The following is a 55,451-nucleotide window of genomic DNA, read 5'->3' as shown; positions in this document are numbered from 1 at the left end:
ATATAATCCCGCCACTTTAATTTCACACAAGAATGATCATGTTAGCAGGCTACTTAACATTTTTAATTCCCGCATTATTAGGTGCTCAGCTTATTCTTACGCTGGTGTTGACCAAAGGTAACATTTGTCCCGGGCAGCGCGGACGCGTGCATAAAACGTTGCCAGTTGTCCTTGTCGGTTGGCTGTTAGCCGTTATGGCTCAACCGCTGGCGGTATTACCTCTTCTGGCATTGGCGTATTTCAGCTTCAAGGCGAAAACGGGAAAAACACGTGATACAGGTCCAATGCCGGTTCTGATGGCTGCTAACGGATTGGCAGCTCTGTGCTGGCTCGTGCTATTACCATCAATGTCATTGCCACAGGTTGGCATGAGTTTTATGGCAATCGCACTGTTTGGATCATCATTGGCACACTTACTGTTGGCTCAAGCCAAAACGCGCTTACAAGCTTTTCATCGTATTTTGCCGTTTGTGGGCTTGAGCAGTGCAATGGTCTTAATTCTGTTTATGCTGTGGCAGCTGACCGATATTGATGCTGCAGTCGTTGAAGCAATGACAACGAATGTCATTGCAGCGCTGTTGCTGCTGGTATTTGCCCTGCTGGTGTGGGCGTCACATATTCTACTCAGCCGCACCGTAAATCGCTGGCAGTTGTTGGTGGCGTCGGTATTGCTGGTGGTTTCCGGCTCAATGCAGTTAACCTTGTTCTGATCATCTAAACCTGCGAGTTCGGGATAGAGGGCTTTTTTATGCCGGTTGATTTGATCCCTACTATGCTTATCGGTAGAAAAGCGAGTGAAGGGGAAGGCGGTATGGAAATTTCAAATCTACTGAATATGGACAGTAAAATTGTCATCGGTATTATCAACGAACGACTCAGGCTGGAATGTTCCAGCATGGATGAGCTGGTCAGTCGCTATGAATTAGATGCTGATGAGCTGACCGAGAAAATGGCTACGATCGGTTATCGCTATGATCCAATTACCAATCAATTTAAGTAAACACCCAATCAGATTTAAAAGTAACAGGCCAGCATAACAATGCTGGCCTTTTTGTCCTTTGGGGGGTTCTACGCCGCTTTAATTCCTTCAAGATGCGTTTGGCACTGTTGCCTTGCGGTAGCGAAGAATGCCTGTAAATAATGGCGATCCTGCTCCGATGAACGGATGGCTGCAAATAGCCGGCGCCATAATCCCTCCCCAAGCGGTTTACTCACAATGAGTCCCTGGCGGGAAAAATCATGAATCGCCCAGTTTGGCAGCGCCGCGACGCCTAAGCCTGCAGACACCATCTGAACCAGCATTAACGTATTATCTGCTTGCTTCCAGGCTTTTGGCTCGACGTTCGCGGGCTGGAGAAAGTGCTTTACAACATCCAAACGGTTCTTTTGCACCGGGTAACTGAGCATCGTCTGATTGGCAATATCACCAGGTTCGATAACGTCTTTATCGGCTAAAGGCGACTGAGGGGATACCACCAATCGCATTTCAAAATCGAATAAAGGTTCGTAGTGAATTTCAGCCCGGGGTTGAATATCTGAAGTGATCACAACATCGAGCTCGCCAGAGGCCAACGCCGGGATCGGTTCAAACCCGAAACCGGAAGAGAAATCGAGTGCCACGGAAGGCCAGTGGATCTGATATTCCTTTAATGCCGGCATCAGCCACTGGAAGCAGGAGTGGCATTCAATTGCCATATGCAACCGGCCATTGGCATCGGCTTTGAGGCCTGAGAGATCGTGTTCTGCTTTAACAATACGGGGGATCAGCTCATCTGCCAGTCGGAGTAAAATTTCGCCTTCAGCGGTAAACTTTACAGGGCGAGTTTTACGGAGAAAGAGTTGTCCGCCCAGCCGTTGTTCCAGATCTTTTAGTTGGTGTGATAAAGCAGATTGTGTCAGACACAAGGTGTTAGCCGTTGCGGTGAGAGAACCTGTATCGCGTAGAACAGAAAGGGTTCTGAGGTGCTTAATTTCAATCATGAGCGAATTTCAACATCCTTGTGATCACTATGAATTCAATGTACCTGTTCAATAAGGATGTGTAAACATCTAGACGTCTATTGCCTGTGGTTTTGATCTAATGAAATGATTATTAATTTTTCTCATAATCAAGGTGAGTAATTAGAAATTGTTCATCTTGTTTATATGCGCCATTGTTTAGCCATCCATACCGCTAAATAGACAGCAGGGAATCACAATGACAGTTTCAGCAGTTCATAAAACCATCACCCACATTCTGGGTTACCCGCGTGTAGGCTCACAACGAGAGCTGAAATTTTCACAGGAAAAATACTGGCGCGGTGAGATTGATCAAAAAGAACTTAAGGCCGTGGGTAGCTTATTGCGCCACCGCCATTGGGGGGATCAGGTCGGTGCCGGGCTGGATTACGTTTCTGTGGGGGATTTTGCCTGGTACGACCATGTTTTAAGCACCAGCATGTTACTTGGTCATATTCCCCAACGTCACAAGAACGGCTTTCCGGATCTTGATACACTCTTTCGGGTTGCACGCGGCAAAGCGCCCACCGGGTGTGCTTGTGCGGCATCGGACATGACAAAGTGGTTCAACACCAATTACCATTACATCGTTCCTGAGTTTACTAAAGACGATCAGTTTACTGTCAGCTGGCAGCAACTGTTTGAAGAAGTGGCTGAAGCGAAAAAAGCAGGCCACAATGTAAAACCTGTTTTGCTTGGTCCCGTTTCTTACCTTTGGCTAGGTAAAGAAAAAGAAGCAAGTTTCGATCGCCTGACGTTACTGCCGCGTCTGTTATCTGCTTATCAGCAGATCTTAACCAAATTGGCCGCACTGGGTGTAGAGTGGGTTCAGGTTGATGAACCCGTGTTGACGCTTGAATTGCCAACAGCCTGGGCAGATTCCTTCAAACTGGCTTATCAGGTACTGAATGGCGACGTGAAGTTATTGCTTACCACCTATTTTGACAACATTACCCACCATCTGGACAAGATAACTGAGCTGAATGTCGACGGTCTTCATGTAGACTTATCTGCCGCGCCTGCACAGTTGGACGACGTGGTTGAGGCGCTGCCCGATCACTGGGTACTGTCAGTAGGAGCCGTCAATGGTCGCAATGTATGGCGTGCTGATCTGTCTCAGCTCCTTGAGAAACTGCAACCGGTTAAAGCGCAGCTCGGCAAGCGTCTGTGGCTGGGAAGCTCCTGTTCGTTACTTCATAGCCCCATTGACGTAGATCTTGAAACAGAGCTGTCACCCGATGTGCGTCAATGGCTCTCTTTTGCGAAGCAAAAATGTCGTGAAGTCACCTTGCTTGCACAGGCTTTGGATGGTAACAGCATTGCGATTGAGGAGTGTCATAAATACAGTGCTCCCATTAAAGCGCGATTAAACAGCGCACGGGTCAACAACCCTGATGTGCGCCGGCGCACTGATGCAATTACCGGTGCATTGGCTGACCGTAAAGCGCCGTATGCCGAACGAGCACGCAAGCAGCGCGGAGCCTTGAATTTACCGCTGCTACCCACAACAACGATTGGTTCATTTCCGCAAACCGCTGAAATTCGTTCTCAGCGAAGTGATTTTAAAGCAGGTAGGCTGAGTAAAGCCGATTATAACGCTGTGCTGAAAGATCATATTGCCGATGCTATTGCCCGTCAGGAAGCATTGGATCTTGATGTACTGGTTCATGGTGAAGCTGAGCGTAACGACATGGTAGAGTATTTTGCCGAATTATTAGAGGGTTTTGCGGTAACCCGTTTCGGCTGGGTACAAAGCTACGGTTCTCGCTGTGTAAAACCGGCGATTATCGTGTCAGACATCTATCGGGCCAGAGCAATGACAGTAGAGTGGGCGACATACGCACAGTCTCTGACAGACAAGCTTGTCAAAGGTATGCTGACTGGCCCGGTCACCATCCTGGGCTGGACATTTCCGCGAGAAGATTTGACGCGGGAAGAGATTGCCAACCAGATAGCCTTAGCGCTGCGTGATGAAGTGGCCGATCTGCAAGCGGCGGGCATCAAGATTATTCAGATCGACGAGCCGGCTATTCGTGAAGGCTTGCCCCTGAAAGAGAGCCAGTGGCCGTTGTATCTCGATTGGGCTGTTAATGCCTTTAAAATCGCGGCGGGAAGTGCAGATCCGCAAACGCAGATCCATACGCATATGTGTTACAGCGAGTTCAACCACATCATCAAATCTGTCGCCGCGCTGGATGCCGATGTTATTACCATTGAAACATCTCGCTCAGACATGGAGTTATTAACAGCATTTGAAGCATTTAATTACCCGAATGAAATAGGCCCGGGTGTTTATGATATTCACTCGCCTAATATTCCGCCAGTAGAACAGATTATTCAGTTAGTCGAGAAGGCAGAAGCCCTTATTCCGGTTGAAAGGTTATGGATTAATCCTGACTGTGGCCTGAAAACCCGTAATTGGGAGGAGACCGAAGCCGCCCTGAGTAATATGGTTACTGCCGCAAAAGCACTTCGTGAGGAGTGGCATGCAAAAGCGGTTTAACAAATTGCCATGAAAAGAAATTGAGGGAGTGCTCTAAGCACTCTTTTTTTCGATGTGGAAAAATCAAAAAATATCTTTAAGTTACAGACTTGAGGCGAGGGTAGATCCCCCCGCCTTTACGTGCAACGATGATTACTGAGGCTCAGTACGTGTGAAAGTCAGTATGTGGCTGGCGCTTGTTAGTGTTAACTGATCACCAGAAATTTTCGCCTCACTCCAGTCCGTCAGTGTCTGGGTCAGGGTATTTTCCATCTCCATTGCCGGGGCAGGGCAGGCCATCATAGTCATTCCCATTTTTTCAATGCGTAACTGACCGTCGCTCAATTCAGCCTGACCAAAGTAACGGTTGCAGCCAGAATAACCATTTGCGCTCATGTCATTGGTGAGCCCAATATTGGGGGCTGTAAACGGCTCTGGTAACTCAATGGCTTTGTTGTCAACTTGAGTGAGCACCCAATTGTGGTTAACAAGATCCCCCTCGGTTGCAATTTTACTGATCTCGCCGTTGTTGCCTGCACATGCAGCAAGGATCATAGGTAATACCAATACGGTAAGTAAACGCTTTTTCATAGTGTCGATTCCCAGGGTTTAGATGTGGATATACTCTTTATTGAACAGAAGCTGTCTTACGATCAATTAAAGAATGGAGAGCATTAATACCAAACTGTATAACAATAAGAAAGCTTGCTATCTCTTTATTCACAGCATGAATAAGTCACTGAGCTTTAAGGATTAAAATCAATTATGACAAAGGTAAAATAATATGTGTTAGAAATACGTGATTTTTACTGTGGCTTTGCACGGTAGATATCGTCTGAAATGATCTGAAGTCGTTTGAAACACCGTTTACATTAACTTGGTATTAGGTTTTTTTTCGATCATGTGAAGATGAACATCCTGTTGCGGGAAGGGGATAGAAATTCCTTCTTGGTCGAACCGGATTTTAACCTCGCGAGTAATATCCCAGTATACATCCCAGTAATCTTCAGTTTTTACCCAAGGACGAACAATAAAATCAACAGAGGAGGTATTAAGCGTGTGCAGTTTAATGGTTTTTTCTGGCTGACCTAATACCGCAGGGTGAGCATCAACAATGTCACTCAACACTTTTTCTGCCAGTTCAATATTGTCGCTATAACCAATACCAAAGATCATATCGACACGCCGAACGCGTTCATGTGTCATGTTTTTGATTATGTCTCCCCAAATTTTGCTGTTTGGAACAATGATGATTTGGTTATCAAACGTTTTTATGGTGGTGTTTACCAGGCTCATATGGCTCACTTTGCCCGATACGCCGCCAGCTTCCACAAAGTCACCCACATCGAATGGCCGGTAGATCAGCAGCATCATGCCGGAGGCAAAGTTGGACAGGGTATCTTGTAAAGCAAAACCGATGATCACACCGGCGACACCAAAACCAGTAAGGATTGGGGCCAAGTTTAAGCCAATTTGCGACATGGCAATGAGCAGGCCTATGACAAAAACGCCATTGCCGGATATGGAGGTGAAGAAGTCCTGCATCAGCTGCGATAAATTAAGGTTTGGTGAGGAAACCGCTTTTTTCACCATTTTCCGCGTTAATTTTTTCAGCCCGCGGAACACGATAATGATGAATACGAAGATCAGGGAATTGAACAGTAGCTGTGGCGCTTTATCAAATATCCACTGTCCGAATTCATTCCCCCAGGTAGAGATGATCGAAAAAATGACGTCGAGATTGAGCAGATCATTGGTAAGGGTACCTGTGGCTTCAAAAAGCTGTTGCTTATACTTTGTCGTATCCAGAGCCATCTTGTCACCGAGCTTGACTAAAAACTGCAAGGTGTCGATGTCACTGGCTACTTTGCGCTGTGCAAGAATGTGCACCAGTTGGACGGAGGTTTTTTCTCCTTCAGTCGCTGATTTAAGCTGCTTACTGAGCAAGGCTTCTTGCTGGCTATCGAAGGTCAGGGATGCAGACATGAACTCCAGCCGGTGTTCAATATCATTGATCAGTGCTTGTTCTTTTTTCGGTGCTGGGTCACCAAGTAGTTTTAGCCATTGATAGTTTTCCCATTGTTCTTCGAACAGGCGGGAGGAAAAACGGCGGGTTTCATCCAATGACTTCTGCGCCAAAAGTTTTCCTTCATTCGTTTCCTTGTCCAGTTCCTTTTCATCTGTTTTTATTTTATTGAGCAAAAAAACCGATGCGTCTGAGATGAATTTAACCTGCTGGTGGACATGTCTTAGAAGAAGCTCATGCGTCTCTTCGGTCCGGTTATCAATTAAATCCTGAATAACCTCCCTAAGCGCATTGTTTTTATTGAGAAGCTGTAGGCGAACCACATCCCGAGCGGAACCCGACATGGTCTGAGATTCGGTATAAAGTGCTGCAATTTCCTGATCAAGTTGTTCTAGTTTCACAATTTGCGGCGAGGATTCTTGTGCAATGCAAAAAGATGACAGTAACAGAAATAATAAAACCAATACCCGCATTATAAACGCTACTCTTGCCAACAGGGATTTTACAAGCATAGCAAACGCAATCATCTGGTGTTCAGAATTGGGCACATAAAAAACCATAGCTTGGATTATTATCTTTAGTATCTTTTGTGTTTGCAGTCTCTCAACGCGGGCGGGCTGGATCATTCCCAAAGGGCGAGTTGACTGGCGAAATAGGCTGTGTCGCTGATTTTCAACGTACAGTTGCGATATGTTTAAATCGGCACTTTGCCTGATAGCCAATAAATCTTCGCTAAAACGAGCATCTTGAGGTCACTTGAATATAATTAGTTTGATAACTGAGTGATCGTCGCAGTAAGTGTTGGCTTGGCAGGTAGTCTTTAGGTGGCGTAATGATTAATCATAATATTGTGAAAATCAGCTTAAAAAACGGGATTAAGGATCTTTTCGAAACGTCTGGTGGCGGAATAAAAGAGCTTTTTGAAACATCGGCGGGAATAAGAGGGATTGAATACAGTTCAAGTCGTGAAGCTTATATTAATAAAAATCAGCTTGTTTGGTTTCATATTGATGAAGAAAAAATGACCATAGCAATGAGCTTTGGTGATGTCAGGTCGACATTACAATTCCCTGACCATGGTGGTGAATTTCAGCGAATAAAAAGAGATCTGACAAGGTAGTTGAACTTATTGGAGCCGATGGGTTGCCGCCAAATTGTTGTCATTTTTGCGTACATGAGTTGGTTTTACTGATGGTTTTCCGTAAAAAAAGCCCCCTTGCAAGAAGGGGGCAATAGTACCATCGCTAATATATCCCCACTTCCCGCAAGCCCCGTCATACCTAGGGTTTTCATATTTATCAACCAGTTGTGAAAGGTTGATGAATGCAATATGCATCAGTATTAGTGGGTTTTATTCACGAATGTCGCCACTCTGTCGCCACTTTCTGGCGGCGGATTAAAAGGTGTTTAAAGGAAGTTCAGAGGGTTTTTAGTGACGGCATCTTGAAGGTGATCGGGGGCGAAATGGCTATACACCATTGTCTGTTTTATATCGGTATGACCCAGTATGCGCTGAAGCACTAAAATATTGCCACCGTTCATCATGAAGTGGCTTGCGAAGGTATGACGTAATACGTGTGTCGTTTGGCCTTTAGGAAGTTCAGGGAAGCACCGGCGGATGCGTTTATAAAGAGGCAAATAATTGGTAGTGAAAAGTGGGCCATTACCGCGACAGTGAATCTCATCATACAGCTCAGATGAAATAGGCACAGTGCGATTTCGCTTCCCCTTGGTATTGGTAAACGTGATTTTGTGTTTGGTCAGTTGAGAACCTTTGAGGTTCGCGGCTTCCATGATGCGTGACCCAGTAGCAAGGCAGACTTTGATGATTTTAACTATCTCTTCACCATTGTTGGTGTGACTCACAAAGTCGAGAAGGTGGATGATTTGTTCGTGTGTTAAAAAAGCGAGTTCCTTTTCCGGTGTCTTGATTTTTTTAACGCTTTCGAAAGGGTTGGGGTGGTTCCACTCATTTAAGCGATGCAGCTCATTAAACACAGCCTTGAGCAAAGTAAGCTCCAGGTTCTGAGTTTGTGGCGACAGTTCCTTTGCACCGTTTACAACAATATTTCGTCTGGTTGCACGATAGCGGGTGAAATCACGGCCACTGCATTGGGCTGCTATAGGGTTGCCCATTAATTCGCTGATCACCTGCAAGCGGCGGTAACACATCTTACCGGCTTTAATGTTTTTACCGTGATACTCAAACCACAAATCAACCAACTCTGATAACCGGCGATTATCGGGTTTTTCTCCAAGCCACGGCTTATCTTGAATTTCACGCATGGTGAAACGCTCAAAAGCTAGGGCTTCACCTTTGGTCGAAAACTTTTTGCGTAGACGTTTGCCTTGCCGCCCTTGGGGGTAGCATTCGCAAAGCCATGAACTATCTGTTTGTTTTCTAACGGCCATAATAGTATATACTGTTTTTATATACAGTCATTCTAGGACTCAATTTTAACTTTGCAATGTTTATTGCTGCATATTGCAGACATACGATTGAACGTTTATCCAGCAGTTGATTTTTCCAAGGTGGTACATTTGCCATTCAAAGGTATAATCTGACTGATTTTTTTAATTATTTTATTGGTATTGTTGGTACATGAAAGCAATTGATTTATTCGCAGGGGCAGGTGGCTTTTCTCTGGCAGCTCATAAAGCTGGGGTAAAGGTTATGGCTGCTGTAGAGTTTGATGAACAAGCTGCGATTACCTACCAGCAAAACCTAGTTGATCGTTTAGAAGCGCCTACAAAGGTTTATTCTAAAGATATTAACACCATTGATATTCCTGAATTCATGGAAGAGCTCGCTATTAAAGAAGGTGAGCTTGACCTGTTGTTGGGTGGTCCACCTTGCCAGGGATTTTCTGGACACCGGCTAGGGGATAGTTCAGTTGATGATCCTCGTAATAAACTGCTTATTCGATACTTCGATTTTGTGCATGCACTCAAGCCAAAAGTTTTTCTTGTAGAGAATGTTCCGGGTATGTTGTGGAAGCGCCACGAAAAGCACCTGAACAATTTTTTAGATTTGGCTAAAGAAAATGGCTACAAGATTATCGGGCCAGAGCGCATTAATGCCAAAGATTATGGTGTACCTCAGAATCGATTACGTGTTTTCATTCTTGGTGTTCGAGAAGATGTTGATCTAGCAGACTTACAATGGCCACCTCAACCAACGCATTTCAAGCCGGGTTCAAATAAGTCAGAATGGTTAACTGCTTCTAATGTTTTCGAACGGCCGCCTGAAAAAGAATTAGAGCGATTATTTGAACGGTTTGTGAAAAAAGACAGTATTGAACATGATAAGGCTTGGCAAATAATTGACTCATTGAAGTTCGGTAAACCTGTAGCTTCGATAGAAGATGACCCATGTGCTTTTCATATGAACCATACTCCTGAACTCACAGCACGGTTTGCGGAAATAGGACCTAATGGAAGTCGTGATGAAATCGGCACTCAGCTGAAATGTCATAGCAATGGCCATAAAGGCCATAAAGATGTTTATGGCCGTGTTCGTTATCACCTGCCAGGGCCGACGATGACGACAGGGTGTTATAATCCATCAAAAGGTCGTTTTGTGCATCTATGGCACAACCATGGTATTACGCTACGTCATGCGGCAAGGTTCCAGACATTCCCTGATGACTACATCTTCCAAGGCACTGCAACATCTCAAGCCAGACAGATAGGAAATGCAGTGCCCATAGAATTAGGGAAGCATCTCATTACTGCAATATGCAGTAGATTGAAATAAGAAAAGTGCCTACAATGTTAGGCACTTTTTTTTGCGCAAATTTCTGAACTAAAGGCAAAAATGGCAAAGATAAAAACAAGAGCCAGAACGTTGGATATGCTTGGTAGGCAGCAAATAGCAGGTATCCCAACAGCTCTTAGCGAGCTTTTCAAAAATGCTCACGATGCATATGCTGAAAATGTTGAAGTTGATTATATAAGAAAACAAAATTTACTGATCCTCAGAGATGACGGCTTAGGCATGAGTCGTGATGAGTTTGAGAGTCGATGGTTAACTATTGGTACTGATAGTAAATATGAGCATTACTCAAGCATAGATATGCCCAGCACGGACTTTAATAAGAAGAAACGTGTTGTGATGGGGGAAAAAGGTATAGGCAGGTTAGCTATAGCTGCTATTGGACCTCAAGTTATTGTATTAACCAGGAAGAAGAACTATCTATTAGACGAAAATGGAGAAATGATTCCATTAATTAAAGACTTAAAAGAGGGTGAAAAGCAAGAATATAAATTTGAGTTATCGGATCTAACAATCGCACTTGTTAATTGGTCTTTATTTGAGCTTCCAGGTCTGGATCTAGACGATATTGAAATACCTATGGAGACAATTGAAGGTGGTAAATATTTAACTACTGATGTCTTTACTAGGCTATTAAGTGACACCAAAAAGAATTATAAAGTAATTGCACAAGCAAAGATAGAACAATTTAAACGAACAAAAGAATATGAGAAACTTCAAGGGATTATTTCACCAAGTGAGTTGTTAGAAGAAATAAAAATAATACTTGGATTAAAGAAAATTGAAGATGAGTTGTTATCTTTTTCAAATATAAACCCTGACATAGTTAAAATGATTAAGGAAGGACCTAGTTTATTTGATAATGGACATGGCACTCATTTCATAATTTCCTCTGTCGAAGAAACTTTGATTGATGATATTGAAGATTACGGTAAAAATAAAAAAGAAGGTGCGTCAAAGTTAGAGAAGGGGTTGTTAGGGTTTACTAATACAATGAATCCTAATGAAAGACCTCCGATTATTGCAAAGTTTAGATATCATACATTAGATAACTTTAGAGATGAACTTATTGGTGAGGATGTCTTTTTTACACCAGATGAGTTTCAAATGGCTGATCATCACATTGAAGGTGAATTTAACGAATATGGTCAGTTTGTTGGAAAAGTTTCAATTTATGGTGAAGAGGAGAAAGAATATGTATTACCATGGTTAGATGGAAAAGGAAATAAAACATTATGTGGTAAGTTCAGTTTTAAATTGGCCTATGTACAAGGTAGTTTAAAAGATACTAAATTGCCTCATGATATATGGAAAGATATTACGGCTAAGACTGATAAGATTGGTGGGCTATATGTATATCGTGATGGTATAAGAATATTGCCATATGGTGATGTTGATTATGACTTTTTGCACATTGAAAAGCGAAGAACTAAGAGGTATTCATCATTTTTCTCTTATCGAAGAATGATGGGATATGTTGAACTTTCTAGGGAAAAAAATAACACTCTTCAAGAAAAAGCTGGTCGAGAAGGATTTATTGAGAATACAGCGTATCGTCAATTTAAAAAAATCCTTGAGAATTTGTTTATCCAATTGGCTCAAGATGTATTTAATGACGGTGGTGACTATTCAGATTTATTTATTCAAAAACGAGATCGTTTAAATAAAGATTACGAAAACTTGAAGAAAAGAAATTCTTCAGTTTCGAAAAAAAGAGAACAGTTATCTAAAAATCTTGATAAATTCTTTTTGAAGTCTCATGAGCTTTATTGGAAAAATGAGGTAGAGAGGATTAAATGCAATACGTTATCGAGGCTCGGGAAAATCACGAGCGATGATATTGATAATGTGGATGATTTGATCTATAAAATCGAAAAGGATGTCAGGAGTGAATTTGCACGTCTTGATGATGAGTTAATTATTAGTCGACCTTCTGGCGTGGGTTTAACAAAAACATTGTCTGATGATTGGGACCAATACCTTACTTATAAAAAATCAGTATCGGAAAATGTGATTAAACCTGTAAAAAAGGAACTATCTAGTGTTTTGATGAGTATTGAAAATACACATTATTCTTCCGAACAAATAAAAGATAGAATGGTTAAATCTGTTGAGTCATTAATTGATTATCATGATAGACAAATAAAAAAAAGAACTTCAGTTCTTGGCGAAACATTATCTGATATTCAAGGGTGGATAAAAAAAGACATTTCAAAGAGCAGAGAAGAAGCAAAGACTAACTTTAATAATTCATTGTCAAGTCTGATTTCTTTGGATGCTTCTTCGAGAGATCCTGAATACTTGGCCGGAGTTAAGATAAAAGTTGAGGAGTCTATAGAAGATGTGTCGAAAAATACGGTAGATGGAATTGATGAACTTATCGCGCAGCTTAACACTACTAAAATTAATACTGATGAAAATGTTATGTCATCAAATGCATTGCTAGCTTCCTTAGAAACACAACTAGAAATACTCAAGGAAGAGGTCGATAATAACACTGAGCTTGCGCAACTTGGGATGTCTATTGGTGTGATACATCATGAATTTTCTAGCCATATTAGAAATGTAAGAGCAGGTATAAGAGAGCTACAACCTTTAGTTATAAAAAGCAAGAAAGCAACCATAGCTCTTAACCGTATAAGAGTGAGCTTTGAACATTTGGATGGCTATCTTAAACTTTTCACGCCACTTTCTAGACGATTAAATAGGAAAAAAGTTAAAGTTACAGGTGCTTCGATCTATGACTTTATATTTGAGCTGTTTTCAGAAAGAATTGAAGAGCAAGATATTGAATTGATAATAGAAGACGGGTTTAAGACTAGTTATATTGAAACTTATACATCTACAATTCTGCCTGCATTTGTCAACATTGTAGATAATGCTATTTACTGGGCATCAAGAATTGAAACTGGCAGATATATCAAATTTGGGTTTTCTGATGGTGGATTTTATATTACTGACTCTGGGCCAGGTGTTGCTTTAAAAGATAGGGATGTGATTTTTGAATTTGGTTTCTCCAGAAAATATCAAGGTCGAGGTATGGGGTTGTATATAACAAAACAAACATTAGACCAGGAAGACTTAGACTTAACTCTTGCACATTATAAAGCGACGGAAGGCGCTACTTTTATCATCGCACCAAAATCCGAATCGAAGGTATCATAATTATGCCATTTTTTTCAGCATCACGTGAAACAGCAATTAATTATTTGAGCACAGTCCTTACAGTCGATGATATGTTGGGTTTTGGTCCGCAAGAAACATTATCTGAAGAGGATTTTATACCTGAGGATGATGATGCGACTGAATATGGTGTCGCAGATATTGATAATAACAATAATGAAGAAACCCCTTTGGCCGATCATTATCTTGATTATCAAGAATTGTCAAAAAGTTTCGCATCTTTTGGGTTACATTGTAGTGGTTTAAAACCAGATACGACAAAGCCTGTTTCTGATGTCGTTGATGATATAATATTATCTGCTAATAAATCAGATCTTTGTATTTTTGATTGGGAAATGGAAGCGTTAAAAGATGGATCAACGGCAAAAAGTGTTATCGAGAAACTCGTCGCCAATGACTATGCTTTAAATGGTAGGTTAAGATTAGTTGTTATCTATACGGGGGTTGATCAAGCTAAGCACCGAATCGATATTATTGATCCGATAGCTCGCTTGATTGAAACTAAACTTAATGGTATCAGTTCCCATACTGTTAAAGTAACGGATCAGCATGTTGATATTTGTGATCAAGATGAAAATTGTAGTTGGCGTGTTGTTTGTGTTGGTAAAGGGACTGTAGACCCTTCTCAACTAGCAAATATTACTATTGATGAATTTGTTGATCTAACTGCGGGTCTATTATCTAATGCGACATTAGCCTCAATCGCGGAATTAAGACTTCATACAAATAGTTTACTTTATAAATTTAATAAAAACCTTGATTTTGCTTTTATATCTCATGTTTTGGGCCTCATGTCATCACCTCTTTCGAGAGGTAATGCTAACAATGTGTCGATAGACTATGCTATAGATCTTGTATCAGAAGAAATAAAATCATTATTACAAAATAGTTCTCTTTTAAAGGATGAGTTCAAAGAAGAGAGGATGTCAAAATGGCCAAAATTCAAGAATTCTAATGATCAAGTAAAGTATTTATTAGAGTATTCAGATAAATCTCATGAATTGACAGCCGATGAGTTATTAAGTGTTATGAATATAAGTAATCAGAGTGATGAGGATTACGACACTATCTTAAATGGCTTACAAATAACAAAAAGTAAATTCAAAAACAGTGCTATATCCCTTTCACTTAAAGGCGATGATGCTAAATTATATTTAGAGAAACTATCGTCTATTGAAGGTGTTAGAAGGAGTGTGTGCTCACATAAGACATCTACTCCAATATCGTTAAAACAAGGAACGATTTTAGAAATTAATGATATGATTTTTGTTTGCATTCAGCCTTTATGCGATAGTGTTAGATTGCAAGATAATACAGATTTTGTATTCTTGAAGTCAGTCTTTGATGAAACTGATGGGAAATTTACTCATGTTGTCAAACATGAGGATGAATATATAAAATTATATTTGGTACCAGGGAAAAATGGAGTACATAATTTTACATTCAAACCTGATGCTAATCGAGGTGAGATTATTTCTGTTTTTGAAAATGAAAAACACTTCTTTAATGCTGAATATAATCTTAATGGTATTGTTGATATAAAGATAAAACTACGTTGGTTAGGTGAATTAAAATCAAACGTAGCGCAGTCTTTGTGTACAAACCTTGCTAGCCAATTATCACGTGTTGGTCTTGATACAAATGAATGGCTACGTTTGCAATAAATTGAATATTAATTTATAAAAGATAAGCGGTCTTGGAATTGGCCGCTTATCTAAACAACCTTTCCCAATACCTCAACCTGCTGATCTTCAACTTCAACATCCTTGCCATTGAAGTTCATAAACATCTTGCCGTTCGGGAGGCGATGTAGTTCATTCACCGTGGTTAAGCCAGAGAAAGAAACAAGATACTTCCCACTGATCACCTTCGTATTACTCGTATCCACAAACAGTTTCTGCCCTTCATACTCAACTAGCATCAGGTTCTCTGCTTCTGGCATTCCTTCCAAAAACTTAGCGTCGAAGAACATCTTGCCTTTGTCGATTAAATCGCCGTTCTTTAGCTCGAAGTAGGGTAGCTCAATTTTTCCACTTTCAGAACTAGGTTCACCCTTCTCATACATCTCACCTTCACCAAGCAGCAACCAACGAAGAGATACCCCAGTAGTCAAATGTACACGTACAGCGATTTCAAAAGGAGTTTGATCACGCTGATGCCAAGTTGAAATAGTACCTTTGCCTACTCCAAGCACATCAGTGAGCTCTTTGTATTCTGACAAATGTAGAGCCTCAACCAATCTTGAGGTCACATTTTTGCCTCCTTCATACGAAAGAGGTTCAATTTTATCTTGACTAGGACTCATATGTAGATCTACCATTCATGCATCAGTAAGGGTGTTCTGGATTGTATAGCAGCAAAAAGAACACAATTGAATGACTCAATAACACGATAGGATACCACCATGGAATCAACTTCAATAGTGTTTAACGCGCCACTTTCGCCTTTTGTCACAGTACAAAAGTTCTCTGAATTCACAGGTATAGCTGTTGGTCAGGTGAACAAGATGATTCATGAAGGCCGCCTTCCTATCCGCAATAAGCTTAAACCAAAAGAAAAGCCACTTATCAACATGGTTGCATTGGCAAACGAAGCTGATCAGCAGGCTTATTAAATCATTGGGTTAATTGAGTAAGTCATTTGAATATGCCTTAGGGATAGGAAGCTCACAATGTCTGCAAATGAATGTCCTAAACACACCGCGTTCACAAACGCATGCTCCACCTTTAGCAACGATCACACCGTTAAGCAGTTGGCGGCTAAGTTCGGGCTAAACAGTCAAATGCTGTGTAACAAGCTGGATGCAAACAAAACACACAAGCTGTTTGTTGAAGAGTTGCTGTTACTCACCAAAGCAACCTACAACCCAGCAACCGGAAAAATGGACACCGGCTTAGTTGATGGCCTGCTGCGAGAACTCAACTTAACAGCCATTCCATTACCAGAATCAGAAATAGCTCAAAAGCCAGCATCGCTGACAGACCGCATGTTGCAGATTTCATCTGCAACGGGTGAACTCAGCGCACATGCTTTGCAAATCAATGCCACCAATCGCGTAAATCGCACAACGAAAGAGCAGGTCGTCAAACGCGCTCAATGTGCAGTACGCGAACTCGTCATGCTAATGAATGAAGTAGAAGGCAAGTTTCAAGCTGTGCCGGTTCTTTCGTGTGCGTTTGATGCCATTGGTTCTATGCCTTTGCCTGGTTTGTTATAGGGGAATCCACCATGGGACAAGCACTACAACGTATTGAACATCAGTTTCCTCGCCCGGCAGAGGAATCCATTGCCCAGTGTCATGCACTGTTTAACTGCGAAAGCCAGTTGGGCCTGTCGTATGACAACTTGGAAGAGAAGGTAAAACGCACGTTGTGTTTTTCTGCAGGGTTAAAACAACGCCACGTTGAAATGAAGCTTCACGAATTGAACACCCTAGAGAGAAAGGCATTACACAACGCCATTAACACACTGGCCGATGCGCTAAAGCCTCTCGCTCATCAGTTGTTTAAAGAATTCCGTTAGTAACTCTATTTATCTGAACATTTGTTATTTGGTTAGGAGAACACCATGGAACAAGGAACAGTAAAAAGTCATTTGCTACAACAAGCTGAAGCCCTCGCAAAATACAGCAGAGCGCTTGCGAATTCACTAATACAAGAACGTGATTGCCATGATGTGATGTTAGGGATCATGCAGCTGGCGATGGTGAACAAAGATGTGATTCATATTCACGTGAGATTTTTCGCACATATTAATGATATCTATGTATCTGTTAATCCGGTAAATAATAGCTATAAAATTTCAGAAACCATCAATGTTTATGCTGAGATAATTTCGCTGAATCCGGAACATTATAATGATGATTCATCGCCACTAACTCGATTGTTAGAACTTGAAGACAAACTATTAGAACTGATCGCTGAAGCTAAAGATAAAGCAGAGGTGGCAGCATGAGCCTCGGTCATATCATGGTCACTTCTGATGACTTATACGCGGCACTTTCTGATGTCGGGATGCGTTCTGAATCGAAAGATATATTCGTGAATATCTTTAATTACATCGAAGACATGACAGGTGAATGGTTCGCACTCGATACCGTTCGCGCTCAGTCCATCCATGTCGCCCATGATCCGGTCTTGCTAGCTGTCGATGAAATTTATGCCGGTTGGTTCGCGTTCTGGATGTGTGTATTTAACAGCTCAGACCATGGAAGTGAATTAGAAGCCCAAGCAATGGGTTCAATTCGAAGCCTGTTTTTTGTCGCTGCTCACAACCGACAAATCACCGTTCCTTCAGCTATCGAAACATGGTGGCTGCAAACCGCAGACATTCACCGTAACCATTCACTTAACGAGGTGGCGGCATGATGAATTATCTAGCTGTGTTCTTAAATTCAGGTGGTGGCGTTGTTCGTAACGAAGAAACCCAAGAGGTGATGAATTTACAACTTGGTGAATATCCATCTGCAGATATTGCGATTGAACATGCGTGCGAACAATTGAATTGCAAACATGTGCTAAATGGCGTTCTTGTGAAGGGACAAGACAAAGGCGGTTTCATGATTGTTGATGCGCAGGAGTTTGTAAGTCTTTAAAGAATCAACGCCCCAAAAGGGGCGCGATATTAGTGGTTATTTGTTCGAGTTAAATTTTCACCTGCAAGCCAAGACATAACGACTTCGAATCGAGTCAGTGTGATATTTGAAACATCATTACCGAGCTCAATTCCTGCTCTGATATGAGCGGCAGAGTCAAAGATTTGTAATACAGCATTATCTTTACTCTGAAGCGCTTTGTATTTGGTAAGCAGTTCATCTTCACTGGTTGGTTCTTCAGTTAGAAGGTCAACATATTGCTTGTGTTGATATTGTGAATGAACTGATTTTACTGCTGGTTTAATTGTATGTGATATGGCTGCAATGAAAGGAATGAACACACCAACTTCAAAATTGAATTGTGTAGTAGCAACAAGAGTTGTTCCCAAGAAAACTTGGAGAATGCTTATTGCATTATCTAATCGATTATAGAAACAAGCGTTCATTTGCTCCATTCGATTGGAGTAACGAATTTTAAATTGGGTGTTATGTTTCGACATGTTTTTATTCCTTTTGTTTTTGCGGCGGTTGTTCTGGAACTTCGCGTTTAGGTTCATGAAATTTGTCTCTGTCGCCGTTAGCTCTTTGATCTGTATAGCCTGTCATTTGGCTTTCCTTTTTTGCTGGGTTGTTATGTGGAAACAACATCTTAGCGAACGTGTGCCAGCTACGTAAATGGGCCGGGTTCCCCCACGTTACGGGGGATTTAAACAATACGAACGAATAAGAACGATATAAGCCGAATAAGCGCGAATACGAATTTAAAAATAATTTAAATATTTTTTAATTTGTATTTTTCGAGGTGATAGGAAAGAAGATGCTATCGAATAATGATCTCTTTTATGTGGCTGCCACTGTGCAGCCACATGACAAAACAGAAAATAATTTAGCCGCTTATAATAGCGGTTTTTTAGGATTCGATTTTTGTGGGCCACGCCCAAGTCGTTTAAATCCAGAACAACGTTGGGAATTAAACCGCGTCAGTCGCGAGAATAATTTTTTTGCCGAGAAACAAAAAGCGCATGCCGCTTCTTTGCCTGACTATAACGCAGATCACCTCCGCGAAGCGGCGGCACGAAGTGACGAAAACAATAGGCTTGTCCAAGGGCGCAAAAGTCCGACACGCCATAAAGTGTCTGATTTATCCCGCCGTGTGGCAATGTTCCGTAAGGCTCAGCGTGGTTCGGTGGTGCTGGATAGTATCGAGTCGGCTTACAATCACGACACGTTGTATGCGCTCTCAGACAATGGAAACAAAGCTCGGGTTTTGGCACCGAAAGGAAAATCCAAGGTTGCAGAGCCAAAAATTAATCCAAATTCAATCAGATTGATGAAACGTGATTGGTCCGGTGGATTCAAAGTTCAGTATCACACGCAGACGCCATCAAGTGCCGCGCCGGATGCTCAGGAAGGCGACAGATTTACAGAAAACCTGACCAAACGCGCGGTAAGCAAGGTTTTTGAGTCGGGCGCCTATGTTGCAACGTGCTGTGGTGGGTTTACTACGTTCTTAACCCTGACATTTAAAAAAGAACAACGAAACAAAATCTTCGGAGGCATGGTTGACGGCGATGCTGCGCCATATTCCACATTGCCTAAACCACCGTTACCAGCCAGTAAAACCCGCGGGCCGCGTTCGATGTTGCGGGGCCGTCCACAGCTAAAATGCACCGATGGCACAAATACCCCAATCAATATCAAGCGCAACATGGCAAAGTCAGTTGATCATATTGCTGGCCCATACACCGCGCTGGATGTGCCGACCACTTTTGAGAAAGATTCAGGAATGATTGTCGGCCCTATCTGCCCGCAGCCTGTATTGATGAATGCCGATCGTGTTATTGCGGGGCCATACTCACCACTTTGCGCCAAACCAGAAAAAGAATTCACCCTCACTAAAACGGCTGAAACCACGATAGGCAAAGAGGTTAGCCGTTTTTTGGATGGCGCAAAAAAAATGTATCACCGTGGTTGGGTGGCAAATCATACCGTTGAAATTGATGTTGAAAGCGGCGCGGAATATTGCAAATTAGAAGAAAAATCCATAGCCGGTTACACCAAAGCCAGCGACGTGGGGCCAACTCAAGAGCCATCAGATTTTCATTATATCTGGGTGGCTGAATGCCCGGCTAATGAAGACGGTGAACCTAATCCTCACGTACACGTTTTATTAAACTGGTCAGTGCCTAAACCGCAGTTTTCTGCCTGGTCAAAACGGCTAGAAAAGTTATGGGGTAATGGTTTTGCTAACTTGCAACGTATCCAGCAACCAAAAGCAGCGGGAACTTACATCATCAAAGCCGTTGGTTATGCCGCCAAAGGTGAAAATGCCGACCAAGGGCTAATCAAGGGCAACCGTTATAACATCGCTCAATGCAGCCGCGCCCCAGCTTGGGAATGTGTTGCCAGTTTTGAGGCCGATAATATGGCGGCAATTATTAAAGAGTGTGGATACCAGTTGGAACAGTGGCGAAAACCGCTAAACCGAAGCATTAGACGTATTGAAAGGCAGATAGACCAAACCATAAAGGCGAAAGCGATAGCCAAACAAGCCAAAAAGCCACAAGACGTGATCCACAAATTAACGGGTCGCATTATCCGGCTTGAACACCAACAGAAAGCGGTTCGGGACCAAATAAAAAGCCGTGAAGTTTATGCCACCACTAAAAATATTTTTTGCTTTTCCTTTGATGGCGAACACGCAGAAGAAAAGGCGTGGGATTTCTTGCTTTGGGCAGCTGGCGCTCGCGGTTGGTCAATGGAATCGAGATCGGATGATGAAACTTACCGACAAATCGTAGCCGAAGCCAAACAGGCCGCACGTATCGAGTACGCCAATAACTATCACCAGTTCAAAGAAAAGCGCGCTTACTGGCAAAGCGTTTTACATGATCCATTAATACGATGTGATGATGGTGATCGAGATGCGGAGCTCGCGTGGAGTATGTCCATGTTCGAGCAATACGAAAAATCTTACGAGATTCGAACCGGTTGGTTGGAATAGTAAGGGAGTATCATGAAGAAATTGACAAGGTGTTGGTTAATTTAGCTTTGTCACTTGGAGCTGAATGCTTAGCTCTAGTACTGGCAATGGTTCAAGGCCAGACACTTCGCATGATGTAGCATCACTTGTAAGCCAACATTCGATGAAGCTGAGCAGGTCATCTGCATCGAAGTGTTTTGGGGATCTAAACGCACACTCCCAGACGGTAAGAACTCGCCAGCCATTTTCGATAAGCTGTTTAAATGCGGTGTGGTCCCTTTCCTTATTTCGTTTAAATTTGGATTGCCAAAATGCAGAGTTAGTTTTGGGTATAGTCCCGTGAGAACAGCCGGCATGTTTATGCCAAAAGCATCCATGAAGGAAAATTATTGCTTTGTACTTAGGAAAAACGAGGTCAGGTGTACCAGGTAGTCGCTTATCATGAATTCTATACCTAAACCCTTTGGCAAAAAGGAGCTTGCGCAAGTTCATTTCTAAACCTGTGTTCTTTGATTTATATAGGCGCATATCAGGCATAGAACACATGACCAGCAAGGAAGCTAATAATAAAAGCCTACGACAATAGTGAAGAAATGCCAGAACAGGCTATCGGCAATCAGCTACTAGACTTAGTAACCACTGATATAAGGAGTTCACCATGTGCTTTGACGGTTTAGCCCTTAAAGTGTTGAAAGAGCAATTCAGGGAAAACACTAAACGTTCGGTTTCGCCTGGGGGAAAAACGGCTGCCGATCCTTCTTTGGAACGCAATGAACACAGTACCAAACTATCGTCCACTCGGGAGAATCTGCTTTCATCCAAGGTGAAGGGGATTCCAGGCATTGAATACACGGCCTGATATGCCGACAGTCATCGCAAAGCTCTAGCCTTGGTATTTTGACTAACTCTTTATCTGTATCAGTTACTTGCGTCACTTTTTTTCTCGTTATTGCTGCACATTGAATAACTTTACTGTATATTCGTACAGTGCTTTACGCAAGGAGTACTGTAAATGGCGCATTCAATCAGCTGGCAAGCCATTGATTTTATAGTTGAAGCTCTCGCTGCAAGTACATACGGCGAAGACCGTACTGAAGTAGGGGTGTATTTGGTGGAATTGGTAATGAAAGAGAAGAAAGGGCAGCTAGATGCAGCCCAAATGGAAATGGTTAGAACCCTGCTGACTGATGCCTCGTCGCTTGCCGTCCAGGTAGATACAGATACTTGAATTGTTCTTCGTCATCAATTCTTCAGAGGGAACGGAACGCATTTGATGTTCCGTTTTATTTCTTAACGTCGTATTTAGCGTATTGATTCATGTTATGTAGTGTAAATATCATTGAAGTGGTTTTCTATCGACTACCAACACATCTGTTAAGTGCGGAAGTAGCAAATACACTGACTCTCCAGAATTTTCGTCATCATTTTCTTCGATAGCTGTTAACCAAAACCAAGGGGTGTCACAGTTGCATTTATGTTCATCTTCATTGGTTAGGGAAAACCTTTGCCCACAACTCCAGCACCAAACATGAAAATCTCCACATTCATCGCATTTGGCAACGCAACATATGCTTAAAGGCATTTGGGAACTGCCAATTCCAAAAGGTGCGTCCCATAAGACTAATCCTCTATTTTTTCTTGAATTGCAGCTTTCGCTTAGACAATCACTCCATAGCGAAAGATCAAGTTTCTCAAGCTCCTCAAGTGTCACAAGCCTTATACTAATAAGCCCTTGTGCTCTGCGCTTAGCTGACTCGCTATATCCATTCGGGCAAACTAAAATACCTTTTGAAGCGGAGCAGTCCCTCATCATCCCTTCAAATGACTCAACATCCTTTACATTGATCGCACGCTTATACCTCTTGGCGTCAACGATTATTCGCCGTTCTTTACCATCCTCAAATCGACTATCAATTAAGACATCTACTTGCCGCTCACATTTACTGATAGAGCCAGTTAATTTTGCATTAGGAATAACTGTAACGTCATCAGACAAAAACTCTTCCGAACACAGATATGCCACGAATCTTTCGTATTTCTTCCAGTCTTCCATCTAGCACCTTAATAATTGATATTGAAACTGACAGCTTAAGCTAATGTATTCAGGGATATTACAGAGATATGAGCTTAATACATTTGATATAAAATCATATCAAATGTATTAAGCTTTGCGTGCGCATATGTTGTCTGTATGTTTTTTGAGGGCAAATGAGATCAAGTCGGAATGAAGCTTAGAACATATTTAACTGACTATGTAGTTCCTTCGCTTTCTCTGGTGACATCGAATTAACTAAGGCAGCAACCAGCTCGGTCGTGTTCTTTGCCGAAGGGCTGAGAGTATGGGAAAAGCTAAGATTCATAACAAAAGAGTGGCCACATTCGGGGTCACTACAACTGCAGTATAAATCCGCATAGCCGGTCGATATTCGATTGGTTTTTTGAATGCGGGCTTTCTCACCGCACTCTGGGCAAAATACTCTCATAACGCATCCACTTGATTGACGAACTGACCAATCAATTGTAAATCAAATGACTGTGTTTTTATACAGTGATGTCTGCTAAGTCTTCTCAACACACAAAGAGATGAGTGCGCCCACGTAAAACACATTCACGCCACGGAAATCGCACTCCTCCTCCCCACCTGCGACGTTTAAAAAAAGTGATTTTTTTCAGTTTTGTTTTCTGCAATTCTGGCGGTGGTGCCTGGCGAGTGATTTAGCGCTAAGCCCCATGAATACAGGGCTTTCAAGGTATGGTTGATGGAAGAAACTAGCGATGAAACCACAAACATAAAACTGAAAAATTGAAATTAATTACAGATTTTTTCAGTTTTAAAGATCACTTAATGATCTATCTTGTTTGATTAAGTTGTTGAAATTAAGAGGTTTTGCGTATTTTCTGTCACTGTTTTAATGATCTGGTTGATCGCGACAATGATCTGATGACTTACGTTTAAAGCCAGGCAGGACAAGGGCTGGTAGCGTTTTTTGTCTGAAAATGAAATTTCAATTAACTGAAGAAGGAACTTAAAAGCGCTAGCTCAGTTTTAGCCCATTTTGTAGATTGAGTGATTGCTCGTCACATTTCTTATGCTTGAAATTTGACTACATCCTAACCGTGATACTAGGTTCATATTGTGGGTGTGTTGGTTTATATATTTCATAACACCGAAGGTGAATGGTATGAGCTCAAATAACGAACTAGAAACAGAAGTTAAATTTTTGCCAGCAGGAACTAGTATTGTTTTTGAAGGTGCTACAGAAGCTAAATTTGGTGCACTTACAGTTGTCCAAGGCGTGCTTGATATTACATATTATGACGGCTCAACAGCTTTAGTGAAAATGGGGAAATTCCCTGTTTTAAAAGCAAAGTTGTTAGTTGATTCCTACATAATGATAGATAAAACGGAGTTAAATGTTTTAATTGATAGTTCCATCGAGAAAAGTCGTAGTAAGCATAAGAAATGGTATGAAAAATCATGTTGGTTTGAAGGTGAATATTGAAAACTAAGATACAAGTTAATCAACGATACTCTAAGCTGTGGGCTAGTCACCTGACTTCAGCCCATATCCTTATCAGTATATTGGGATCCATATGAAATTTAGAATTGTTATTAAAGGAACACAAGTATCTGCTGTGATAAACAGATACAAGCTGCCTTAAATCGTCATCAGAAAGGTTCATCCCAAGCTGGTTTTATATTGAAGATTTGCTTGGCATGAAGTTTTTAAGCTTTGTATTAATGAGGTCGATGGTATTTTTATGGAGAATTGTACATGTCTAATCAATCAATAGTTTTACGTAAAGAATTATTCACCGAAAATGGTTGGAATAAATTATTGGGTCAATTGGAAGTGAATTTAGATGCTAGCAATGCTGTTGAAAGCTTTGAAGTTGATTTCAAAGAAATTGAAATGAAAGGTGACTTTCACATCATTGATGGGATTCTAGAGGATGAACCAAAAGGTGGCAAAGGCCAAAAAAGTGGATGGAAAAAAAGCAAAGGAGGAGGCTGGTTTAAATAAAGGCACCTCTTAAGACGTAGCATGATTACACTTTTCTACTAACAAGCAATCAAGCTTGTTCGCCCTATAGATTAGCTCACGGGACGTTGGCGCTGTAGCCCATCGTCCCTTATTTGGTCTCAAATTATATGCTGTTTGGCTGTCCCTTAACATGTTACATAAAAAGCAATAATCAATAGACTATCGATGATCAAAAGTCCTAACCTAAAATAGATTCAACTGAGTGCTACTTGCTTCTCGCCATTAGCTAAAGTGAACTCAAACTGCAAGCTTTTCGGCACCTCCACATCACTATTGACCGCATCCATGAACATTTCACAAGCGGGTATCACTTCGTTCTGGGTATAAACTTCGTTGAACTTAATTGGGTCGCCTCGGGTGCCGCCATTGGGAATGATGGCCGCCAGTTCGACAGGGAAGCGATGACCGGTTAGCACTTCCTGTGCGGATACATTTTTTATCTTTTCAAATTCATCTTTGGTGGCAATGTCGCCAACCGGGATCAACTGAATGCCTTTTTCCTTACCATTTGGAATGTTGATGAACATAGACCGGAAATTACCAACACCACGGCTAGAAGCCATCTTCTCTTTTAAATCGTCTTCATCATCTTTACTCAAGTTCGGGTCAGTGGCGTAAAAGATAAAGCCCATATGTAAGCCGTTCTTGTAGTATCGACGGCGAAAAGTAGTCGCATCGCTATTTAACAAAGCCGATTGAACACAACCCAAATAATCAGGCGAGCCGTAAACCTGTTGAGCCGGGTCGTATTGCTTAATGAAAATGACATCTTCTTGCTTATAGAGTCGCTTTTTATCATCGCGCTCTAGCAGCCAGTAATCGCCTTTCTTGTTCTTGCGTAAATACATCGATGGGAGAGGGTGCAGGCGAACCACACGACCAAAGTGATCGCGTATCTTTAGAATGGCAGTATCGCCAAACTCCAGGAAATCATGAACAGCCGATTGAACCTGTTGTTTAAGCATTCCGCCTTTTACGAATCGCCCGGCAATCATATTGCGTCGGGCCATTAAAATAGAACCATGATACGCATTGGCCCGGGTTAATTTATTTAAGCCGGTTCTATCTAGCGGCGGTTCCCAGTAGTCGTCTGAATCGTTGTAATAGAGTTCGCTGTATTCATAATTGGTGAAACCACTGTCCATGATTTCAGGCTGTCCAAAACTGAACATCAGACTTTCATTCGTTGATTGCTCAGAACCGGTTGGGTTTACTTGTTCATTATTACTCATGCACAGGTCTGCCAGGTTGATTTACGTTTTTGTTGGTGATCGAGAGGTTCATTGATGATGGCGTGAGAAATCGCCCAAAAGGCATCGGCATGGCCTACCGTTTCACTTCGGTCTGCCTTAAATGTCATCATGTTGCCACTGTTGGTACTGGTTCGCTTAATCGCCATGAATGCCATGGCAATGTCTTTGTGCTCCGCATCAAAAGAGAGTCGGCCACTTTCAATGACATCAATCATTTTTAACACTAAGCGGTTTTTGTTTTCGTTGCTGTAGTGAATCGGTACCGCTTCTCGTGGGTATTTGGCTTGCAATAGATCCCACACACCGCCACCGATGCCAGTGGTATCTACACCAATGTAAGAAACGTTATAGCGGTTATACACTTCTTCAATTTTTGCTACGTGATATTGAAAGTTGAGCCCGCGCCAATAATGCTTTTCTAACACTCGGAATTGTTCAGGTGCCACGATTGGCGGAGCAATCACAACCAAACACGCATTATCTCGGGTACGTGATGGGTCGTAACCTAGCCAGACTTCACGACGGCCAAAAGGTGCAACGGTCTTGGGTTTATAATCTCGCCACCGGCTAATATCGACCATGCACTTTTCAAGGTCGGAGAACTTAAATACCGAATGCGAGTCATCGACAAAGATGCACATAAACAAGTTATCGAAATCTGACTTGCTGTATTCATCTTTGAGTTCTTCAATATCGAATAAACCGCAACCGCCGTTAGCCGCATCTTCAATGGTGACAATGTAACGCCATTGGCGGTCAGGGCAGAGGATCCCTTTCTGCATCTCTTCAAAGGTTGGGAATTCAATACTTTCCCGGCTGTCTCTGCCTTTCTTCCAGGAATCCCCAGTCCAGAACGGATAAGCTGCATGTACCTTGCTAGATGGCGTAGAGAAATAGGTTTTACGCCATTTCTTATGGGTCGCCATTGCCGAAGCGAGTTTATTGAGTTCATCAAACTTGGGGATCCAAAAATACTCATCAATATAAACATGGCCGTGGTAACTCTGAGCCGTTTTGCTGTTGGTTGATAAGAATCGAAGTTCAGCGCCATTGGAGAGAGTGATTGGGTTACCCGTTAACTCAATATCTAAAAACTCTTTTGCGATGGCAATTATGTAACTGCGGAATACTTCCGCCTGGGCGCGAGAGGCCGACAGAAAGATTTGGTTATCACCCGTTAAAATCGCATCTTCTAAAGCTTCACCGGCAAAGTAATACGTAGCACCAATCTGGCGAGATTTTAAGATATTACGAATACGCTGATGAAGATTATCACGCATCGCCAGTTGATATTTAAACAGCGATTTATGCCATGGTTTGAAATCATCCTCGGTGATCTCATCAATGTTATTTTTGCCCGCTTTTGATTTTGTAAGAGTGGATTTCTTGTTATTAGCTTTGGTGGATGAGTTGCGGCTTTTCTGTTTCTTCGGTACTTCTTCCTCCTGTTCGCCAGAAGCCTTTTGAATTCGTAGCTCTAATTCAACACGTTGTTTCTTCAACTTCACGTGATGTTCAATCAGCTTGGTCATTTCTTTGATTTGCTGATCGGTCTTTTCTGGAAGCTCTAACAAGGTTTCCACCCGGCGAGCAATCGACTCTTCAACGGTGTTTTCACGCAGGGAATCACGCCAGCCATATTTATCCGCCCAATAGTAGATGATGCGATCACTATTTAGCTTCAATTCAGCAGCGATTTCTTTTGGTGTCCAAGTGCGCATGTAAAGGCTCTTGGCTGCGTCTCTGATTTCTTTTGTATATGCCATGCCGCCAATAATACGCATCTGAAATAGGCAAATGACTAACAAAAATTCGGCTGTTTTCGGATAGACGCTGTATCCGAATTACCCCGAACAGAACTGCATGATTTGCCAACTTCAAGCCCGTATTCTTGCCGTAAATCGACATTCATTTGAAGCACTGACAGGTAATTATGAGTAAGAAATCAGGCTGGAAAATCGCTGCAACAGAAGGAGCAACCATTGACGGTCGCACCATCACTAAGCAGTGGATTCTGGATATGGCAGATCAGTATTCAACGACTGAATATGGTGCGCTTATCTGGCCTGAGCATTCCCGTAGTCGATGGGACAAGTTTGAAGGAAAAAACTGGGGCACGGTTGATGAAGTTAAAGCGGAAAAACAGGCGGGCAAGTACCGTTTATTAGTCAAACTTTCACCCAATAAATACCTGCTGAATGCCAATGCTGATGGGCAAAAGTTATTTATGTCTATCGAGCCTAATCCTGATTATTGCGGTTCTGGCCGTTGCTACTTGATGGGGTTAGCCGTGACTGATTCGCCAGCATCAACAGGAACCACACTTCTTAAATTCTCAACAGACAGTGAACACGAATACAGCCAACTAGAAGAGCTGGATTTAAGTGATGTGATGGAAAGAGATCACAGCTTGATTGCTAGTGCGTTTTCAACCATTGCTCATTTCTTCTCTTCTGGCGGGCAGTTACCCAACATCGCCCCAACCCCTTCTGATAGCAATAAGGACGAAGAGCCAATGAACACCGAGCAGTTTAACCAAATGATGGGCAAGCTGAACGACATTGAAACCAAGCAAAATGAGCTTGAAGAAAAGCAAACAGAATTTGCCAGTCAGGTCGAACAGTTCTCCATTCAAGGTAAACCAGAAACCGAAACAAAACCTGAAGACGAGCCCGAGTCAAAGGGCGGAGCAATCACGGCTGAGCAATTTAGCCAGGTAACTGAAAAGCTGGACACTTTGTTAAATAAACAAGGTGAGATGGAAACTCAGTTCAATGCATTAAAACAGGAAGTACCGAATCAAGCGCCGGCTGGTGAAGGTGCGGGTAATCAAACGAAAGTGGAGACATTTTAATGCTCAATGCCATTTCAACTGAATATCTACAAAAATATTGTCAAGCAGTGGCGGCTGATGCAGGTGTGAGTGATCCATCTAAACAGTTTGCTATTGCTTCGCCTATTGAAACTCGCCTGCGCCAAGCCATTATGGAATCAGATGCCTTTCTTGGCATGATTTCAATGCAGTCGGTTGACCAGATTAAAGGCCAGGTGGTCGACGTGGGCACCGGTGCTTTATTAACGGGCCGTGTTAAAGATGGCCGCTTCCGCAAGAAGCTGGGTATTGATGGTAATACTTATGAGCTGGTCGAAACGGATTCTTGTGCTGCGGTAACGTGGGCCATGCTAACTCAATGGGCAAATGCCGGTACATCAGGCCAGTTCGTTAAGTTAATGAATACCGCGATTTCTCGTAACTTCGCCTTAGACATGTTGCGGGTGGGTTTCCACGGTAAAACGATTGCAGACACAACCGATCCAGCCGCAAACCCGAACGGTGAAGATGTAAACAAAGGCTGGCTGACAATTGTAAAAGAAAAAAAGGCGGCTCAAGTCTTAGCTGCTGCAACGTTAGACCCTACGGGCGCAACCGTTGATTCGTATAAAAACCTTGATTCACTGGTGAACGATTTAATCAATACCACCATTCATGAAACCTACCAAAACAGTACCGATTTGGTGGTGATTGTGGGGCGTGATTTGGTTGCCTCTGAGCAGCACCGTTTATTGGAATCCGCCACGGTTCCCACTGAGCATAAGGCTGCACAGAGCCTCGCGAAAACCATTGCCGGAAAAGTCGCGTATACACCGCCATTTTTCCCTGCCAATCAAATCTGGGTCACGAACCTGAAGAACCTGCAAATTCTGACGCAGAAGGGTACCCAATGGCGTAAGGCCCGTAATGAGGAAGATCGAAAACAATTCGAGAACTCTTATTTGCGCATGGAAGGTTACGCCGTAGGTGACTTTGATAAGTTCGCTGCTATTGAAGCTGTCACCATTGCCGCTCCTGCGGAGGCATAAATATGGCAAGTCCGTTAGCCAAACAACGCCAAGCGATGTTAGCCAAACAGCAAAACCGACCCTCATTGGTAAGTTCGTCTTCTGAAGAACCCAAAAGCCTTCATCTGCTTTTGCATGAACTCGACAGTGATCTGAAAGTGCTGAAAACCTTCAATCGCATTGAAGACAAGGTGAAGCACAAACGTGAGCAGCTGATCCCTAAATTCAAACCATACATCGAAGAGTATTTAGCCTCTGGCGAGCAATACGACAACCCGCTATTTGCACAAATGGTGATCTGGTTGTTCGATGTGGAAGATTTAGAAACCGCCATTGAGTGGTGTCAAAAAGCCATTGATCGTGAACTCGATACACCCGAGCGATTCAAGCGTGATTTTGCGACCTTCTGTGCAGATGAAGTGTTGGCCTGGTCCGAACGCATGGCAGCACAAGGCCATAGCGTAGAGCCTTATTTTAGCCAGGTGTTTTTCAAAGTGCGAGAAGAGTGGCGCATCAATGAAAAGCTCACCGCTAAGTGGTTCAAGTTTGCAGGCCTGCATTTACTGCGTGATAGCGATGGGCAACCGCGACCAACGGCTGTGGGTGATCTTCAAATCTTAGAAAGCGCCGTTGCATTGCTAGGTGAAGCTAACGCGCAATACCCGAAGGTAGGGGTCTCTTCAATGATTGAAAAAACTCACGCCCGAATTCGAGCGATTAAAGAAAACCGTTTATAGGCTCCTATGCCACCGCGCCTCGGCTGGCGAGGATGAGCAAGTAACTCATTACTCCGCTTAATCCGTCGAACCAGTGGCTAGAGGCGCATCTATTTAATACGTAAAGCGAAAAGGAATCGTGATGAGCCTTGGTGGAAAACTTAAAACAGATGAAACCACGCTAATTGCAGGTAACGGCTGGCCTGAACTGTCTACCGGTGAATTCCGTCAGCTTCGTCGCATTCCGACCACGTTTGATAATGCATCGATGGCATTGGCGATCCGTATCGCAGCGAATGCGGTTCAAAACCAGTTATTAACCCTGCTTGATGCTGATGGCAATCCGCCAACATTCGATGAAACCCAAACAGCGATTTATCAACGAGCAGTCTATGGTCGTGCTCATGCTGATTTGCTGATGGAGTTTGCCACCCAGGACCGCCGAAAAGAAGCCAATAATGCGGCAACCGATGACATTGACCAACAAGACCGTTTCTTATCCCAAAGTTCACGCGATATTCGCCAACTTTTAGGATTTGGTCGTGCATCAATTGGGGTGATCTGATGGTGACTGAACCCTATACCAAGACCAAGTTAGAGCATCTCACTGAATACATAGTTTCTCACCTGAGAAGCAATGTGCTCGATAACAAAATCGATTCGTGGCAAGAGAACGGTTCTATCGTGCCAAACGGTGAAGACAAGGGAAACGGTGGTCATGTCGCTTGTCACTGGAAATACAACGCGGTGATTTCGGTAGAAGAATTCCCTCACCAGTTACTGGACCCGCGCAACTTGTTCGCTTTGGTGGCGTGTTGGTTACATGACCACGATATAGACCGCAATGAAGACGAGCTAGACGATCCATCTTTATCCGTGGATGTGATCAGCCATGAAGCTGCAGATGTGTCGATTGAATTAGAGCTAATCGAACCGATTGAAATGATCCCTGACCCAGAAGGAATGATTACCTGGCGCGGGGAAACTTATCGGGTGCAGGCGGTACCGATTGATACTGCCGAAGAGGCGGAGCTGGTTAATGAAACCGCAAATTAAGGTCAACAAACGTGACCGGCTCAACATGCAAGAAAAGCTTGCCATGTTGGCCCTGCCACCAAAGAAACGGTTTTGGATATTAAAAACCCTTGGCCGTTGGGAAAAAGCCAATACACGCAAGCGTATTCAGCAGCAAAAAGACATTCACGGCAGGGCGCTGGAAGGTCGGAAAGGTAAGAAGCGCGGCAAGGTCATGCGTCGTATGGCGAAGGGGTTAGAGCCCTATGTAAGAAATTCCAACACGTTAGACCTAACGTGGAGCAATAAACTTACCGCCAAAATTGCAGCAAGGCACCACATTGGGCAAGCCCAAAAAGTGACTGCTCGCGAGATGCAAAAGAAATATGGAACGCCTGACCCAAAAGAGCCTTGCACTAAGTCACAAGCACGAAAGCTGAGAGAGCTTGGGTTTGAAGTAAAAAGGAAAAAAGGGACGGGAACAAAGAAGCCGAGCCTCAAATGGATCATGGAAAACATCAACAAAGGTAAGGCTGGTTTGATGATTCGAATCATGAAGGGCGAACCGTCAAAGAACGCTTGGGATATTCCCTTAGCAGAGCGCCAGATTTTAGGCAGCAACGACCGTGAAGTAACCCGCCAACTCATAAAAATCATTGAGCAGGCCAAGACGCGAACATAAGCGAGGAATAATCAATGGCAACCGGAAAGGTAGAGGTAAATAACCTCAATTTAGGGCAAGGAGGGGTTCCAGAAATTGAACGCCATTTGCTCTATATCGGGCGCACCGATAAAGCCGAACTGCAAGGCAAGGTAACGCGCATCAATAACATGACCAACCTAGATGAAGTGGTTGCCGATGATGCGCTAGGCGCGAACGTCAAAGCCGCGCAGCTCAATGGCAAACAAAACTGGACGGGTGCCATCTTTGGTCTGGCTGCAGATGCTACTTGGCAAGAAGCGGTAGATATTGCCAACCAAACTGACTCGTTTGAAGGCATTTGTATTGTAGACATCACCACAGACAAGGCCAACTTCGATGTGATGCAAGCCAAAGCCACAGAGCTAACCAGTAAGCTTGGACGTTTTGTGTTCTTCCTTGCTGCTTGCCCTGGTATCGACAAAGCGGCTCAAACGTGGGCCGACTACGAAACCATGATGCTGAATCTGGTGAAAGATGTTGCGGCAAACATGGTCGTACCGGTTCCCCTGCTTAATGGCAACAACGTGGGTGTACTTGGTGGCCGACTTTGTGATCGGGCGGTCACGGTAGCTGATACGCCAATGCGTGTGGCAACAGGCAGTGCGTTAGGGCTTGGCGAAATGCCAGTCGATAGCGCAGGCAAACCACTCGAAATGAGCACTATCACAGTATTGGCCGATGCCCGTCATTCGGTGCCGCAGTGGTATGCCGATTTCGAAGGTGTGTATTGGTCTGATGCGACCACGCTAGAAACCAAGGGCGGCGACTACCAATACCTTGAATATGTGCGCCCGGTTCACAAGCTAAATCGCCGTGTTCGTGTTAAAGGGCTTCGCCGCATTGGTGACCGAATCCTGAACTCAACACCTCCTAGCATTGAGCTGAACCGCTCATATTTCCGCAAAGACATGAAGATTATGTCGAAAACCACGGAAATTGGCGGTATCACCTTCCCTGGTGAAATCATGCCACCGCGCGATGAAGATGTGACCATTCAATGGGTGACCAAAACCAAGGTGATAATCGGGCTAATGGTTCGGCCACATAACTGCCCGAAACATATCGTGGTCAACATTGCGCTTGATCTTTCTAACCCAGCCGATGCGGAGGGCTAATTTATGAGCATGCGTATTTCTGGCAAGAACATGCACTTTTCAATGGGCGACTACAAGCTGAAGGCTCAGAAAGTCACCCTTTCAATTACGGATAACTCTGCTGTCAATAAAACCTCTGGTGTTCCCGATGGTTGGGTTGATGGCGATGTGGAAGCCAGTGGTGAAATGGAACTGACTACCGCGCAATTTAACCAATTGAGCAAGGCAGCAAAACAAGCCGGTTCGTGGCGTGGTATGCCGGAATTCGATGCGCTGTTCTACGGCAAAATCGATAAAGACGAGCTGAAGATTGAAGCCTTTGGTTGCCGAATCAAAATCTCTGATTTGCTTGATGCTGATTCTAATGGTGGCAGTGCTCTGGTGCATAAACTGCCTTTTGAAGTAACAAGCCCGGACTTTGTGAACATCAACGGAACGCCATACCTGCGCCCAGATGAAACCGAAGACTTGGTGCAATAAGGGGGCTTGATGACTGATGTTATCGACCAAGGCTGCCGTTTCGAAGCCCAATTCACTGAAATGGCGATTGCCAACCAACGGGCAAGGGCTCACCGAGCTGAACAATGGGAAAGCGCACAGAAATGCGGCGAATGTGGCGACCCAATACCCGAAGAACGCCGCCAAAAAGTACCAGGGTGTAAATACTGCACCCAGTGCCAAAGCGACATGGAGCGAATGAAGCGATGAAACTAGGAAAGCTCTTTGTAGAGCATGTGATTAAGCCTGTTCTTGACCATTTAGATATGGCGACAGGTGGACACGGCAAGATGAACACGCAAGCCGCTATCAATCTAATTTTGATGATTGTGGCTCATGAGTCTGGAAAATTGACCTATTCAAAACAGGTTCGTGGCCCTGCTCTTGGATTTACCCAAATGGAACCGGCTACTTTCGGGTGGTTGATTGAATGGCTAGGTAAAACGCGACCTCACCTGTTGGATGCTTTATCTATGTTTGCACCAATTAGCGCAGAGCCCATTGGTAAAAACGATGCCGATTATATGGTGATTTCGCCCCAGTTCGCGGTGGCTACCGCTCGGTTGAACCTGATTCGATTCCCAGAAGCACTGCCAGAAGCAGATGATCTCGAAGGGTTAGCGCGGTACGCCAAAAAGTATTGGAACACTCACGCAGGTAAAGCCACCGAGGCGGATTACCTAAATGCTTACAAATTCATGGTTGGAGATGAGACATGAGCTTTTTAACTGGAATTATCGGCAAGACATTATGGGAAGTATTGAAAGGCCTGTTCTTTCAAATCGGTTGGAAAATTATTCTTGAGCGTTTTGCATCTCGCGCTGTGGTGTGGGGATTGGAAACCCTCAAAGGCTTAACCACCAATGATGTTGTTCAAGAAACCGTTGATGATGTGGTCTCGTCACTTCAAGGCAAGCGATTGAAGGAAATCCCACAGAAGGAATAGCTATGGATCCAAGTTGGCTAAACGCTTTAGTGGCTCTGGCAACATTTCTTAGCTTGTTAGTCAGTGCCCTGATTGGCTACTTATTCAAATTGTCCAAAGAGCTTTCGGACTACAAAACTCATGTGGCGCAGTATTACGCCACCAAAGATGAAGTTAAAGACCTGGCTGAGCGTGTAGAGCGCCAGATTGAAACGGGCTTTAGCAGAATGATTGAAATGCTTAAACAGAGAGATGCAGCATGACAAAAGCAATTGTTTTAACCATTGGCGAAGTAGAACTTGAATTCAACCCAACGCCAGCCGAATACGACGAAGCGCAAAACACCATTATGCAAGGCGATATAAGTAGTGCATCTCACAACTTCTTGATGAGCTGTGTCAGCGAAGGTTCAAAAGACGCACTGCGCGACATCACCAAAGCGAACGCAGGTGCAGCCACGCAGATTTATGGCGCAGTTCTTAAAGAGTACACACCTAAGCTTTCTATCTCAGTAAAAAAATAGATGGGCTTGTCGCTGCCATTGACAGCAGCGACAGGCAACAAATGTATGCGTGGCGGCGAAAGTGGTTACCCAATGAACCGGATACAGATCAGAACCTTGCTTACGCGATTTGGTTAGAGAAAAAACATTGGGAAAACATGCAAGCCGTCACCGCTAGCGGCGTAGCTAAGGCTTTCGGTGGATAAGCTAACTAACCCATAGAGAATTGTTGATGTTACCAGAAGCACTCAGATTTCAAATTGGATTGATTGACCAGATTTCAAAACCTCTGGGCAATATTCAACGTCATTTGAATGATGTCACCAACACCTATCGTCAAGGTACTCATACCATGATGGCTGGTGCCGCAGGCATGGTGGGTGCTGGTTTCGCATTACAACAAGCCTTAATGCCAGCGATTGAAATGGACCGAAAGCTAGGTGAAGTGAAATCACTTGGCGTTGCCGACGACCAGTTGAAAACCCTTGCCCAAACAGCAATGAAGTTTTCGGTTGAATATGGAAAATCGGCCACTGATTTTGTGGCTGCTTCTTATGATATTCAGTCTGCTATTTCTGGCTTAGGAGGCAATGAGCTTTCAGAGTTTACCCGCGCATCGGGTGTGCTTGCAGCAGCGACCAAAGCGGATACATCAACCATTACCAACTACGTCGGCACCATGTATGGCATTTTCCAAAACTCAGCGAACGAAATGGGCAAGGCGGATTGGGTAAATGTGTTGGGTGGTCAAACTGCGAAAGCGGTTCAGATGTTTAAGACTACGGGTGATGGAATGTCATCGGCATTTACTTCGGTAGGTGCTGCGGCAACCTCTGTCGGTGTGGGTATGACTGAGCAAATGGCGATTCTGGGTACGTTGCAATCCACCATGAGTGGCAGTGAAGCGGGTACCAAATATCGCGCGTTCTTAGCGGGTACTGCCAAAGCGCAAGAAGCCTTGAACATGCAGTTCACAAACGCCCAAGGGCAGATGCTGCCAATGGTCGACATCCTGAATCAAATCAAAGGCCGTTATGGTGACACGATTTCTGTGGTTGAATCGGCAGAGTTGAGCAAAGCCTTCGGTACCCAAGAAGCAACGGCCATGATCCAGTTGTTGATGCAAAACACTGATGGGCTTGCCAGTTCAATTAATAAACTTGGCAAAGTGAATGGACTGGATGTTGCAGAACAAATGGCAGGTTCAATGACCGACCAATGGGAACGACTCAAACAAGGCGTGTTTGCCGTTCGAACCGCCTTTGGTGCGGCGTTATTGCCTTCTCTCTTACCTGTAATTTCAAGCTTGGCCGATGGTGGAATAGAAATAATCAAGTGGACAGAGATGTTCCCGAACCTAACCAAATACATTGGCTTCGCTGGCATGACAATTTTAGGCGCGGCAGCCGCAGGGGGCGCATTTACCTTGATGATGGGCGTTGGTAAGCAAGCAATGGCGACTTACATGCTCACCATGAAGATGTTCACTGGTGTGAGCTTCTTACTGACCAAAGGAATGGCGGGGCTACGTGTTGCCATGCTTGCCGCCAATATTTCGATAGCGGCTAACCCAATCATTTTGGTCGTGGGCGCAGTGATTGCCGCAATAGCCGCCGTCGGTGCACTGATTTATTACTGGGATGATCTGAAAGCCTCGTTTGGTGACACCACTTGGTTTCAGGCTCTAACTCTGCTTTCAGCTCCAATTCGCATGTTGTTTGAAGTGATTCGTGGTGGTTGGCAGTGGGTAATGAGTGGGTTTTCAGATACCAGCGGCTTTAGTGGCTTGTTTGCCATTGTCGATGAGGTGAAGGCGGTATTCGCGAATCTATTCGGTTGGATAAGCGATAGCTTTGGGAGCGTTCTTGAAGCCGTGAGAGGTGTCGCAGATTGGCTACCAGGTTTCGGCGGTGATGATGAATCTATTCAAGTGAAATCTAAGTCAGTCCAAAGCGCAAAACCTTACGCACAAATTCAGCCAGGTGGCGCGGCCAAGAACATCGCCAGCTATCAAACCAGTTCAACCAATTACGGTGGCGTGGCGATTTATCCAACCTACATGGGTAGTCCGCAAGACATGGCGAGTGAATTAGAAATGGCGGCAGGCTGATGGCGGATTATATGTATCAGGATTTGCTGATCGAAAGCGGTGATGCGGTGCTCGATGCAGGCCGCAACCCGGTGTTGATTCAAGACCGAGCCGTAATCGCCCAAGACATTAAACACGCCATTATTGAAAGCAACTTGGCCGTTTATCTGATTGCGGAGCGTAGCCCTTCGAAAAAGGCGGATGCTCGGACGCAATTAGAACTGTTAGTGGAAGAAGATGTTCGCTTGGTACCAGGTACGGTACGCATTGAAGAAGCGAAAGAAGGCACTCTTTACATTTTTGCTGAGACATTAGAGTTCGGCACTGTTAGCACCGAGGTGACCATTGACTGATATACCTAAACCTGACTTTACCGAGTTAGCTAAAAAAGCCGGGCTCCCTCTTGAAGAAAGTGAATGGAAAGCGGTGCTGAAAGAGGAAGCGGAAAAGCAAGGAAGCACGATTGCCAATGACTCAAAATATTCGCCGTTCTGGCGCTTGATTGAGGCAATGGTGATTAAGCCTACGGTTTGGCTGATTAACACCTTTTTGGTGGGGTATGTGTTGCCCAACATGTTTGTGGCAACAGCGAAAGATAAGTGGCTCGACTTGTGGGCTTGGCAGTTTAACGTGACGCGAAAGCCAGCCACGAAAGCTGTGGGGCAAGTCGTAATAAATCGAGCAGCGACGCAAGGCCCGGCCATTGTAATATCTGCAGGCACCTTTGTTCAGACTGATCCAATTAATGGCACGGTTTACCGTGTTGTATTGAGAGAAGACACCACGCTACCTGAAAATGAACTGTCTGTTGTAGCCGAGGTGGAAGCCGAACATGAAGGTGCGGCCTATAACTTGGGTGAAGGGTATTACCACATTCTAGCAACGGCCATGCCTGGTATTAGTCGAGTGGTTAACTCAGCAGATTGGTTGGTTGAAGCGGGTGCTGATAAGGAAAGTGATGATCAGCTAAGGGTTCGAATTCGAAACCAGTTCAGTGGTGTAGCCAAGTGGCATATTGATGCAGCATACCGGGCTTTGTTGATGCTTCGTGCAGGTATCAACAGTGAAAATGTTTACTTTGAGCACAATGCGCCGCGTGGGGCGGGTTCTGCCAATGCGTATATTTTGCTGGATTCTGGTGAGCCATCATCGCAGATGCTGACTGATCTGAATAATCACGTAAATAGAGATGGTAACCACGGACATGGTGATGACCTTGGGGTATTTGCAATGCCTGGTAATCAGATAAACGTCACATGCCGAGCTTGGATAGGACGCATGATGTCCAGTACAGAGAAGCAAGAGCTTGAAACCAACATCGGTTTATTTATCGGCTCGGCCTTTAGGCAGAACACCGATTACAAGGCGACGAAAACCAAGCCTTCATCCCGTTTTAGCTTTTCCAAGCTGACGCAAGAACTTCATGCCAAGTTCACAGAGTTGGAGTCGATTGAGTTTGATAACTCAGACATTGCCAATGGCATGGAAGTACCGCGCATCAGCAATATGGAGGTGAGTGTTGCAACTGCCTGAATTTAAGCTCAAGCACTGGATGGGGAAAGGTGAAATCCTCAAGCTTGCCAAGGCCCTGCTTGGTTATTGGGACAGAATCAAGGCTGTACTGGAATGGCCGCTGCAGCAGCTTGATCCTATGGTTGCCCCGATAGAATTTGTTGACCTTATAGCGTGGCAACGTGATATCGAGCGATTACCTGAAGAACCGGAGCATATCTACCGCATTCGTGTGAGTTTTGCCTATTCATTTGCATCGGGGGGCGGCTCGGATGTGGGATGGGAAGATATGTTCGACAAGCTGGGTTACCCGCATATCACCATTGATGAGCGACTCAGTTACTACCCGTGGGATGTGGTCAGCGTCAAGGTCAACGACGGCGATATCAATGATGTACCAGGCCTGATGGATGCCATTGTTCGCCAGTATGGGCGAACCTGCCGAAGGTACAGCTTTGACGTAACAATGAAAGCGACAATGCATATTGGCGTCGCAGAATTTAGCCATACCCATGAAACCTACAGCGCATCATTAGGATAAAACTATGGCAGTAATAACCATCGCTGGTGAGCAGTTGATTGCCCAAAAGAAAGAAGCCGAAGAACCATTGGTGATCACGGATTTTGTATTAGCTTATGTTCCAGGTATTGACCCGACTCAGCCGATTGACCGCAATCAGGTATTGCCACCCAGTAGCCAAATTAAGTTACGGATGCCGTATACCCGAAAAGGCTACGTGAATTTAAATGAAGTGGTGTATTCGCTGATATTGGATAACACCGTAGGGAATTTTGAATTTAACTGGCTGGGATTAATTACCGAGGAAGAGGTATTACTCGCAGCCAATCATATGTGGACAGAGCCCAAGCGGAAAAATAACTCGTTAACCGGGGAAGAAGGGAATAACTTAACTCGTAATTTCTTGCTGAATTTTTCCGGTGCGCAGGCCATTACCAATATCACCATCCCGATTGAAACATGGCAGTTTAATTACACCGAGAAAATTAATTATTTCGACTCGATGATTGTTTCGATGGCGTCGAATTTGTTTGCCTCTCAAAAACACATTATCGACTTATACCACAAACAGAATACTTTAAATGACCGTTTAGAAAAGTTGGAGAACAGCAATGGTTAATCAGCAAATTGAAGAATTATTACAGCAGGCCGTTGATCAGTCGCTAGCTCAAACCGAACAAAGCCGGAGATTGGCGGAAGAGTATGCCACTGCGATTGGGGATATCAAACAGGCTGCTAATGATGCAGTACAGCGTGTTGATGCCGCCATTCCTACCGCCGTCAATGCAGAAATGTATCAGCATTTGTATTTAGATCCGGTAAATGGTGATGACTCCAATAGTGGGTTGTTATCATCGCCCTTTAAAACATTGAAAGCGTTACTTGACTCAACGGTAATCGGTTCGACTGTTGTTGTAAGAGGTGCTAATGACATGGTGGTTAGTGTTGATGAAGATATATTCCTCACTAACAAAAAGGTTGTCATGTATTTATTTGACTGCACACTAAATCTGAACGCAAGAATTATTATGAGTGGTTCTTTTTTCAAAAATCATTACTACTTTAAGGAAATTAACCAAACGGTTGAAAGTGCATTTATGCATTACACCGCCGAAATTCGTATTCTATCCGGTGGGTTGAACCCGTCAGGGGAGGCCAAGAGCTTATTTAAACAGGGTTACACTGGTGGGTATGTTGATAAACCAGGTTCTCACCATAGTAATATTCTGTTTGAAGGAACAGTCAACGATGCTAATTCTCAATACTATGTGTTTAGTCCTACCTATTACAAAGCGTCAATGATTGCAACGACATATAACTTAATACTTGGGGCAAATGTTGGTCTATTTGACCCTGTTTACAATACCGTGCAAGTGGGCACAACAGGCGTTTATTTGGTGGGTGCATAATGATTATTAGTTTTAAATATGACGGTAAGCAGTATCTGAACTTTGATACAGGCAGTGATGAGTGGCGCGATCTAGATATTTCCTCTGAAGATAAGGCTGTAATTTTAAATAATATCAAATGGGAAGACATTCGCGAAACCCGCCAACGTTTAATATTTGAAACCGACTGGACGCAAGGGCAGGACAGCCCGTTATCACCGGGGATCATAGCCGACTTTGCAACGTATCGACAAGCCTTGCGTGATATCCCACAGAATACGGCTAATCCTGATGAAGTGGTGTGGCCAGATAAACCATCACTGAGTTAGTTACTTCGAGGGAAGTTAAGTTATGAAAGTCAAAATGGACCCGTTAACAGTGGTCATTGTATCGATTTTGTTGGGGTGGGGCTGGACAGAAGTAACCCGTAAACCCATTTGCCAACAAGAAATAATGAAAGATGGTGTGAAATACACCATGCCGGTTAGCTGCTCAGTTCTTACCAATGAAGGGAATAGTTAATGCTGACTCTTGATGGTGAACAGCTACAGCTTAAACAGCCAAAGATTGGCGTTAGACAACAACTTGCCGGACAGGACATGTCCGGCCAAACCTCGGCTACCGACCAAGCGGAAACAGGCAGCAAAGGTAAAATTCTGACTGTCAAAGGCGTTATCCCTTTTAGCAAGTCACAGTTGTTAACCAACCTATTCAGCATGGCCGAAGCTCTGGATGAAGGTGCCCGTCATATCTACCGCATTAGCAACAAAACCGCCGAAACCTTAAAAGTTCGCCAGGTGAAATTTCAAGGCGCAATTCGTGCTGATGAGCAAGATACACTCAGACAATGGAGCGTGTCTTTTGAACTTGTTGAGCACTTATCGGTACCTGAGCGAGTTGAGCAGCGCCAACCGGATAAACCCGCCGCACAACAAAAAGTGCAGGGCGTGAACACACCAGTGGAAAGTGGCCAGAACGAAGACGTGCCACCTGGTACCGATGTCGAACTGACTGGCGTAATGAAAGTGCTCAAGAACATTGATGAAGCCTTGGCTTGATGGTGAACCATGACAGCAAACAACAAATTCCTTTGCCGAGTCTATCTCGGCAAGGACAAAGCCAAAGTAAAAAGCTACCGCATCGTTTTTAGTGAGAACACACCAGGGCGATGCACTCTAACCGTGGAAGGAAACCCAGAGCCAAACACTCTGGTCGCTGTGGATTTAGGTTGGGGCGATAAAATTGATCGAGTTTTCCTTGGTTTTGTTGAGCGCGTCCAACCTGCCGAAAAAGGATGGTCAACCATCTTTTGCCGTGAACTGGCCGCGATCTTGTTCAAGTCGCTCAACATCATCATGCGTCACCCAACATTGATACAGTTACTAAGTGAAGTCACCAATAAAACAGGGCTGCAGTTTGTGGTACCAGAAAGGGCGTATAGCAAAACCGCTATTCCTTGTTTCTACAGTGATGGTAATGGCTATCGGGTCATTGATGAACTGGCCCAAGCATTCAGCATTGATGATCTGTTTTGGCAGCAACAAGGTAACGGTCAAATCTATGTTGGCAGTTGGAAGGACTCGTTTTGGGCAGATAAGCCAATCACCATCCCAAACCAACTAATGACCAACCACACCGCCAACAAATCAGTGAAAATCCCTGCAATCCCAAAACTCAAGCCTGGTGTTGTGGTTAACGGCATTCGCCTCACAGGCGTAGAGTTCGAAGGCACGGAGGCAAAGATAACATGGATGTAAATGTAATTAAGCGCATCATCTTTCGCTTATTCCCAGAGCTCACTGGCCGATGGCATTTACCAAGATGGGGGAAGGTGGTTGCACTGCCAGAGCTGCCAGAAGAGGGCGATTTATCCGATCGCTTTTATCCTCACTATGCGGTTGATGTTCAGCTACTTGATGAAAAGGGCATGGAGTACGAGAACAAACCACCACTTCAAGCGGTACCGCTTCCCGTTCCAGGTCTTGGTGATCATGCTGGCCGTTTAGAACCGCCCGCGATTGGTAGCATCGTAGAGTTAGGTTTTATGTTCGGCCAACCGGACAAACCTTTTATTCGTTGTGTTCTTCCGCTTGGGTTCAAGTTACCAGGTATCAAAGAAGGTGAAAGCCGATATCAACAGCGACAAGGTGTTTACCAGTTGGTAGATCAAGACGGAAACTTTGAACGAAAGACAGATAAAGACGACAAGTTGGAATGTCTTAACCAACGCCTCAAAGTACTGGAAAACCGTTTAGCTGAAATTGATGGTGACCACACGGAAACCGTTAAAGGTAATAAGGCAACTACTGCTAAGAATCTCACCGAGGATGCAGACACCATTAAGATGAATGGTGGTAAAGGAGTATGCACAGGTGCAAGTATCTGCCCGTTTATGGGCAAACCACATGTAGACGTATCAACCACCGTATTCGCAGGGAAATAAGATGGCATTAAGCAAAGCGTCACTGAAACAGAAACTGGAAACCGAGTTGAAAGCCCAGGGCTTTGTTCTCGATGGTGAGTTCGCGATGGCGGGTAAGATGGCCGAGGCCATTGCCAATGCCGTGGTGGATGAAATAACCCAGAATGGTAAGGCTGATGTGAAGGGTGGAAGTTCAGCAGGGGAACATTCGATAGTCTAATAATTCAAGCTGTTAAGAGAGAGAATAAATTTCATCTGTCGCCATTCTGTCGCCACTTTGATTGCTTTACATACTTCCTTGTTTGATAAGTGATTGGTAATAAACAAAAAAAGCCCCCTTGCAAGAAGGGGGCAATAGTACCATCGCTTTTCTTATTCGTAATTCGCTTTAACCAAAATCACCATTTACATAACCGCGGGTGCGATCGTCGCGTGGGTTGCTAAACAGTGCGCTTGTCTCATCATGTTCAACCAGCTCCCCCATCAGGAAGAAAGCAGTACGGTCAGAGATACGTCGTGCTTGTTGCATTGAGTGAGTCACGATAACAATCGTGAAGTCTTTTTTCAGTGACTCCATCAAATCTTCAATTTTCTTGGTCGCAATCGGGTCCAGTGCCGAGGTCGGCTCATCCATCAGGATAACTTCTGGCTTCATTGCAATCGTACGGGCGATACACAGACGTTGTTGCTGTCCGCCTGACAGGCCGAAAGCATGAGATTTAAGACGGTCTTTTACTTCATCCCATAATGCTGCACCGCGAAGTGATTTTTCGACGACATCATCAAGGGTCTTTTTATCTTTTACCCCTTGAGCGCGCAGGCCATAAGCAACATTTTCATAGATGCTCATCGGGAACGGGTTAGGTTTCTGGAACACCATCCCCACTTTAATTCGCAGCTGAGCCACATCGATGTGGCCATAGACATCTTCGCTATCCATGGTCAGTGAACCGTTGATCTTAACGCCTTCAATCAGGTCGTTCATCCGGTTCAGGCAACGTAATAAGGTCGATTTACCACAGCCTGACGGGCCGATGAGTGCCGTTACCTGACGATTTGGAATTGGCAGGCAGATCTTTTTAAGCGCCTGGTTTTCACCGTAGTAAAGGTCAAGGTTTTCAATGTTAAATTTGTTCATCTTTTTGTCCTCAAAAATCAGTAAGTTGCCGTGTTGAAGCGGCTGGCAATCAATTTGGTAATCATGTTAATAACAAGAACAATCACAATCAGAACGGTTGCCGTTGCGTAGGCTTGTTGCCATTCATGAATGGTGTAAAGCTCTTGCGTTAACTTATACAGGTGGACGGTTAACGTACGGCCCGAGTCAAAAACACTCTCGGGAACGCGGGCAACCATACCTGCAGTCATGAATACCGGTGCGGATTCACCAATAACACGACCCACGCTGAGGATGATGGAGGTTACGATACCAGGCATAGCGCTTGGCAGAATAAGTCTCCAGATGGTGTAGATTTTTGAGGCACCTAAACCGTAAGAACCTTCACGGTAAGTTTGCGGTACAGACATTAATGCTTCTTCTGTCGTACGAATAATCACCGGAAGGATCAAAATACTCAGGGTCAGAGCCCCCGACAGAATAGAGTAACCAAAGCCCAGTACGACAACGAAGAAGGTCATACCGAACAGGCCGTAGATTATCGACGGGATCCCCGCCAGTGATTCTGTACAAAAACGCACGACTTTGACTAATTTACTGCCTACTTTAGCGTATTCGGTCAGATAGATAGCCGTCATAATGCCAATGGGTGCAGCCACAGAAATGGAGGCGGCAACCATATAAAGTGTCGACACAATCATAGGCCAGATGCCAGATTCTTTGCCAATTGTGGTGTAGTTACTGGAGATAAACGACCAGTCTACATAAGCCAGACCGTTACTTAAGATGTACCAGACAACCCAAAGCAGAAAGCCAACAGTGATACCCGCTGATAACCAAATTACGCTCAGAGAGATTCTATCTTTTAATTGCGTTGATAGAGACATAGTCATTACCTCGCACGCTCACGGTTTAAGTACAGGAGGGCGGCGTTCAATATCATAATAAAGGCAAGCAGAACAATGCCCGTTGCGTATAGCGCGCTTGCATGGATGCCTGTTGCATAAGACATTTCAATGGCAATATTCGCGGTCAGGGTGCGCGCAGAATCAAGCAGTCCTTCAGGCATGGCTGGGGAGTTACCCATTACCATGATGATGGCCATGGTTTCACCCAGTGCACGAGCAATGCCCAGAATCACGCCAGTCATAATACCTGAGCGAGCAGCCGGAAGCAGGAGCTTAAAGATGGTGAACATGTGTGATGCGCCCAGCGCGAAAGAGCCTTCTTTATAGGTACGAGGAACGGCACGAATCGACGTTTCAGATACCGTAATAACGGTAGGGAGGATCATCACCGCAAGAACGATAATACCTGCCAGAACCGTATTACCGGCGGGTATATCAAAGGTGCTCTGAACTAACGGAACAATGATAACCAGACCGAAGAAACCGTAAACAACCGAAGGAATACCTGCGAGTAACTCGATCATTGGGCGAATAAGGTTTGCTAAGCGCTTGGGGGCGACCTCGGCAATAAAAATAGCGGTTAACACCCCGACAGGTACGCCCAGAATAACCGCGCCAGCGGTAGAAACTAAAGACGCGACGATCATTGGTGCAATACCAAATAATGCCGGTGGCAACCAATCAGACCCTAAAACGATACCTGTAAACCCAGCATGCTGGAACGCTGCGAAACCTTCTCTAAAAATAAAATAACCAATGGTTATTAAAGACAAAATGCCAAGCGCGGCACTTAGCATGAAAAGGTTTTTGAAGAACAGTTCGCGCCAGTCAATCACTTTTTTTGACTTCAGTGACGAGCCTTTCGCTGTCTTCTCAATGTTATTTGCGATGGTCATATGTAACTCCAAAAACCAACAACGTCGACTCGTTCATCGTATCGCTCCAGAACGAACAACTGCTGGTTGAGCAGTTGTGAAAATGTAAATCGTTGTGGCAAAAAATAACGCTCAGCCTTTAGCCGAGCGTTACTAAAGTGACTTAATTAATTGCGATGTAACCTTTAGCTGCAACCAGCTTTTGAGCTTCGTCAGACAAAGTCCAGTCCATGAAGGTCTTAGTAGTCGGGTTGATTTTGCTTGCCTGATACAGAACAAGGAAAGGTCGCTGAACCTGATACTCACCAGACTTAATGTTTTCTACTGATGGCTTATGGCCGTCGATAGCCACCGCTTTTAGTGAGTTATCAACAGTCCCCAGAGAGATGTAACCGATAGCAAACGGGTTATTAGCAACGGTTGTTTTGAGCTGGCCGTTACCACTTGCAACCTGGGCGCGCTGAGAAATAGCGGAAACTTTAATGTCGTTAATTTTCTTTTTGAGTGACATGATATCTTCGAAAGCGCCACGGGTACCGGATGCTGTATCACGTGTCACGACGACGATTGGCTTATTTTCGCCACCCACCTGTTTCCAGTTAGTGATTTCGCCTTTATAAATTTTTGTCACGTCTTCTTTGGAAAGATCGTTAATCGGGTTGTTGTTGTGCACAACAACGGCAATGCCGTCACGAGCCACAACCACTTCTTTCAAATCGTCTGACTTCTCAGAGTCTTTAAGGTTACGAGAACTCATACCGAGATCCGCTGAACCGTCTTTGGCAGCACGAATACCAGCAGAAGAGCCCGGACCCTGAACTTCAACGAAAACATTTGAGTTTGTCTTGCCATAAGTTTCACCAAACACTTCCATCAATGGTGTAACTGAACTTGAACCGACAACAGAGATAGTTTCGTTTGCAACTGCCGCTGTATTGAAAGCCATTGAACCTGCAAGAGCTAGCGCACCGATAATCTTTGTTTTCATTTTCCTAATCCTTTACATGCTGGCGATATTGCCAATAGGTTTGAATGAACGAAGGTAAGGTTAGGTTAGTTTTATGACAATTATGTTTCAGAACGTTGAACCCTACATGACAGCGGTAATGCAACAAGAGCCGATGCAACGGCCAAGCAGACGGATAAACTGGCTAAAGAAGGCCTGAATGTTTTTGAGCAGAGCAGTGTGCAGATGACACAAACGATGTCAGAAGTTGCGGGTGTGGTAACACGGTTGAAAGATCAGTCAGAGCAGATCAGTAAGGTCATCGAAGTTATTCGCGCTATTTCTGAGCAAACTAACTTGCTGGCACTCATCGCAGCCATAGAAGCTGCATGAGCCGGGGAGCAAGACCGCGGCTTTGCCGTGGTTGCCGATGACGTCAAATCACTGGCTGCGCGTACGCAAGATTCGACTAGTTATCTCTGTTAGCTGAGCAACAGAAGCAGCAATTGTCTGTATTTAATTTATTTACTCACCGATCTTCCCGTTCATTTATTTTTATATTTTTATATTTTTTGTTTTTATATTCATTTCATTTTTTAATTTATTTCTTTATTCGCCAAAGATATTCCGGCAAGTATTGCAATATCGTCGCGAAGGGAGCGGGATCAATTCGCTTCTTAATTATGCTGTTATGAATTAGCGGCAAGTCAATTGATGAAATGCGATATTCTGTGTTATTTAAAATAAGCCCTGCAATGATTTTTGTGATCTAAGTCTATCTTTTAGATGTTTTTGTCGACATAATACGCAATATATTATCAGTATCATCAACGTGATGAATTGGTACTTCAGCGTTTAATTTTTGAGGTTTTAATGCAGTTTTCGTTAAAAAATTTATCGATACGAGTTCAGGTGCTATTACCTGTTCTACTGATGGTTGTCGTACTCATTTCTTCTTTATTGTTGACTAAGTCTAAACTGGAAGAAGAACAAGCTAACATTAGTAATAACACCGAATCTCTGGTGCTATTTAAAGATACCTTAGCTAAAATCGATGATGACATTTATCCTCTTCGAATTAGTGCGGTATATGCTATTTATGAAGGTTCTCGCCGCAATAGCTTTCAAACTACATTGTCAGAAACTGAGCGAAAAGTTACTTCTTCACTCAAAATATTATCGCAAGTATCAGAATTCCAATCTGATGTTAATGCCGCGGACACTGCGATAAAGGCTTATATTTTATACTCTAAGCGTATGATTTCTTTAGTGGAACGCTATGATTCAGGTACAGCCTCTCAACAAGAGCTTGATACTTTTATTGCCCAATATATTGAAGTTGGTAATAAAATGGTCGGTTCAATTAATACACTCTCTGGCAAAGTTAACCTGTATGCGAGTAAAAGTTTAGAGCAAAGCGAGAAAAACAATGAGTCGTTAATGACAATGGCATCCATTGCATTATTAGCGGTGTTCGTTATTTCTATCTTAGCGGCATGGTGGCTCTCTGGACTCATCGTTAATCCGATACTGAAACTGCAAAGTGTTATGCGTGATGTGGCCGCTGGCAACTTGTCGGTACGTGCAGAGCAAGATGGTGATAACGAGATCTCTCAGTTAGGAGGTGACGTTAACACGACGGTAACGCAACTTCATACCACCGTCGAATCACTCATTCGTATTAGCGAAGATGTTGCGGCGGCGTCTACAGAGCTTGCCGCAGTCATGACCCAGTCGGAAGCAAATGCACAGCTTGAATTGAATGAGATTGATCAGATTGCTTCGGCAGTTAATGAGTTATCAAGTACAGCGGACAACGTGAGTGATAATGCCACTAGTGCCGATGCAACCGCGAAGCAAACTGATGCACTGGCCAAAGAAGGCCTGAATATCTTTGAGCAGAGCAGTGCCGCCAGTGTGCAGATGACAAAAACATTGTCTGAAGCTGCTGAGGTAGTGACGCGCTTGAAAGATCAGTCGGATAAAATCAGCGAAGTGATTGAAGTGATCCGCAGTATTTCAGAACAGACGAATTTGCTGGCACTGAACGCTGCCATTGAAGCCGCACGAGCCGGGGAGCAAGGCCGGGGCTTTGCCGTGGTTGCCGATGAAGTCAGATCGCTGGCAGCACGAACTCAAACATCGACCCAAGAGATCCAGGTTATTATTGAAGAGCTGCAGTCACAGTCTGGACATGCGAACGACAGTATGCAGTCGAGCCTTGAAATGCTGGAGCGTAACCAAATGTTGGCGAGTCAGGCCAATGACGCGTTAGTGGGTATTACTGAGTCGGTGATTCAAATCAGTGATATGAACACCCAGGTCGCGACAGCGGCTGAGCAACAGTCTCAGGTAACGCAAGACATTAACCGTAATGTGACGAACATGTCTGAAATCGTGAATCAAAACGTTGCTGGTATCAGTCAGAGTGCAGTTGCGAGCAATGAATTGTCTCAGTTGGCAGAGCAGCAGAAAGAGCAGCTGTCTTTCTTCAAACTGTAAACTACCTTAGAATAATTGTTAGCAGAGGCCTGTCAGTGACAGGCCTTTTTGTTTTCAGAAAAAACTAATGGCACTTTCAGGACTAGCGGCATCAATACAGTAATGAATAGTCTTCTTTAAATGTTGACAATAATCCCCATCGGGATAATCACCAGAGCCCAGCAGTGAGATCTTTATGCTAAAAAAAGCCCAGCAAATGGTTGTGTTTAATGCACTGACCAAACAGCAAAGCTTCACCAAGGCGGCACAGCTGCTGAATATTTCGCGTACCCAGGTCAGTAAACAAATACAGCAACTGGAGCAGCGGCTAGGTGTTCAGTTGGTGCAAAGAACCACTCGTTCATTCGCTCTAACGGAGGCCGGGCGGACATTCTCAGCCCACTGCGCCAATATAGTCGGGGAAATCAACGAAGCCGAGAGCGAACTATTGTCAAATACCGATGCCTTGCAAGGGGCGTTACGTGTTGGTATTGCCCAGTCATTTGCATCGAATCATATTGCGCCCCACATTTCTGATTTTCACGATCTATATCCGCAGCTGGACTTAGAGATGAGCCTGTTTGATCACCGTGTCGATCTGATATCAGAACAACTGGATCTGTGGATTGGTATGATGGATTCGCCACCTGAGGGTTTTGTTGCCCGGCATTTAACGGATTGTCATTTCGTATTGGCAGCAAGCCCGGATTATCTAGCGAAAAAAGGTGTGCCATATCACCCAAGTGATCTGGCCGATCATAACTGCATCATTTATTTCAGTCGTGAGCGCAAAGATAACATCTGGAGCTTCCAGAAAGACGATGAGAGTCTGCAAATGAATGTAAAAGGTAATTACCGGGTCGATTCGGCTGATGCAATTCGAGACGCGACACTAACCGGTAATGGCATCGGTTATCTGGCCACTTATTTACTGCAAAATGAGTTTCGTGACGGTAAGTTGATTCGTCTGATGCCTGATTGGCAATTAACCCAGCATATGCCACTTTACGCCATTTATCCCCGGCATAAGTTCTTACCGAACAAAGTCAGGGTGTTTATCGAGTTTGTCCGCAAGCATATAGGGGAGCCCGCATGCTGGGACCGGGGACTGTTGTAAGGGGAGGTTCATCAGTCTGGTGCGCCAGGAATGTTTGACAGACTTTTATAACGATGGTGGTTTTAGAAGGAATAGATACTGATTGCCCCTGTAGCATGGTCATTTTTTATCAATAGGCCGGTATTTCCTTGTCTGGAGATTGATGAAAAAAGCATCTGATTAGATCCTCGACAGAATTCAGGCTGCCAAAAAACGGCCGTTATTGTCACACATGGCAACAACAGTATCCCCCAAAGGAACCAATCATGCCGATTGCGTTTGCTTTGGCGAAAATAGAAGCAAAATCACCGAGAAATGTAATCCGAATGTTGGACTGCATAACAACTTGATCCTTGTCACACTTTTAAATCCCCCTACAATGCCGCCGCAATCGTTTACTAACAGACTAACAGTGAGGAATGACCGTGAACTATTTGGTCAGCATCTTAGGTATTATCACGCTTTTCGCGATTGCCATCTTATTTTCAGAGAACCGTCGAGCCATTAACTGGCGAACTGTCGGTGGTGCCTTTGCCATTCAGTTATCGTTTGCAGGTTTTATTCTGTATGTACCGATTGGTCGTGAAGTGCTGAACAGTGTGTCGAATGCCGTATCGGGTATCATCGATTACGGTCGGGTTGGTACTGAGTTCCTGTTCGGCGAACTGGCACAATTTAAGCTGGGCTTTATATTTGCCGTCAATGTACTGCCAACCATCGTGTTCTTCTCTGCACTTATCTCTGTTCTCTATTACCTTGGAATAATGGGCTGGGTCATTAATGGACTCGGTGGTGCACTTCAGCGCCTACTGGGTACTAGCCGGACTGAATCGATGTCTGCGACGGCAAATATTTTTGTTGGCTCGGTTGAAGCGCCACTTGTTGTACGCCCTTTTTTGGCCAAGATGAGCCGTTCGGAGTTATTTGCCGTCATGGTGGGGGGGCTGGCATCGGTCGCTGGTGGCACGATGGTTGGCTATGCCGGTCTGGGGGTTGAGATCAGTTACCTTATAGCGGCGAGTTTTATGTCGGCGCCTGCTGGTTTGATGATGGCGAAGATCCTTGTGCCACAAACTGAAACAATTACTGAAGAATCACAGTACGCCGATGAAGATGATGACGAGCCGGTTAACATTATTGATGCGGCTTCTCGTGGCGCATTGAGCGGTCTGCAAATCGCAATGGCGGTAGGAGCAAGCTTACTGGCAATTATCAGTCTGATTGCGTTAGTTAATGGCGGATTAGGTCACATCGGAGAGTTCCTCGGTATCAATAACCTGAGTCTGGAACTGCTGTTCGGTTACCTGTTTGCTCCCGTTGCATGGTTGATTGGCGTTCCTTGGTCAGAAGCAACGGTTGCGGCAAGCCTGATTGGTAAAAAGATTGCGGTTAATGAATTTGTCGCTTTTGCTGATTTAATGGCCGTGAAAGATCAACTCAGTGAGCACTCGCAGGCGATTGTCACTTTTGCATTGTGTGGTTTTGCCAACCTGACGTCGATTGCAATGCTGATGGGAGGGTTAGGTGGCGTTGTACCAAGTCGTCGTCCTGATGTTGCACGCCTCGGTATGAAAGCGATTTTTGCTGCAACGCTGTCTAACTTAATGAGCGCGACTATCGCTGGTATTTTCCTCTCATTCTGATGAGTGGCCAATCAGAAATTAACGAGATCTCTATTTTTGTTTTATGCGTTTAAAAATAAAGCCCGCAAAAAAGCGGGCTTTATAATATCGGTATGTAAGACCTAAGGACAATTTAATATTAGTGAGATGGCCTCAGAAGTCAGTCTTAAATGTGATACAATTGTTCGTATTATTGCTCTCTCTTTGCTTAGTTCATTGCTTTTATATGAATTTTTTGATGATTAATTTTATCTGGAGCGGAAATGAAATCTCCTGTTGACCGATTGCTAATTGAACATGAAAACCTGGTGCACTCCGAAGGGGTAAAGGTTGTCTCGCACACCCAGCGCGATGATGGTGACTGGGTGTTACATACCTTAATGATTGAAGGTTGTGACGCTCCCTTTAAATTCCGCCGTAAGAAAAAGTATCGGAGCCTGAAGGGGCAGAGGGTCAATATGACATACTATCCGGAAATCGAGATCGTGGCCGGTTTCGAGATTGAAACGATGAAAGTGGTGAGGGTTAAGAGAGATTAACCAGCAGAAGGACGCATAATGCGTTCGTTGCGAGTATTGCGTCTGGCATGGCTAGCGCGTTCACTCTGACGCCTTACCTGCCGTATCTTTCAGCCAAATTCAGGAACCTTCCGATTCCCCCCCGCATTGACTAAATAGTGTGGCTCGGCGACGACGGATGGCGCTAAGTGCGACAGCTGCTGAAGAGATCAAGTTCAGGCTGATAGACCTTAGTATCGACATCCATAATTCCTAACATTGAGTGGAACACATTGTCTTGTGAATAGCTTCTTTGTTGTGCCACCTGGTTGAGGCATTTCGAATCGATATTTTTTGCTTGCTTAAAATCTTCCGACATCCACACCATCATAGGCACTTTGGTCTGAAAGTCAGGTGCGAGCTTGTACGGTGTACCATGGAGAAACAGCCCGTTTTCACCCATTGACTCGCCGTGATCGGAGATATAAAACAGCGCCGTATTAAATTCGGACTCTAATTTTTCCAGTTTCTCGATAGTTTGTGAAATAACATAATCAGAATAAAGAATTGTATTGTCGTAAGTGTTAATGATCTCATCCAAATTACAGTTCTCAATATCACTACGCGGACAATCTGGCGTAAATATACGATGCTCATCAGGATATCGTTGGAAATAAGTTGGACCATGACTGCCGATTAAATGCAGCGACAGCATACGGTTGCCTTCTAAGCTGCGGACATCCGAATCAAAATTTTCCAAAAGAGCCATATCGTAGCACGTGTTGCCATTACAATATTTACTTTTGATATTACGCTTGATCTCTTGATAAGTGATATTTTTCGCAACGCCTTTGTCACCACTGTCATTATCTTTCCAGAGCAGTGAAATACCGGCTCGCTTCATGATATCTAAGAAGTTATCTTGATGATTAGCTAGACGTTTATCGTAATCACGTTTCGGTAGTTGGGAGTACATGCAGGGTACGGAAACGGCTGTTGCGGTTCCGCATGAACTGACGTCATGGAAGGAAATTATGTTTTTGCCACGAGTGTACCGATTGGTCGAGCGAGAGTAGCCATTCAATTCCTGGTTTTGTGAACGGGCCGTTTCCCCCAATATAAACACCATTAAGGTTGGCTTTTCTGCCGCCACTGATTTTGGGGATTGCTTGGCATCTAGCCCGATTTTTCGGTACTCGATAGGAGCTGCGAAGTAGGTTTTATTGATGTACTTGGTTGCGCTATACATCAAATGGGTCGGGATAATCATCTTATTTAGGTAGCTATTATTGCGCCCGACAGAGCTGTAATCTTTATAATACAGCAGTGCGATAATCGCGATGACAATCAGAGACAACCCCATTGAGACACTCTTCGTAACCAGCAACTTTGTCTTACTGCCAATAGGGGTGAATTTTACTTTGCTGATCAGCAGCGCAGGTCCTCCCCCCATCAATAATATCCACAAAACGGAATAGCTGCTTAGATAAGAACTGGCCTCGCTGGTATCGGTTTCGGCAATATTTTCAATCATGCCATAGTCGATGAGAACCCCGTAATTATACATGGCATAACTCACGATGCTGGAAACAATGACTAACACCATAAAGAACGGACGTGCAATTAAAGGCCAGCTAAACAGGCTGAAAATAAAATTGAAGGCGGCAATAAAGAAGATCGGGATTGAGAGAATAAAACCTATTTTCACACTTTGCAGTGCACTTAAAATATGATGTAACTCAGCTAATATCGGTAAGTTCACTACAGCCGTAAAATAGCAGGCGAGTAAGAACGAAAAGCTAACCATACTCAGTTGCTTCATGTTTAAACGTTTTTTTAATGTATTCATAATGAAATTATTTTCTAGTGGAAAATTTGTCCTGGAAAACCAATACCGTGAAGCACGTAGATGCCGCTTCTTTCTATTACTTGCAATAGGTTAATGGTTTAAATGTCGTAAAAATGTCATTGACATTTTTTTCACACTGGTACGTGTGATGATGCGATATAAAACAGGAAAACAACGCGATGAAACTACTCTTAGTTGAGAATTATCAAGATTTGTCTGGAGTGATTTTTAACTTTTTTGAAAACAAGGGCTACAGCCTCGATCATGCGTGCGATGGCTTGCAAGGTTTTACACTTGCCAGCCAAAACCATTATGATCTGATCATTCTTGACGTGATATTGCTGTACACAGACGGCTTTAGTCTGTGTCAGAAACTGCGTCAGCAAGGCATAGATACCCCGGTTTTGATGCTTGCAGAACGTGATATTCGGGAAGAGATACTCGAAGGTTATGATATGGGGGCTGACGATTATCTGGTAAAGCCGGTAGACCTTGAA

General features: G+C 44.0%; 65 protein-coding genes and 1 pseudogene (1 of these 66 only partly in view). 50 read left to right on the top strand and 16 right to left on the bottom strand.

Annotation, left to right across the window (positions count from 1 at the left end; all coding sequences use genetic code 11):
* Positions 1-38 precede the first annotated feature (38 nt).
* Both AC2204_RS01225 and AC2204_RS01220 read left to right on the top strand, forming a co-directional pair.
* Positions 39-710, top strand: a complete 672-nt coding sequence (locus AC2204_RS01225; protein WP_318923520.1) for a hypothetical protein — start codon at positions 39-41, stop codon at positions 708-710.
* A gap of 101 nt (positions 711-811) precedes the next feature.
* A complete protein-coding gene (locus AC2204_RS01220; protein WP_318923926.1) occupies positions 812-1,000 on the top strand; it encodes a DUF4250 domain-containing protein in 189 nt (62 codons plus the stop codon).
* Between the two features lie 68 nt (positions 1,001-1,068).
* On the opposite strand, the gene metR is transcribed toward AC2204_RS01220, so the two are convergent.
* On the bottom strand, positions 1,069-1,980 hold the full coding sequence (metR, locus tag AC2204_RS01215; protein ID WP_318923519.1) for an HTH-type transcriptional regulator MetR: 912 nt from the start codon (positions 1,978-1,980) through the stop codon (positions 1,069-1,071).
* A 217-nt stretch (positions 1,981-2,197) separates the two neighbouring features.
* On the opposite strand from metR, the gene metE reads away from it, so the two are divergent.
* Entirely contained in the window at positions 2,198-4,501 is a 2,304-nt protein-coding gene (metE, locus tag AC2204_RS01210) for a 5-methyltetrahydropteroyltriglutamate--homocysteine S-methyltransferase (RefSeq protein WP_318923517.1), read from the top strand.
* Between the two features lie 132 nt (positions 4,502-4,633).
* Here the strand turns inward: metE and AC2204_RS01205 are convergent, their stop codons facing one another.
* Positions 4,634-5,071, bottom strand: a complete 438-nt coding sequence (locus AC2204_RS01205) for an META domain-containing protein (protein WP_318923515.1) — start codon at positions 5,069-5,071, stop codon at positions 4,634-4,636.
* A gap of 276 nt (positions 5,072-5,347) precedes the next feature.
* Positions 5,348-6,979 carry a mechanosensitive ion channel family protein gene (locus AC2204_RS01200; RefSeq protein WP_318923925.1) on the bottom strand — a complete coding sequence of 544 codons (1,632 nt, stop codon included), beginning with the start codon at positions 6,977-6,979 and terminating at the stop codon, positions 5,348-5,350.
* Between the two features lie 359 nt (positions 6,980-7,338).
* On the opposite strand from AC2204_RS01200, the gene AC2204_RS01195 reads away from it, so the two are divergent.
* Positions 7,339-7,626, top strand: coding sequence for a hypothetical protein (locus AC2204_RS01195; protein ID WP_318923513.1), 288 nt, complete (start codon positions 7,339-7,341; stop codon positions 7,624-7,626).
* A gap of 287 nt (positions 7,627-7,913) precedes the next feature.
* Here the strand turns inward: AC2204_RS01195 and AC2204_RS01190 are convergent, their stop codons facing one another.
* Positions 7,914-8,918, bottom strand: a complete 1,005-nt coding sequence (locus AC2204_RS01190; RefSeq protein ID WP_318923512.1) for a phage integrase — start codon at positions 8,916-8,918, stop codon at positions 7,914-7,916.
* A 190-nt stretch (positions 8,919-9,108) separates the two neighbouring features.
* Between AC2204_RS01190 and AC2204_RS01185 the strand changes: the two genes are divergently transcribed.
* The 3 genes from AC2204_RS01185 to AC2204_RS01175 are packed head-to-tail and all read left to right on the top strand — an operon-like array spanning position 9,109 to position 15,128.
* Positions 9,109-10,263 carry a DNA cytosine methyltransferase gene (locus AC2204_RS01185; protein ID WP_318923510.1) on the top strand — a complete coding sequence of 385 codons (1,155 nt, stop codon included), beginning with the start codon at positions 9,109-9,111 and terminating at the stop codon, positions 10,261-10,263.
* 60 nt (positions 10,264-10,323) lie between these two features.
* Positions 10,324-13,446, top strand: coding sequence for an ATP-binding protein (locus AC2204_RS01180; RefSeq protein ID WP_318923509.1), 3,123 nt, complete (start codon positions 10,324-10,326; stop codon positions 13,444-13,446).
* A 2-nt stretch (positions 13,447-13,448) separates the two neighbouring features.
* On the top strand, positions 13,449-15,128 hold the full coding sequence (locus AC2204_RS01175) for a response regulator receiver domain (RefSeq protein ID WP_318923508.1): 1,680 nt from the start codon (positions 13,449-13,451) through the stop codon (positions 15,126-15,128).
* Between the two features lie 50 nt (positions 15,129-15,178).
* Here the strand turns inward: AC2204_RS01175 and AC2204_RS01170 are convergent, their stop codons facing one another.
* On the bottom strand, positions 15,179-15,769 hold the full coding sequence (locus tag AC2204_RS01170; protein WP_318923506.1) for a phage repressor protein CI: 591 nt from the start codon (positions 15,767-15,769) through the stop codon (positions 15,179-15,181).
* Between the two features lie 99 nt (positions 15,770-15,868).
* Between AC2204_RS01170 and AC2204_RS01165 the strand changes: the two genes are divergently transcribed.
* Genes AC2204_RS01165 through AC2204_RS01140 form a run of 6 tightly spaced genes read left to right on the top strand, consistent with a single transcriptional unit; the run spans position 15,869 to position 18,058 of the window.
* Entirely contained in the window at positions 15,869-16,078 is a 210-nt protein-coding gene (locus tag AC2204_RS01165) for a DNA-binding protein (protein WP_107282814.1), read from the top strand.
* Between the two features lie 57 nt (positions 16,079-16,135).
* Complete coding sequence (locus AC2204_RS01160; RefSeq protein WP_318923505.1) at positions 16,136-16,681, top strand: phage regulatory CII family protein; 546 nt, start codon at positions 16,136-16,138, stop codon at positions 16,679-16,681.
* A gap of 11 nt (positions 16,682-16,692) precedes the next feature.
* On the top strand, positions 16,693-16,986 hold the full coding sequence (locus AC2204_RS01155) for a hypothetical protein (RefSeq protein WP_318923503.1): 294 nt from the start codon (positions 16,693-16,695) through the stop codon (positions 16,984-16,986).
* Positions 16,987-17,031: 45 nt separating this feature from the next.
* Entirely contained in the window at positions 17,032-17,418 is a 387-nt protein-coding gene (locus tag AC2204_RS01150; RefSeq protein WP_318923502.1) for a hypothetical protein, read from the top strand.
* Positions 17,415-17,831 (top strand): hypothetical protein, encoded by a 417-nt coding sequence (locus AC2204_RS01145; RefSeq protein WP_318923500.1) that lies wholly within the window; start codon positions 17,415-17,417, stop codon positions 17,829-17,831. Before AC2204_RS01150 ends, AC2204_RS01145 begins: the two co-directional genes overlap by 4 nt.
* On the top strand, positions 17,828-18,058 hold the full coding sequence (locus AC2204_RS01140) for a hypothetical protein (protein ID WP_318923499.1): 231 nt from the start codon (positions 17,828-17,830) through the stop codon (positions 18,056-18,058). Before AC2204_RS01145 ends, AC2204_RS01140 begins: the two co-directional genes overlap by 4 nt.
* A 29-nt stretch (positions 18,059-18,087) precedes the next feature.
* Here the strand turns inward: AC2204_RS01140 and AC2204_RS01135 are convergent, their stop codons facing one another.
* Complete coding sequence (locus AC2204_RS01135) at positions 18,088-18,558, bottom strand: hypothetical protein (RefSeq protein WP_318923497.1); 471 nt, start codon at positions 18,556-18,558, stop codon at positions 18,088-18,090.
* 317 nt (positions 18,559-18,875) lie between these two features.
* Between AC2204_RS01135 and AC2204_RS01130 the strand changes: the two genes are divergently transcribed.
* Positions 18,876-21,062, top strand: coding sequence for a rolling circle replication-associated protein (locus AC2204_RS01130; protein ID WP_318923496.1), 2,187 nt, complete (start codon positions 18,876-18,878; stop codon positions 21,060-21,062).
* Positions 21,063-21,098: 36 nt separating this feature from the next.
* Here the strand turns inward: AC2204_RS01130 and AC2204_RS01125 are convergent, their stop codons facing one another.
* A complete protein-coding gene (locus AC2204_RS01125; RefSeq protein WP_413466654.1) occupies positions 21,099-21,569 on the bottom strand; it encodes a very short patch repair endonuclease in 471 nt (156 codons plus the stop codon).
* 130 nt (positions 21,570-21,699) lie between these two features.
* On the opposite strand from AC2204_RS01125, the gene AC2204_RS01120 reads away from it, so the two are divergent.
* Positions 21,700-21,900, top strand: coding sequence for a hypothetical protein (locus AC2204_RS01120; protein ID WP_318923494.1), 201 nt, complete (start codon positions 21,700-21,702; stop codon positions 21,898-21,900).
* Between the two features lie 153 nt (positions 21,901-22,053).
* Positions 22,054-22,269: a hypothetical protein gene (locus AC2204_RS01115; RefSeq protein ID WP_318923493.1), complete on the top strand. Its 216-nt coding sequence runs from the start codon at positions 22,054-22,056 to the stop codon at positions 22,267-22,269.
* Positions 22,270-22,377: 108 nt separating this feature from the next.
* Here AC2204_RS01115 and AC2204_RS01110 read toward each other — a convergent pair whose 3' ends face one another.
* Both AC2204_RS01110 and AC2204_RS01105 read right to left on the bottom strand, forming a co-directional pair.
* The gene (locus AC2204_RS01110) at positions 22,378-23,094 is read right to left on the bottom strand and encodes a restriction endonuclease (RefSeq protein ID WP_318923491.1); all 717 of its coding nucleotides are present in this window, start codon (positions 23,092-23,094) and stop codon (positions 22,378-22,380) included.
* Positions 23,095-23,272: 178 nt separating this feature from the next.
* A complete protein-coding gene (locus AC2204_RS01105; protein ID WP_318923490.1) occupies positions 23,273-23,524 on the bottom strand; it encodes an Ogr/Delta-like zinc finger protein in 252 nt (83 codons plus the stop codon).
* A 699-nt stretch (positions 23,525-24,223) separates the two neighbouring features.
* Here AC2204_RS01105 and AC2204_RS01100 point away from each other — a divergent pair.
* Together AC2204_RS01100 and AC2204_RS01095 are read left to right on the top strand one after the other, a co-directional pair.
* Positions 24,224-24,544, top strand: a complete 321-nt coding sequence (locus AC2204_RS01100; RefSeq protein ID WP_318923489.1) for a hypothetical protein — start codon at positions 24,224-24,226, stop codon at positions 24,542-24,544.
* 273 nt (positions 24,545-24,817) lie between these two features.
* A complete protein-coding gene (locus tag AC2204_RS01095; protein WP_318923488.1) occupies positions 24,818-25,066 on the top strand; it encodes a hypothetical protein in 249 nt (82 codons plus the stop codon).
* Positions 25,067-25,281: 215 nt separating this feature from the next.
* On the opposite strand, the gene AC2204_RS01090 is transcribed toward AC2204_RS01095, so the two are convergent.
* Together AC2204_RS01090 and AC2204_RS01085 are read right to left on the bottom strand one after the other, a co-directional pair.
* The gene (locus AC2204_RS01090) at positions 25,282-26,319 is read right to left on the bottom strand and encodes a phage portal protein (protein ID WP_318923487.1); all 1,038 of its coding nucleotides are present in this window, start codon (positions 26,317-26,319) and stop codon (positions 25,282-25,284) included.
* Entirely contained in the window at positions 26,316-28,106 is a 1,791-nt protein-coding gene (locus AC2204_RS01085; RefSeq protein ID WP_318923485.1) for a terminase large subunit domain-containing protein, read from the bottom strand. Before AC2204_RS01085 ends, AC2204_RS01090 begins: the two co-directional genes overlap by 4 nt.
* 167 nt (positions 28,107-28,273) lie before the next feature.
* On the opposite strand from AC2204_RS01085, the gene AC2204_RS01080 reads away from it, so the two are divergent.
* The 26 genes from AC2204_RS01080 (at position 28,274) to AC2204_RS00955 (ending at position 43,783) form a co-directional block, all read left to right on the top strand.
* Positions 28,274-29,194, top strand: a complete 921-nt coding sequence (locus AC2204_RS01080; protein ID WP_318923484.1) for a GPO family capsid scaffolding protein — start codon at positions 28,274-28,276, stop codon at positions 29,192-29,194.
* A complete protein-coding gene (locus AC2204_RS01075) occupies positions 29,194-30,201 on the top strand; it encodes a phage major capsid protein, P2 family (protein ID WP_318923483.1) in 1,008 nt (335 codons plus the stop codon). The genes AC2204_RS01080 and AC2204_RS01075 overlap by 1 nt, the downstream gene beginning before the upstream one ends.
* 2 nt (positions 30,202-30,203) lie before the next feature.
* On the top strand, positions 30,204-30,917 hold the full coding sequence (gpM, locus tag AC2204_RS01070) for a phage terminase small subunit (RefSeq protein ID WP_318923482.1): 714 nt from the start codon (positions 30,204-30,206) through the stop codon (positions 30,915-30,917).
* 121 nt (positions 30,918-31,038) lie between these two features.
* Positions 31,039-31,461, top strand: a complete 423-nt coding sequence (locus AC2204_RS01065) for a head completion/stabilization protein (protein ID WP_318923481.1) — start codon at positions 31,039-31,041, stop codon at positions 31,459-31,461.
* The gene (locus AC2204_RS01060) at positions 31,461-31,952 is read left to right on the top strand and encodes a phage tail protein (protein ID WP_318923480.1); all 492 of its coding nucleotides are present in this window, start codon (positions 31,461-31,463) and stop codon (positions 31,950-31,952) included. The genes AC2204_RS01065 and AC2204_RS01060 overlap by 1 nt, the downstream gene beginning before the upstream one ends.
* Positions 31,936-32,592, top strand: coding sequence for a virion morphogenesis protein (locus tag AC2204_RS01055; RefSeq protein ID WP_318923478.1), 657 nt, complete (start codon positions 31,936-31,938; stop codon positions 32,590-32,592). Before AC2204_RS01060 ends, AC2204_RS01055 begins: the two co-directional genes overlap by 17 nt.
* A 14-nt stretch (positions 32,593-32,606) precedes the next feature.
* Positions 32,607-33,728 carry a DUF2586 domain-containing protein gene (locus AC2204_RS01050; protein WP_318923475.1) on the top strand — a complete coding sequence of 374 codons (1,122 nt, stop codon included), beginning with the start codon at positions 32,607-32,609 and terminating at the stop codon, positions 33,726-33,728.
* 3 nt (positions 33,729-33,731) lie between these two features.
* On the top strand, positions 33,732-34,187 hold the full coding sequence (locus AC2204_RS01045) for a phage protein (protein ID WP_107282792.1): 456 nt from the start codon (positions 33,732-33,734) through the stop codon (positions 34,185-34,187).
* Between the two features lie 9 nt (positions 34,188-34,196).
* The gene (locus AC2204_RS01040) at positions 34,197-34,415 is read left to right on the top strand and encodes a TraR/DksA C4-type zinc finger protein (RefSeq protein ID WP_318923471.1); all 219 of its coding nucleotides are present in this window, start codon (positions 34,197-34,199) and stop codon (positions 34,413-34,415) included.
* Positions 34,412-34,924, top strand: coding sequence for a hypothetical protein (locus AC2204_RS01035; RefSeq protein WP_318923469.1), 513 nt, complete (start codon positions 34,412-34,414; stop codon positions 34,922-34,924). Before AC2204_RS01040 ends, AC2204_RS01035 begins: the two co-directional genes overlap by 4 nt.
* Positions 34,921-35,151, top strand: a complete 231-nt coding sequence (locus AC2204_RS01030) for a hypothetical protein (RefSeq protein ID WP_107282789.1) — start codon at positions 34,921-34,923, stop codon at positions 35,149-35,151. The genes AC2204_RS01035 and AC2204_RS01030 overlap by 4 nt, the downstream gene beginning before the upstream one ends.
* Before the next feature lie 2 nt (positions 35,152-35,153).
* The gene (locus tag AC2204_RS01025) at positions 35,154-35,393 is read left to right on the top strand and encodes a hypothetical protein (RefSeq protein WP_107282788.1); all 240 of its coding nucleotides are present in this window, start codon (positions 35,154-35,156) and stop codon (positions 35,391-35,393) included.
* Complete coding sequence (locus tag AC2204_RS01020) at positions 35,390-35,653, top strand: putative phage tail assembly chaperone (RefSeq protein ID WP_107282787.1); 264 nt, start codon at positions 35,390-35,392, stop codon at positions 35,651-35,653. Before AC2204_RS01025 ends, AC2204_RS01020 begins: the two co-directional genes overlap by 4 nt.
* 41 nt (positions 35,654-35,694) lie before the next feature.
* Positions 35,695-35,838 (top strand): DUF6890 family protein, encoded by a 144-nt coding sequence (locus AC2204_RS01015; RefSeq protein WP_413466642.1) that lies wholly within the window; start codon positions 35,695-35,697, stop codon positions 35,836-35,838.
* Between the two features lie 26 nt (positions 35,839-35,864).
* Complete coding sequence (locus AC2204_RS01010; protein WP_318923465.1) at positions 35,865-37,742, top strand: phage tail tape measure protein; 1,878 nt, start codon at positions 35,865-35,867, stop codon at positions 37,740-37,742.
* Positions 37,742-38,074 carry a DUF2590 family protein gene (locus tag AC2204_RS01005; protein ID WP_318923464.1) on the top strand — a complete coding sequence of 111 codons (333 nt, stop codon included), beginning with the start codon at positions 37,742-37,744 and terminating at the stop codon, positions 38,072-38,074. Before AC2204_RS01010 ends, AC2204_RS01005 begins: the two co-directional genes overlap by 1 nt.
* Positions 38,067-39,254, top strand: a complete 1,188-nt coding sequence (locus AC2204_RS01000) for a baseplate J/gp47 family protein (RefSeq protein ID WP_318923462.1) — start codon at positions 38,067-38,069, stop codon at positions 39,252-39,254. Before AC2204_RS01005 ends, AC2204_RS01000 begins: the two co-directional genes overlap by 8 nt.
* A 19-nt stretch (positions 39,255-39,273) precedes the next feature.
* A complete protein-coding gene (locus AC2204_RS00995; RefSeq protein WP_318923924.1) occupies positions 39,274-39,774 on the top strand; it encodes a hypothetical protein in 501 nt (166 codons plus the stop codon).
* A 4-nt stretch (positions 39,775-39,778) separates the two neighbouring features.
* Complete coding sequence (locus AC2204_RS00990; RefSeq protein ID WP_318923460.1) at positions 39,779-40,372, top strand: phage tail-collar fiber domain-containing protein; 594 nt, start codon at positions 39,779-39,781, stop codon at positions 40,370-40,372.
* Positions 40,365-41,162: a hypothetical protein gene (locus AC2204_RS00985; protein ID WP_318923458.1), complete on the top strand. Its 798-nt coding sequence runs from the start codon at positions 40,365-40,367 to the stop codon at positions 41,160-41,162. Before AC2204_RS00990 ends, AC2204_RS00985 begins: the two co-directional genes overlap by 8 nt.
* Positions 41,162-41,470 carry a tail fiber assembly protein gene (locus AC2204_RS00980; RefSeq protein WP_318923456.1) on the top strand — a complete coding sequence of 103 codons (309 nt, stop codon included), beginning with the start codon at positions 41,162-41,164 and terminating at the stop codon, positions 41,468-41,470. Before AC2204_RS00985 ends, AC2204_RS00980 begins: the two co-directional genes overlap by 1 nt.
* A gap of 22 nt (positions 41,471-41,492) precedes the next feature.
* Positions 41,493-41,663, top strand: coding sequence for a hypothetical protein (locus AC2204_RS00975; RefSeq protein WP_318923454.1), 171 nt, complete (start codon positions 41,493-41,495; stop codon positions 41,661-41,663).
* Positions 41,663-42,199, top strand: coding sequence for a baseplate complex protein (locus AC2204_RS00970; protein WP_318923453.1), 537 nt, complete (start codon positions 41,663-41,665; stop codon positions 42,197-42,199). The genes AC2204_RS00975 and AC2204_RS00970 overlap by 1 nt, the downstream gene beginning before the upstream one ends.
* A gap of 9 nt (positions 42,200-42,208) precedes the next feature.
* Positions 42,209-42,898, top strand: a complete 690-nt coding sequence (locus AC2204_RS00965) for a hypothetical protein (RefSeq protein ID WP_318923452.1) — start codon at positions 42,209-42,211, stop codon at positions 42,896-42,898.
* A complete protein-coding gene (locus AC2204_RS00960) occupies positions 42,889-43,584 on the top strand; it encodes a hypothetical protein (RefSeq protein WP_318923450.1) in 696 nt (231 codons plus the stop codon). The genes AC2204_RS00965 and AC2204_RS00960 overlap by 10 nt, the downstream gene beginning before the upstream one ends.
* A gap of 1 nt (position 43,585) precedes the next feature.
* Positions 43,586-43,783 carry a hypothetical protein gene (locus AC2204_RS00955; RefSeq protein ID WP_107282779.1) on the top strand — a complete coding sequence of 66 codons (198 nt, stop codon included), beginning with the start codon at positions 43,586-43,588 and terminating at the stop codon, positions 43,781-43,783.
* A 168-nt stretch (positions 43,784-43,951) separates the two neighbouring features.
* On the opposite strand, the gene pstB is transcribed toward AC2204_RS00955, so the two are convergent.
* The 4 genes from pstB to AC2204_RS00935 all read right to left on the bottom strand — a co-directional run bounded on the left by pstB (position 43,952) and on the right by AC2204_RS00935 (position 47,451).
* Positions 43,952-44,701: a phosphate ABC transporter ATP-binding protein PstB gene (pstB, locus tag AC2204_RS00950; RefSeq protein WP_318923447.1), complete on the bottom strand. Its 750-nt coding sequence runs from the start codon at positions 44,699-44,701 to the stop codon at positions 43,952-43,954.
* Between the two features lie 17 nt (positions 44,702-44,718).
* Positions 44,719-45,573: a phosphate ABC transporter permease PstA gene (gene pstA / locus AC2204_RS00945; protein WP_318923446.1), complete on the bottom strand. Its 855-nt coding sequence runs from the start codon at positions 45,571-45,573 to the stop codon at positions 44,719-44,721.
* Positions 45,573-46,484, bottom strand: a complete 912-nt coding sequence (gene pstC, locus AC2204_RS00940; RefSeq protein ID WP_318923444.1) for a phosphate ABC transporter permease subunit PstC — start codon at positions 46,482-46,484, stop codon at positions 45,573-45,575. The genes pstA and pstC overlap by 1 nt, the downstream gene beginning before the upstream one ends.
* A 142-nt stretch (positions 46,485-46,626) precedes the next feature.
* Positions 46,627-47,451 (bottom strand): phosphate ABC transporter substrate-binding protein, encoded by an 825-nt coding sequence (locus AC2204_RS00935; protein WP_318923443.1) that lies wholly within the window; start codon positions 47,449-47,451, stop codon positions 46,627-46,629.
* Between the two features lie 111 nt (positions 47,452-47,562).
* Between AC2204_RS00935 and AC2204_RS00930 the strand changes: the two are divergent.
* The 5 genes and pseudogenes from AC2204_RS00930 to AC2204_RS00910 form a co-directional block, all read left to right on the top strand.
* Positions 47,563-47,880: pseudogene (locus AC2204_RS00930) on the top strand (methyl-accepting chemotaxis protein); the annotation flags it as partial.
* Between the two features lie 402 nt (positions 47,881-48,282).
* Positions 48,283-49,911 carry a methyl-accepting chemotaxis protein gene (locus tag AC2204_RS00925; RefSeq protein WP_318923442.1) on the top strand — a complete coding sequence of 543 codons (1,629 nt, stop codon included), beginning with the start codon at positions 48,283-48,285 and terminating at the stop codon, positions 49,909-49,911.
* Positions 49,912-50,086: 175 nt separating this feature from the next.
* Positions 50,087-51,007, top strand: coding sequence for a LysR family transcriptional regulator (locus AC2204_RS00920; protein ID WP_318923441.1), 921 nt, complete (start codon positions 50,087-50,089; stop codon positions 51,005-51,007).
* Between the two features lie 404 nt (positions 51,008-51,411).
* Positions 51,412-52,629 carry a NupC/NupG family nucleoside CNT transporter gene (locus AC2204_RS00915; protein WP_318923440.1) on the top strand — a complete coding sequence of 406 codons (1,218 nt, stop codon included), beginning with the start codon at positions 51,412-51,414 and terminating at the stop codon, positions 52,627-52,629.
* A 242-nt stretch (positions 52,630-52,871) separates the two neighbouring features.
* A complete protein-coding gene (locus tag AC2204_RS00910) occupies positions 52,872-53,147 on the top strand; it encodes a hypothetical protein (RefSeq protein WP_318923439.1) in 276 nt (91 codons plus the stop codon).
* A gap of 163 nt (positions 53,148-53,310) precedes the next feature.
* On the opposite strand, the gene AC2204_RS00905 is transcribed toward AC2204_RS00910, so the two are convergent.
* On the bottom strand, positions 53,311-54,954 hold the full coding sequence (locus AC2204_RS00905) for a phosphoethanolamine transferase (protein ID WP_318923437.1): 1,644 nt from the start codon (positions 54,952-54,954) through the stop codon (positions 53,311-53,313).
* 179 nt (positions 54,955-55,133) lie between these two features.
* Here AC2204_RS00905 and AC2204_RS00900 point away from each other — a divergent pair, with 179 nt between their 5' ends.
* Positions 55,134-55,451: the 5' portion of a response regulator transcription factor gene (locus tag AC2204_RS00900; protein ID WP_318923436.1), read on the top strand. The gene runs 60 nt beyond the window's last position; 318 of the gene's 378 nt are visible here — the first part of the coding sequence; it begins with the start codon at positions 55,134-55,136; the stop codon falls past the right edge of the window.

The organism is Photobacterium sp. (assembly GCF_057456235.1).
Note: the sequence above shows the minus strand (reverse complement) of the source record. Positions and strands in the feature narration are given on the sequence as shown.

Bases quoted from the DNA above. Each gene is read 5' to 3' on its own strand.
- AC2204_RS01225 (WP_318923520.1), top strand. From the start codon at position 39: ATGTTAGCAGGCTACTTAACATTTTTAATTCCCGCATTATTAGGTGCT.
- AC2204_RS01220 (WP_318923926.1), top strand. From the start codon at position 812: ATGGAAATTTCAAATCTACTGAATATGGACAGTAAAATTGTCATCGGT.
- metR (WP_318923519.1), bottom strand. From the start codon at position 1,980: ATGATTGAAATTAAGCACCTCAGAACCCTTTCTGTTCTACGCGATACA.
- metE (WP_318923517.1), top strand. From the start codon at position 2,198: ATGACAGTTTCAGCAGTTCATAAAACCATCACCCACATTCTGGGTTAC.
- AC2204_RS01205 (WP_318923515.1), bottom strand. From the start codon at position 5,071: ATGAAAAAGCGTTTACTTACCGTATTGGTATTACCTATGATCCTTGCT.
- AC2204_RS01200 (WP_318923925.1), bottom strand. From the start codon at position 6,979: ATGCGGGTATTGGTTTTATTATTTCTGTTACTGTCATCTTTTTGCATT.
- AC2204_RS01195 (WP_318923513.1), top strand. From the start codon at position 7,339: ATGATTAATCATAATATTGTGAAAATCAGCTTAAAAAACGGGATTAAG.
- AC2204_RS01190 (WP_318923512.1), bottom strand. From the start codon at position 8,918: ATGGCCGTTAGAAAACAAACAGATAGTTCATGGCTTTGCGAATGCTAC.
- AC2204_RS01185 (WP_318923510.1), top strand. From the start codon at position 9,109: ATGAAAGCAATTGATTTATTCGCAGGGGCAGGTGGCTTTTCTCTGGCA.
- AC2204_RS01180 (WP_318923509.1), top strand. From the start codon at position 10,324: ATGGCAAAGATAAAAACAAGAGCCAGAACGTTGGATATGCTTGGTAGG.
- AC2204_RS01175 (WP_318923508.1), top strand. From the start codon at position 13,449: ATGCCATTTTTTTCAGCATCACGTGAAACAGCAATTAATTATTTGAGC.
- AC2204_RS01170 (WP_318923506.1), bottom strand. From the start codon at position 15,769: ATGAGTCCTAGTCAAGATAAAATTGAACCTCTTTCGTATGAAGGAGGC.
- AC2204_RS01165 (WP_107282814.1), top strand. From the start codon at position 15,869: ATGGAATCAACTTCAATAGTGTTTAACGCGCCACTTTCGCCTTTTGTC.
- AC2204_RS01160 (WP_318923505.1), top strand. From the start codon at position 16,136: ATGTCTGCAAATGAATGTCCTAAACACACCGCGTTCACAAACGCATGC.
- AC2204_RS01155 (WP_318923503.1), top strand. From the start codon at position 16,693: ATGGGACAAGCACTACAACGTATTGAACATCAGTTTCCTCGCCCGGCA.
- AC2204_RS01150 (WP_318923502.1), top strand. From the start codon at position 17,032: ATGGAACAAGGAACAGTAAAAAGTCATTTGCTACAACAAGCTGAAGCC.
- AC2204_RS01145 (WP_318923500.1), top strand. From the start codon at position 17,415: ATGAGCCTCGGTCATATCATGGTCACTTCTGATGACTTATACGCGGCA.
- AC2204_RS01140 (WP_318923499.1), top strand. From the start codon at position 17,828: ATGATGAATTATCTAGCTGTGTTCTTAAATTCAGGTGGTGGCGTTGTT.
- AC2204_RS01135 (WP_318923497.1), bottom strand. From the start codon at position 18,558: ATGTCGAAACATAACACCCAATTTAAAATTCGTTACTCCAATCGAATG.
- AC2204_RS01130 (WP_318923496.1), top strand. From the start codon at position 18,876: ATGCTATCGAATAATGATCTCTTTTATGTGGCTGCCACTGTGCAGCCA.
- AC2204_RS01125 (WP_413466654.1), bottom strand. From the start codon at position 21,569: ATGCGCCTATATAAATCAAAGAACACAGGTTTAGAAATGAACTTGCGC.
- AC2204_RS01120 (WP_318923494.1), top strand. From the start codon at position 21,700: ATGTGCTTTGACGGTTTAGCCCTTAAAGTGTTGAAAGAGCAATTCAGG.
- AC2204_RS01115 (WP_318923493.1), top strand. From the start codon at position 22,054: ATGGCGCATTCAATCAGCTGGCAAGCCATTGATTTTATAGTTGAAGCT.
- AC2204_RS01110 (WP_318923491.1), bottom strand. From the start codon at position 23,094: ATGGAAGACTGGAAGAAATACGAAAGATTCGTGGCATATCTGTGTTCG.
- AC2204_RS01105 (WP_318923490.1), bottom strand. From the start codon at position 23,524: ATGAGAGTATTTTGCCCAGAGTGCGGTGAGAAAGCCCGCATTCAAAAA.
- AC2204_RS01100 (WP_318923489.1), top strand. From the start codon at position 24,224: ATGAGCTCAAATAACGAACTAGAAACAGAAGTTAAATTTTTGCCAGCA.
- AC2204_RS01095 (WP_318923488.1), top strand. From the start codon at position 24,818: ATGTCTAATCAATCAATAGTTTTACGTAAAGAATTATTCACCGAAAAT.
- AC2204_RS01090 (WP_318923487.1), bottom strand. From the start codon at position 26,319: ATGAGTAATAATGAACAAGTAAACCCAACCGGTTCTGAGCAATCAACG.
- AC2204_RS01085 (WP_318923485.1), bottom strand. From the start codon at position 28,106: ATGGCATATACAAAAGAAATCAGAGACGCAGCCAAGAGCCTTTACATG.
- AC2204_RS01080 (WP_318923484.1), top strand. From the start codon at position 28,274: ATGAGTAAGAAATCAGGCTGGAAAATCGCTGCAACAGAAGGAGCAACC.
- AC2204_RS01075 (WP_318923483.1), top strand. From the start codon at position 29,194: ATGCTCAATGCCATTTCAACTGAATATCTACAAAAATATTGTCAAGCA.
- gpM (WP_318923482.1), top strand. From the start codon at position 30,204: ATGGCAAGTCCGTTAGCCAAACAACGCCAAGCGATGTTAGCCAAACAG.
- AC2204_RS01065 (WP_318923481.1), top strand. From the start codon at position 31,039: ATGAGCCTTGGTGGAAAACTTAAAACAGATGAAACCACGCTAATTGCA.
- AC2204_RS01060 (WP_318923480.1), top strand. From the start codon at position 31,461: ATGGTGACTGAACCCTATACCAAGACCAAGTTAGAGCATCTCACTGAA.
- AC2204_RS01055 (WP_318923478.1), top strand. From the start codon at position 31,936: ATGAAACCGCAAATTAAGGTCAACAAACGTGACCGGCTCAACATGCAA.
- AC2204_RS01050 (WP_318923475.1), top strand. From the start codon at position 32,607: ATGGCAACCGGAAAGGTAGAGGTAAATAACCTCAATTTAGGGCAAGGA.
- AC2204_RS01045 (WP_107282792.1), top strand. From the start codon at position 33,732: ATGAGCATGCGTATTTCTGGCAAGAACATGCACTTTTCAATGGGCGAC.
- AC2204_RS01040 (WP_318923471.1), top strand. From the start codon at position 34,197: ATGACTGATGTTATCGACCAAGGCTGCCGTTTCGAAGCCCAATTCACT.
- AC2204_RS01035 (WP_318923469.1), top strand. From the start codon at position 34,412: ATGAAACTAGGAAAGCTCTTTGTAGAGCATGTGATTAAGCCTGTTCTT.
- AC2204_RS01030 (WP_107282789.1), top strand. From the start codon at position 34,921: ATGAGCTTTTTAACTGGAATTATCGGCAAGACATTATGGGAAGTATTG.
- AC2204_RS01025 (WP_107282788.1), top strand. From the start codon at position 35,154: ATGGATCCAAGTTGGCTAAACGCTTTAGTGGCTCTGGCAACATTTCTT.
- AC2204_RS01020 (WP_107282787.1), top strand. From the start codon at position 35,390: ATGACAAAAGCAATTGTTTTAACCATTGGCGAAGTAGAACTTGAATTC.
- AC2204_RS01015 (WP_413466642.1), top strand. From the start codon at position 35,695: ATGTATGCGTGGCGGCGAAAGTGGTTACCCAATGAACCGGATACAGAT.
- AC2204_RS01010 (WP_318923465.1), top strand. From the start codon at position 35,865: ATGTTACCAGAAGCACTCAGATTTCAAATTGGATTGATTGACCAGATT.
- AC2204_RS01005 (WP_318923464.1), top strand. From the start codon at position 37,742: ATGGCGGATTATATGTATCAGGATTTGCTGATCGAAAGCGGTGATGCG.
- AC2204_RS00995 (WP_318923924.1), top strand. From the start codon at position 39,274: ATGGGGAAAGGTGAAATCCTCAAGCTTGCCAAGGCCCTGCTTGGTTAT.
- AC2204_RS00990 (WP_318923460.1), top strand. From the start codon at position 39,779: ATGGCAGTAATAACCATCGCTGGTGAGCAGTTGATTGCCCAAAAGAAA.
- AC2204_RS00985 (WP_318923458.1), top strand. From the start codon at position 40,365: ATGGTTAATCAGCAAATTGAAGAATTATTACAGCAGGCCGTTGATCAG.
- AC2204_RS00980 (WP_318923456.1), top strand. From the start codon at position 41,162: ATGATTATTAGTTTTAAATATGACGGTAAGCAGTATCTGAACTTTGAT.
- AC2204_RS00975 (WP_318923454.1), top strand. From the start codon at position 41,493: ATGAAAGTCAAAATGGACCCGTTAACAGTGGTCATTGTATCGATTTTG.
- AC2204_RS00970 (WP_318923453.1), top strand. From the start codon at position 41,663: ATGCTGACTCTTGATGGTGAACAGCTACAGCTTAAACAGCCAAAGATT.
- AC2204_RS00965 (WP_318923452.1), top strand. From the start codon at position 42,209: ATGACAGCAAACAACAAATTCCTTTGCCGAGTCTATCTCGGCAAGGAC.
- AC2204_RS00960 (WP_318923450.1), top strand. From the start codon at position 42,889: ATGGATGTAAATGTAATTAAGCGCATCATCTTTCGCTTATTCCCAGAG.
- AC2204_RS00955 (WP_107282779.1), top strand. From the start codon at position 43,586: ATGGCATTAAGCAAAGCGTCACTGAAACAGAAACTGGAAACCGAGTTG.
- pstB (WP_318923447.1), bottom strand. From the start codon at position 44,701: ATGAACAAATTTAACATTGAAAACCTTGACCTTTACTACGGTGAAAAC.
- pstA (WP_318923446.1), bottom strand. From the start codon at position 45,573: ATGACTATGTCTCTATCAACGCAATTAAAAGATAGAATCTCTCTGAGC.
- pstC (WP_318923444.1), bottom strand. From the start codon at position 46,484: ATGACCATCGCAAATAACATTGAGAAGACAGCGAAAGGCTCGTCACTG.
- AC2204_RS00935 (WP_318923443.1), bottom strand. From the start codon at position 47,451: ATGAAAACAAAGATTATCGGTGCGCTAGCTCTTGCAGGTTCAATGGCT.
- AC2204_RS00925 (WP_318923442.1), top strand. From the start codon at position 48,283: ATGCAGTTTTCGTTAAAAAATTTATCGATACGAGTTCAGGTGCTATTA.
- AC2204_RS00920 (WP_318923441.1), top strand. From the start codon at position 50,087: ATGCTAAAAAAAGCCCAGCAAATGGTTGTGTTTAATGCACTGACCAAA.
- AC2204_RS00910 (WP_318923439.1), top strand. From the start codon at position 52,872: ATGAAATCTCCTGTTGACCGATTGCTAATTGAACATGAAAACCTGGTG.
- AC2204_RS00905 (WP_318923437.1), bottom strand. From the start codon at position 54,954: ATGAATACATTAAAAAAACGTTTAAACATGAAGCAACTGAGTATGGTT.